The sequence below is a fragment of the Aquibacillus koreensis genome (assembly GCF_025154055.1).
Classification (GTDB): Bacteria; Bacillota; Bacilli; order Bacillales; family Amphibacillaceae; genus Aquibacillus_C; species Aquibacillus_C koreensis.
In genome coordinates, this window is record NZ_JAOALK010000017.1 from 1 (window position 1) to 54,098 (window position 54,098).

Below are 54,098 nucleotides of genomic sequence, written 5' to 3' on the forward strand. Positions count from 1 at the left end.
GGACAGCGAAGACGTTGAGACCCCACAGGGAGCGTTCTTTGTGACCGAGGAGGCTCAGCGCGAGCCCACGGAAAGCGAAGTGTATTTCCGGAACGATAAAGCAATGTTATCATTTCTAGCTACTTCGCTTTTTAGATCAACGAAGAACTAATTCAAACCTTGCTCAACCAAAAATCCATGCATGCAGTCACCGAAAAAGAACAATAATATGAACAATCGACAAAATTCTATTCTAACCCTTGAAAGCAAGCCCAATTTTGAGTACACTTTTAAGGATGTAAAAAAATATGAGGAGTGATCAGATCGTGAGTAATTTAATTGTACTGGATCATCCATTAATTCAACACAAATTAACTTACATAAGAAATAAGAACACAGGAACTAAAGAATTCCGTGAACTTGTTGATGAAGTTGCAGGACTTATGGCATTTGAAATCACTAGAGATTTACCATTAGAAGAAATCTCTGTTGAAACACCGGTTACAACTGCAAAAACGAAAACACTTAGTGGGAAAAAGATTGGGTTAATCCCCATCTTACGTGCAGGTTTAGGCATGGTAGACGGTATCCTACGTATGATCCCAGCTGCGAAAGTTGGACATGTTGGACTATATCGTGACCCACAAACACTAAAACCAGTGGAGTATTATATTAAACTTCCATCTGACATCGAAGAGCGTGAACTAATTGTAATCGATCCGATGCTAGCAACAGGTGGTTCAGCAAATGACGCCATCCATTCATTAAAAAAACGCGGCGCAACAAACATTAAATTAATGTGCCTTGTAGGTGCTCCTGAAGGGGTAAAAGTCATTCAAGATGAACACCCAGATGTTGATATCTATCTTGCTGCACTAGACGAATGCTTAAACGACCATGGCTATATCGTACCTGGCCTTGGTGATGCTGGTGACCGTTTGTTTGGAACGAAATAAATATATTATGTTGGAGTTGGTTTAATGGGTAAGCCGATTAAAGTCATGACCATTTTTGGTACAAGACCCGAAGCAATTAAGATGGCACCTTTAGTCTTAGAACTAAAAAAAAGACCAGAACAATTTGAAACAATTGTGACCGTGACCGCTCAACATAGAGAAATGCTAGACCAAGTACTTGATATCTTTGGCATTACGCCTGACCATGACCTAAACATCATGAAAGCAAGACAAACATTAGCGCAAATAACAACGAGAGCCTTAGAAGGTCTTGATCAAGTCATGCAAGAAACGAAACCAGATATCGTCTTGGTCCATGGTGATACGACGACAACCTTTGCGGCGTCCCTCGCCGCTTACTATAATCAAATTGCAGTAGGGCACGTAGAAGCAGGTCTTCGTACGTGGAATAAGTATTCGCCATATCCAGAAGAAATGAATCGTCAGCTCACCGGTGTGATGGCGGATCTTCACTTTGCGCCAACCGAACAGTCGAAGCAAAATTTATTAAATGAAAATAAAGCCTCTGACAAGATCTTTGTAACTGGAAATACGGCAATTGACGCACTAAAAACAACAGTCGATGATAGCTATCAAAGTGACGTATTAAAAGGCTTAGGTGACAAACGCCTTGTCTTAATGACTGCACACCGCAGAGAAAACCTTGGTAAAAACATGACCCAAATGTTCCGCGCGATCAAACGTTTAGTAGAGGAACATGATGATGTCCAAGTTATTTACCCCGTTCACTTAAACCCTGTTGTCCAAGAGACTGCGAATGAAATTCTTGGAAATGACGATCGAGTGCAGTTAATCGAGCCACTTGGTGTAGTGGATTTCCATAACTTCGCAAGTCGAGCACACCTGATTTTAACAGACTCTGGTGGCGTCCAAGAAGAAGCGCCATCGCTAGGTGTTCCAGTCCTTGTCTTGCGCGATACAACAGAACGTCCTGAAGGTATTGCAGCAGGAACGCTAAAATTAGCAGGAACAGATGAAGATACCATTTTCAACCTGGCAAACGAACTATTATCAGACCCAGAAGCACACAAAAAAATGGCGCAAGCATCCAACCCTTACGGAGATGGACAAGCATCAGCAAGAATCGCAGACGCAATCCGCTATTTCTTTAAGCAAATTGATGAAAAGCCATCTGAATTTTAAAAAAACTGCCGAGAAGCTCGGCAGTTTTTTTCTCTTCTGGATGGAATGACCACTAATTCAGTGACTGCGACACCGAATTCAGTAACTTTTCCGGCTAATTCAGTGAACCCGACACGCAATTCAGTATCTTCCACCGCTAATTCAGTGAACCCGACACCGAATTCAGTATCTACTCATTCCGCTATCCGATACACCCGACTTTTTGTCTCACCTTCTGCACGGAGTCCCATTGATCGCAGCATCAACTGTGCGATATTAGCTGATTTAAGGTGCAAAAAGTCACGACATTGCTTATTAGAGATTGTTGGTTGAATCAATAACAAATAATCACGAATTGCTTTCACATGTGCATCTTTTGAAAAGCTAGAACAGGAAGGGCATAACCATTTTCCGTACACTCGTTTCATCGGGAGGGATTTACAGTTGGGGCAATGCACACCGGTTAATAGATCCTTTACTTTAATCTCATATTTTTCTAGCAGATTTAGATCGACCGGTGTATGGAACCTCTCAATTAATGCAGATATCTCGCCAACATTCAAATAGGTTTGATCATATTTGTCTTGCAATTGTATGATTGCACCAACTATATTTTCAGCATGCATAACCTGACTAAATATCTGACTTTGATTTGCTGCATTCGTTTTGAGAATGGTGGATGGATGACTAATAGAAACTAGTGTCTCAATTGGTGGGTGGCCAAAGCCGTTAATGAAGAGCCATTTTTGCAGCTGTTCCTTGTGAAAGCTCACTTGGGTGATCGGATTACGGTAACCCTCCTCGACATCATTAGCGAGACGAATCATTTGATTGAATTCCGTATCGAAAAACAATGTGCCGAACATATTTTTTGATTCAACAATAATAATTAATTTCGGTGAAAGAATAAGACCATCCATTTGAAACGGAATACCGTCCTGGAACAACCGAGCGCCGGCTAAAACAACAAAGCCGTCTTGAGGTAACCTTTTTAACTGTCTTGCTAACTCTTTTTCTCCTCTCAATCCAGCAACAATCTTCATATAATCATCTTTTAGTTTGATATAACTAGTATGACTAGAGGACAGGCGTTGCAATAAAGCATCCATTTTACTAATTTGTTCAGCAGTTTCTTCTATACTCATTCCACAAACCTCCTTTTTGATATAATAGCTTCTAGTTAATTCAGTGACAAATTGCGATAATGCAGTGAACCCGACACCGAATTCAGTGAAAATCACGTTTTATTCAGTGAAAACGACACATTTATCAGTAACACCACCCCCGAATTCAGTAACTTCACCACCCCACCACAAAAAAACTGCATACACCCACCCAAAACCGCACAACCTAAGACTTAAAAAAGGGGAAATGCTACTTATGAAGCTTGCATCACACATACTAATTATCGCGACAATACTTATTTCTTCTATATATATACCGCTGCAACAAAAACCAACACAAACGCATGCTGAGCAAGAAGAGCATTCAATCATCATCGAAGTAGAAGGTAATCCGCACGAACATGAACAATACATTAAAGATTACCACCCATTTGTAGAAGTGGTCCAAGTGTACGATACGATTTTTCACGGCCTTGCACTAAGAGGTACAGTAGACAAGCTCCAACGCATGGGCTCCTTGCATTTTGTGAAAAAATCATATCCGGTCCGCACTTATCAGACAAACATAAGCAAAAGTGAGCTCCAAATTAACCGCAGTGTGCCATTCTTGCAAGAAGAAAACCCATCTACGTACACGGGTGAAGGGGTAAAGGTTGGTGTGATTGATACAGGTGTCGACTATAGTCATCCAGACCTCCAAAGAAACTTCAAAGGTGGATACGATCTCGTCGACTTGGACGATAATCCAATGGAAACATTACCGGAACAAGGTGTGCCAACTTTGCATGGGACACATGTGGCGGGAATTATTGCTGCCAATGGAAATATGAAGGGAGTAGCCCCTGAAGCGGAGCTATATGGCTACCGAGCACTAGGACCGGGTGGGAGAGGAACCTCAGTCCAAGTAATCGCTGCAATCGAAAAGGCGGTAAAAGACGGAATGGATATTATCAACATGTCGCTTGGGAACACAGTAAATGGTCCGGACTGGCCGACGAGTATTGCGGTGAATCACGCGGTTGACCGAGGTGTATCCGTTGTGATCGCGAATGGGAATGCCGGGCCAAACAATTGGACTGTTGGCTCACCAGCTACATCACCAAAAGCATTATCTGTTGGTGCATCTACACCGCCGCTTAGCATTCCGGTACTACAAGATCGTTTTAACAAAAAGCAAATCCAACTTCAACCACTCATGGGCGCGAAGCAATGGGACCTTCAAAAAGATTACAAACTTGTTGATGGCGGAATAGGTGAAGAAACAATTCAGAATGCAAAAAACAAAATCGTACTGATGCAACGAGGGAAAATTCCGTTTTCAGAGAAAGCAAGACAAGCGGAGTTAGCAGGTGCTCGCGCTGCGATTATTTATAATAATGAAGAAGGTCCTTTTGCAGGTTCTGTTGCAGATGGCCCTGGAGATGTTCAAATCCCGGTTGCAGCCGTTTCGAAGGCAGATGGCGAATGGCTCCTGCAACAAATAAATCAACAGGATTACTGGATTGATACAGCATACAGACAATCCCAAGATGAAATTACAGATTTTAGTTCCCGAGGTCCTGTAACCGCAAATTGGCATATCAAACCTGAGATCGTTGCACCAGGTGCAGCAATTAATAGTACAGTCCCTGGAGGCTATATGGAACTTCAAGGAACGAGCATGGCATCGCCCCATGTCGCGGGTGGACTAGCGCTCGTGAAACAAGCGCATCCGGATTGGAGTCCGGAAAAGTTAAAAGGTGCTTTGCTAACATCCGCCCTCCCATTAAAAAAAGCTGATAACTTATATGACCCTATTGATCAAGGCATGGGGAGAATGCGGCCCCAGCATGCAATCGAAACTGGTACAATTATTTACAATCCGATGCTTGCATTCGGTAAAATAGACAAGCTTAAAGATTCTCGATCGGTGAAGGTGAAAATCGAAAATGTATCAAAAGAAACAAAAACGTATTATTTTGAATTACCAAAAGACCCGCATGGCATAAGTTGGCAACTTCCCTCGTCATTCACACTAAAACCTGGCGAAAAGAAAACAGTCCCGATTCAGTTATCCGTTGTGAGTGCGATGATGGATGAAGGATTACATCAAGGTTGGGTTGCGTTAAAGGAAAAAGAGAAGACCTATCAACTTCCCTATCTATTTGTAAACAAGGAAGCAGACTACCCTAAAGCAATGGGACTTGAATTTGCATTAAAAACATTTTCGGATGACGCGTATGAATATCGTATCTATTTACCAGAAGAAGCAGCATCCGTCACTGTTGATTTGTATGACCCACAGTCACTAACGTTCAAAGAGACACTTCTATTTATAGAAGATACAGAAGCTGGGGTGATAGAAGGGACGATGCAAAAAAGAGAGGTAGCAGAAAGAGGCGAGTTTATAGCCAATATCACCGTAGAGACAAAGGACCGGAAAACATACAGTTATCAAGAAGCCTTATTCATTGAATAAGGCTCCTTCTTTTAAAAAGTATTTTTTTATAAAAATTCAAGAAATGTTCACAAAATTGTAAGTTTCAGTAGCAGACCTATTCCTTTATAATAGATGGTACACGATCGCACTCATGCTTTATATCATAAGGGTAAAACCAATCAAAACGAATAAACATGAGAATATTATCCAATTCACAAAATGTACACTAAATCAATTGACAATAGATTACCCCTATTGTATGCTAATTTAGTGTGGATGATAGGGTTTACATAGGTGTGATTTATGTCACTGCGAGTAACGCTCGGTTATGATAGGAGCTGTTATGGTGAACGGTAAATCGAATAGTCCTTTTAAAGGAATGGCGCTAACGAGTAGTGTTTTAGCGCAACTAGTTGGAGGTCCTCTTGTTGGGATATACATAGGCACTTGGTTAGATGACCGATTATCTACAGATCCACTTTTTCTAATACTTGCCCTGATCTTAGGACTAGCAGCAGGTATTTATGGAACCATTCATTTAGTACGAAAATATACGGGAGACTGAATAAATATGCAGCAGTATAAGAAAATGATAACCCGTCAACGTAAATGGATGTTCTATCTTCTTGCAATTTTTGTGCTAGGGGCTGGCTTTACAGAGTATCTTAGCATTTTCCTCGGACTCCTCCTAGGGACTGTATTGAGCTTTTACAATCTATGGTTGATGCAAAGAAAGATCAATCAGTTTGGACAAGCACTAGCTGAAAATACAAGTTCGCCTAAAGGGATTGGATCATTTTCGCGATTAGCGACAGCCGGGCTTGCCGTAATAATCGCCCTTCGGTTTGAGGAATATTTCCATTTGACGGCTGTGATTATTGGATTAATGACAACTTATGTTGTTATTATGATAGATTTTGCACTTTTTAGATCAAGAGACTAGCTTAAAGAAGAGAGGTGAAGCAAATTGGATCATAAGGCACCGATAATTGAGCTTTTCGGTATTCCTTGGCTTACAGCTAATCTTTCCACTATTTTGATGACGCTCATATCAACCATCGTCGTTTTTGTCTTTTGCGTAATGGCAAGTCGAAAACTACAAATGAAGCCCACAGGGTTGCAGAACTTTATGGAATGGGTGGTTGACTTTGTCAAAGGCATCATAGGAGATACAATGGATTGGAAAACAGGGAAAGTGTTTTTACCATTAGGACTTACACTGCTTGTTTACATTTTTGTAAGTAACATCCTTGGTGTTATGGTGATGGTTACAGTAGGTGAGGAGCATTATTTATGGTGGAAATCACCGACATCAGATCCTTCAGTAACATTAACACTATCAGCAATGATTATTATCTTGACACACTTCTATGGTGTAAAGATAAAAGGTACAAAAGGCTATTTGAAAACTTATATCGAGCCGGTACCATTTCTACTCCCACTTAAAATTATTGAAGAGTTTGCCAACACTTTAACATTAGGTCTACGTCTCTTTGGTAATATTTTTGCTGGTGAGATACTTTTAGGTCTTATCACGAAGATGGCCATTGCGTTTGGAGCATTTTCATTCATTGGTGCAATACTGCCGATGATCGCATGGCAAGGATTTAGTTTATTTATTGGAGGAATCCAAGCATTTATTTTCGTTATGTTAACAATGGTTTATATGTCTCACAAAGTGAGTTCCGACCATTAAAATAATTTTTTAAAAACAATGTTTTATATCTTAAAGGAGGACTTTATATTATGGGAGCTTTAGCAGCTGCAATCGCAATTGGACTAGCCGCACTAGGTGCAGGTTTAGGTAACGGTATGATCGTAAGTAGAACAGTAGAGGGTATCGCACGTCAACCAGAACTACGTGGTGCACTTCAAACAACAATGTTTATCGGGGTAGCACTAGTAGAGGCGATTCCTATTTTCGCCGTAGTTATTGCATTTATGGTAATGGGTCAATAATAATTATATTATTTAAAGTGGCGAAGTTCGTCTAAGACAACCTTCGCCATTCCTTTATACACAGTATCAAGGATCAAAGAAACATCGGCAACATGCAAATAGCTAATGCCGAGGTTTTCTAATGCCTGCTATGCAGGTTTTACTTATGAAACAAAGTGAACTGAAATAGATAGAATCGCCCGAAAGGAGTGAATACTTTGCAATTATACGCTAACTCACTAGTAGTTGGGGCTGTAGGTGGCCTTCACCCTGTTGATATGGCATTTGCGCTTGTTAGTTTCCTCATCCTATTGGCTCTATTGAAAAAATACGCATGGGGTCCATTAATGAACAAAATGGAAGAGCGTGAAAACCACATTGCCAACGAGATTGATATTGCGGAGAAAAACCGTACAGAAGCAGAAAAATCTGCGCGTGATGCAGCAGAGCAGTTGAAAAACACGCGTCAAGAAGCACAAGCAATTATCGAAGACGCGAAAAAAGCTGCTACAGAACAAGAACAACAGATCCTTGAAGCTGCTCGTCAAGCGGCAGAGCGCTTAAAGAAATCTGCACAAGAAGATATCGAGAACGAAAAAGAAAAAGCAATCCAAGCTCTTCAAGAACAAGTTGCTTCTCTATCTGTTCAAATTGCTAGCAAAGTAATTGAAAAAGAAATTAATGCACAGGATCAAGAAAAATTGATTGCCGAGTACATTAAAGAGGTAGGAGAAGACCGATGAGTAAAGCTAATGTCGCCAAACGCTATGCAGAAGCTCTTTTTCAACTCGGTCAAGAGAAGTCAAAGTTAGATGCAATGGAACCAGAACTTCTTATTGTGAAGGAAGTTTTTGAAAATAACAAAGAATTTAATGCATTCTTGCAGCATCCAAGAGTAAGTAACGAGAAAAAGAAACAACTCATTAAAGAAGCATTCCAAGGTTTCTCTGCTGATGTTGTGAATACACTAAATCTTTTGGTGGATCGACATAGTGAATATGCTGTTACATCCATCATTGATCATTTTGTTTCGTTAGTACAGGGTGCTAAAGGAATAGCGGAAGCGTACGTTTATTCTGTTCGAGAGCTTACAGAGGATGAGAAGAAACAACTTTCTACTACATTCGCCAAAAAGCTGAACAAGCATGAACTTATAATTGTAAATATTGTAGACCCAACGATTCTTGGTGGTGTAAAAATCAAGATTGGTAACACAATCTACGATGGATCAATTAAAGGTAAGTTGGATCGCTTAGAACGGAAAATCGTAACTGCAAATTAAGGATGATAGGGGTGAAATGGCATGAGCATAAAAGCTGAAGAAATCAGTACGCTGATTAAACAGCAAATTGAAAATTATGAGTCTGACATTGAAGTCAATGATGTTGGTACAGTTATCGAAATTGGTGACGGTATCGCGCGTGCTCATGGACTTGATAATGTAATGTCAGGTGAGTTAGTTGAATTTTCAAATGGTGTTATGGGATTGGCACAGAACTTAGAAGAAAGCAATGTCGGTATCGTAATCCTTGGAGACTATACAGAAATTCGTGAAGGCGATGAAGTTCGTCGTACGGGTCGTATCATGGAAGTGCCAGTTGGGGAGGAATTACTTGGACGTGTCGTAAACCCTCTTGGACAGCCTATCGATGGAAAAGGCCCAATTGAAACAAGCAAAACGCGTCCAATTGAATCACCAGCTCCTGGTGTTATGGATCGTAAATCCGTTCACGAGCCACTTCAAACAGGTATTAAAGCGATTGATGCGCTTGTACCAATTGGTAGAGGACAACGTGAGCTTATCATTGGTGACCGTCAAACAGGTAAAACAACGGTTGCTGTAGATACAATCTTGAACCAAGCAGATCAAGATATCATCTGTATCTACGTTGCGATCGGTCAAAAAGACTCAACAGTACGTGGAACAGTAGAAACATTCCGTCGTTATGGTGCATTAGATTATACAATCGTTGTATCCGCGGGTGCATCTGAACCAGCGCCACTTCAATACCTAGCACCTTATGCTGGTGTATCAATGGGTGAAGAGTTCATGTACAACGGCAAACACGTATTAGTTGTATATGATGACTTATCAAAACAAGCGAACGCATATCGTGAGCTTTCCTTACTATTAAAACGCCCACCTGGTCGTGAAGCATTCCCAGGGGACGTATTCTACTTGCACTCCCGTTTACTCGAGCGTGCTGCAAAACTTAGTGATGCAAAAGGTGGAGGTTCATTAACAGCACTTCCATTCGTTGAAACACAAGCTGGTGACATCTCAGCTTACATTCCAACAAACGTAATTTCCATCACAGATGGACAAATTTTCTTACAGTCTGACCTATTCTTCTCAGGTGTTCGTCCTGCGATTAACCCAGGTCTTTCCGTATCACGTGTTGGTGGTTCCGCACAAATCAAAGCGATGAAAAAAGTTGCAGGTACATTACGTCTAGATCTAGCATCTTACCGTGAACTAGAGTCATTTGCTCAGTTCGGTTCTGACCTTGATAAAGCAACACAAGCGAAACTAAACCGTGGTGCACGTACGGTTGAAGTATTAAAACAGGGCTTACATAAGCCGCTTGTTGTTGAAAAACAAGTTATGATTATCTATGCACTCGTTAACGGATACTTAGATGACATTCCTGTTGAAGATATTACACGCTTTGAGTCTGAATTCCATGCATGGTTGGATAAAAATAAAGCTGATTTATTGAAATCAATCCGTGAAACTGGAAACCTTGGCGAAGCGGCTGACATGAACGGTGCGGTAGAAACATTCAAGAAGCAATTTGTTGTTTCTGAATAAGAAAATAGTTCTACCACAATCCTCCTGAAGAAAGGACGGTGAAATACGTGGCATCTTTAAGAGATATTAAAACGAGAATTAACTCAACTCAAAAAACGAAACAGATTACAAAAGCGATGCAAATGGTATCTGCTTCAAAAATGAGTAAAGCTGAATTGAACGCAAAAGCGTTTGTTCCATATAGTGAAAAAATTCAAGAAGTCGTAACACATATTGCGAACAGTGGAGAAGACGCAGAACATCCAATGTTAAAAGCAAGAGAAGTAAAGAAGACAGCTTATTTCGTCATCACTTCGGACCGTGGATTAGCGGGTGCTTTTAACTCAAGCATTTTACGTGCTGTGTATCGTACGATTAACGAAAATCATACATCTCCAGATGAATATGTTGTGATTGCAGTCGGAAGAATCGGTCGTGATTTCTGCAAGAAACGTGGAATCCCGGTAATTAATGAAATTATTGGTGTATCCGATCAACCGAATTTTGCAGACATTAAAGACCTTACTTCTGAAACGGTTCAATTATATATTGATGAGGAAATTGATGAACTTGTTATTTTCTACAATCATTATGTAAGTGCAATTTCACAAGAAGTAACGAAGAAAAAGCTATTACCACTTACTGATTTAACGGACAATTCTACAACAAATGCGACAAGCATGTATGAATTTGAACCAAATCAGCAGGAGATTCTAAATGTACTATTGCCACAGTATGCTGAAAGTCTAATCTATGGTGCTTTACTAGATAGTAAAGCTAGTGAACATGCTTCTCGTATGACGGCAATGCAAAGTGCAACAGATAATGCAAATGAATTAATTGACGATTTATCGTTGCAATATAACAGGGCACGTCAAGCTGCGATTACGCAAGAAATCACCGAAATCGTTGGTGGAGCAGCTGCCCAAGAGTAATACAAAAAAGTGAAGGCACTTAGTGCTGAAACGAAACTATATAACTACTCTCTTCAAAATAAACGAACGAAATTTTTTGGAGATTTACAGTAAGTTAGGAGGGAAATCGATGAGCAAAGGACGCGTTACGCAAATCATGGGACCTGTCGTGGACGTTAAGTTCGATGGCGGTCAGCTTCCTGAAGTATATAACGCATTAATAGTCCAGTCTCAAGGTGATGGTGATACGCTAACTTTAGAAGTAGCCCTTCACTTAGGAGACGATAGTGTCCGTACAATCGCGATGTCATCTACTGAAGGTGTACAACGTGGTGCGGAAGTAGTAAACACAGGTGCTCCAATCTCAGTTCCTGTAGGTGAAGCTACACTAGGACGTGTATTTAACGTATTAGGTGAAAAAATCGACCTTGACGAAGAACTGACAAGTGACGTTCGTCGTGATCCAATTCACAGACAATCACCAAAATTTGAAGAACTAGCTACCGAAACGGAAATTCTTGAAACAGGAATTAAAGTTGTAGACTTGTTAGCACCTTACATCAAAGGTGGTAAAATTGGTCTATTTGGTGGAGCGGGTGTTGGTAAAACAGTTCTAATCCAAGAGCTTATTAACAACATTGCACAAGAGCACGGTGGTCTTTCTGTATTCGCCGGTGTAGGTGAACGTACTCGTGAAGGTAATGACCTTTACTACGAAATGAAAGACTCTGGCGTTATCGCGAAAACAGCGATGGTATTCGGTCAAATGAACGAACCACCTGGAGCGCGTATGCGCGTAGCACTAACAGGTCTTACAATGGCGGAATACTTCCGTGATGAACAAGGCCAAGACGTACTATTATTTATCGACAACATCTTCCGTTTCACACAAGCAGGTTCAGAGGTATCAGCCTTACTAGGCCGTATGCCATCTGCCGTTGGTTACCAACCAACACTTGCTACAGAAATGGGTCAATTACAAGAGCGTATTACATCAACGGATAAAGGTTCCGTAACATCGATTCAGGCTGTATATGTACCTGCCGATGACTATACTGACCCGGCTCCAGCGACTACATTCGCTCACTTAGATGCAACAACAAACTTGGATCGTAAACTTTCAGAGCAAGGTATCTACCCAGCCGTGGATCCACTTGCATCTACATCTCGTGCCCTTGACCCTGAAATCGTTGGGGAAGAGCACTACAATGTAGCGCGTGAAGTACAACAAACAATCCAGCGTTATAAAGAATTACAAGATATCATCGCAATCCTAGGTATGGACGAGTTATCTGATGAAGATAAATTAACAGTTTCTCGTGCACGTCGTATCCAGTTCTTCTTATCTCAGAACTTCCACGTAGCTGAACAGTTTACTGGACAACAAGGTTCATATGTTCCAGTTGCAGAAACTGTTAAAGGTTTCCGTGAAATTCTTGATGGTAAGTACGATGATCTTCCAGAAGATGCATTCCGCCTAGTAGGACGCATCGAAGAAGTAGTAGAAAAAGCAAAACAAATGGCATAATAGAAAGCGGAGCGGGCTCGATCAGGTGCGACCGCATAAGCAGAGCGTCGCATGTGGCCTGATCTTTGGTCACTGGAGACGAACTGCTTATGTCGCGAGCACCTAGCCCGTGTAGCTGGACTATGCCAGGAAGCTGAGAAGGTGTAACTATACTTAGTGTAATGTTATCCCACTTAGCTATCCAAAAAAAGCGAAGATTCTACAATCGCTTTATTCCAGCCCAAGGAGGGGTTCCATTGAAAACACTAACGGTGAGTGTTGTCACTCCTGATGGCCCTGTTCTGGAAGAATCATTTAGTATGGTTAGTTGTAAGGCAGAAAATGGTGAGCTCGGTATTTTACCTGGACACATTCCACTAGTGGCACCATTGTCCATTAGTGCAGTCCGTTTAAAAGGTGAAGGCGATACCGTAAATATAGCGATAAGTGGTGGTTTCTTAGAGGTTCGTCCTGATAAAGTAACCATACTAGCACAATCTGCAGAAAAACCTTCAGATATCGATGTAGAAAGAGCTCGCAAAGCGAAAGAACGCGCTGAAAGACGCCTGAAAGCTAAGCAAGATGATGTTGATTTCAGAAGGGCAGAGTTAGCACTTAGACGTGCATTAAACCGTCTAGATGTGGTTGATCAATAAAAAATAAGGCTTTAATCCATAATGGATTAAGGTCTTTTTTTGTTCTAAGGCATTATACCCAATCAAGGCGACTGTATAAGGATTCGACAAAGGATAGGGAGCAGATCTAGTTCAAATAAACCTATCCATAATAAAAACCGACATAAGCATGTACAATATGCTAATATTACCCGGGAAATTCGAATTATTACCAACAAAATATTTTATCGGTTAAGAACGTAGCTTTAATTGACAATTTGATGCGAACATGGCAAGGTTGTATTTGCTAACGAAAAAACGGAAGGAGTGACTTAAATGATGCAAATATTAGGACAAGATGCTTTGATAAGCATGTTGTCACATATTATCTTTATAATTATTACATGGTATGCGATCCAATCAGTTAACTTTGATGAATGGTTTAGAAAAATGAAAGTCTTCGAAGCGAGGATCCTTATTATTTTTATTACAATAGCAATAGGAACAACTGTCAGCAGATTTTTCTTGGAATTCCTATCGTGGTCACAACAACTGATTTATTTGTTTTGATTTTCCTTATTAATAGAACATTTACTAAATCGTTCAACTAAATCTTTTGATGATTGAATAAAGACATATTTTAGACAATATTATATGTTACGATTGTTATATAGTACATGTTATAATAGAAAAAATGATTAGCGGAGTGATGATGATGGAAGAAACATTGAAGCAAATACTCGGCGAACTACAAAAGGTAAATCAAAGAATGGACGGCCTTGATAAGCGAATGGATGGCTTTGATAACCGCTTTGAAACCATAGATAAACGCTTCGATACCATAGACAATCACTTTGAAACCATAGATAAACGCTTCGAAACCATAGACAATCGCTTTGAAACTATAGATAAACGTTTCGATACCGTAGACAAAGATATCAAGGAACTTAAAACTGGACAAGAAGAACTGAAGAACAGCATGATTAATCGAGTTGTTCCATATAAAGAAGAGGTTGCGAAACACATAAATGAAAGATTTGATGAACTGAAGGATTCATTAGAAGGCCAGCAACGGGTGATTGATACTTTATCTGCCAGATCTATTAAACATGAAAGTGAAATTAGACACATTAGAAGCATATTAAACAACCAATAGGAGCTGATCTAGCTCCTATTTATATTGGCAGATTAATAAACGGATCATTGTTAAATAATCGGTTTATTATCACAACCATTTTTATAGGCGAATGTGGTTTGATTTCTATTTCTTGAAAAAAGAAAGTTAGTCTGAAACATAACGAAAGCTACGTATCGTATTTTTGTAGCCCTTAGCACGTTTAAGTTGTTTTTCACGCTTAAGAAGTTCGCCTTAAGTGGCATTGTCTCTCACGTCCGTTTGGATAGGAGAGACATTTTTAAATAGTACGAGCAGTTTATGTCATACTTTGACGAAAAAAAATCTGTATATCCCCAATCCTTTCTGTTCAGACTGATACCTAACAGACATTTGTCCAAGGGAGAGGAATACGATGATAAAACCAAGGTTTATTTTTATTGTATTAGTGGTAATGATTCTAGTAATATCGCAAAAAACATTTACAAGTGCATCGTCCAATATGTTACATGAGGTTGATGAAATCGCAAATCTAGTAAAACAAGAAAATCTAGCAATTGGAGAATGGCAAGTGATTGTTAAAGAAAAACAAGCAATCGAGACATTCGATCAGAACATGGACTATATCCAGAATAAATTTCCTAATGCTACTTTTGTAACCAAACAAACGGAAAATGCGACTACATATGTATGGGACCACCATAAAACCGATCAAGTAACCGAAACATATACTATGGTGGTGGCAAACCATGATAGCCCATCTTTCGACATAAGCTATAAGATCACGGGAAAGCGTTGGAATAATAAGATAAAACAACAAAACGCTAAAGATATGGAAACAATTACAAGGGAAATATTTACTGAAAATTTGACAAAATTCTCTTGTATCACGACACAATCAGGTGTTATTATGAAAGAAGTTTCACTGCTAGAAACATTAACAGAAAAATTACAAGTTCAAACGCTAGATTACTTACAAGAAGAAGATTTTGTAGTCCTATCTGGTTATACTCCACGCTGGCAAACTGTTTTACCTGCCTCGGACGCCTCCATGAACGTACAATTGGCATTTCGAGAAGGATTGGGCGGAAAAACAACCATTACAATAGGAACACCTATCATAACTACTGAATATTAATATTAGTGAAATTGGACGCAGAGGAGAATGAACCTTGGAAAAAATCATCGTCCGTGGTGGGAGGCAGTTAGAAGGCACAGTGAAAGTGGAAGGTGCTAAAAATGCCGTACTGCCTGTCATCGCAGCAAGTTTAATTGCAAGTGAAGGAAAAAGTGTTATTCACGAAGTTCCAGCCCTTGCTGATGTTTATACGATCAAAGAAGTTCTTAGTAATATGAGCGCTAATGTTCGCTACAATAATAATACAGTAACCGTTGATGCATCCAAACCACTTAAAACAGAGGCTCCGTTCGAATATGTAAGAAAGATGAGAGCATCCGTACTAGTTCTAGGTCCATTACTTGCACGCTATGGTCATGCAAAAGTTGCAATGCCAGGCGGATGTGCAATTGGATCCCGTCCTATTGACTTACACCTGAAAGGCTTTGAGGCAATGGGTGCAAAAGTTCATGTTGGAAACGGCTATGTTGAAGTGCATGCAGAAGGTCGACTAAAGGGCGCGAAAGTTTATTTGGATGTGCCTAGTGTCGGTGCGACAGAAAACATTATGATGGCAGCAGCATTAGCAGAAGGAAGAACAATTCTTGAAAACTGTGCAAAAGAACCTGAAATAGTAGATCTAGCAAATTTCTTAAATAAAATGGGTGCAAAAGTTATTGGTGCAGGTACAGAAACGATCAAGATTGATGGCGTTGAAAAACTGTACGGTGCAGAGCACACCATTATTCCAGACAGAATCGAAGCCGGAACATTTATGGTTGCATCCGCCATTACTGGTGGAAACGTATTAGTAAGAGGCGCAGAATTAGAGCACCTACGTTCCTTAGTTTCAAAAATGGAGGAAATGGGTGTAAAGATTACCGAAGAAGCGGATGGCTTACGTGTTATTGGTCCAAAAAAATTAAAAGCCACAGATTTAAAGACGCTTCCACATCCAGGATTCCCAACAGATATGCAATCACAAATGATGGCACTCATGCTTAATGCTGAAGGCACAAGTGTAATTACCGAAACAGTATTCGAAAACAGATTCATGCACGTAGAAGAATTCCGTCGTATGAATGCGAAGCTAAAAATTGAAGGCCGTAGTGTTATTGTCGAAGGACCTGTTACTTTACAAGGAGCAGAGGTTGCAGCAACTGACTTAAGAGCAGGGGCAGCGTTAATTTTGGCTGGATTAACCGCTGAAGGTTATACGCGAGTTACAGAATTAAAACACCTAGATCGTGGCTATGTAGATTTTGCTTCAAAATTAGCTACATTGGGTGCAGATATTGAACGTGTCAATGATGATGGAGAAGTCATACTTGACTCAAAAGATCACCAACAAACATCAGCATCGTAATTTTTATAAAAAAGATCGCCTACGGGCGGTCTTTTTTATTTGGTTTTTTGTAAGCATGGCTACACGACCGGATCTAAACTGCATGAAGAAGTCCGAAGTGGATGAACCTCGGACAAGAACAGGTCTAAACTGCATGAAGAAGTCCGAAGTGGATGCAACCTCGGACATGAGAAGATCTAAATTGAATGATGAAGTCCGAAGTGGAAGCACCCTCGGACAAGAACAGGTCTAAACTACATGATGAAGTCCGAAGTGGAAGCACCCTCGGACAAGAACAGATCTAAACTGAAGTCCGAAGTGGGTACAACCTCGGACAAGAACAGATCTAAACTGCATGATGAAGTCCGAAGTGGGTACAACCTCGGACAAGAACAGGTCTAAACTGCATGATGAAGTCCGAAGTGCCTGCAACCTCGGACAAGAACAGATCTAACCTGCATGATGAAGTCCGAAGTGGGTACAACCTCGGACAAGAACAGATCTAAACTGCATGATGAAGTCCGAAGTGGTCACAACTTCGGACTTCAACTGGTATATTTTAATTAGAGTAGTCCGTACTTGCCCCAATACTGACTATATATGCCAATCATTGCGTCTCACCTTATTAAAACCATGACCCTGACACACCCTATACAACCACAAACCCGCAACCAATAATACATATGCTTAACTAATTAGGATTATGAAAGAAATAGTTCGCACCTAGACACATATCCAATCATAAGCTAGTAATAAGTATCTACAAAGGAGGAGTTCGTATGAGACCTAGACGACTAAACAAAGGAGATACAGTCGGTGTGATTGCACCAGCAGGTCCAACAGACAAAGATGAGCTTCTAGATGGGATATCTTTTCTAAATAGCTTGGGATTACATGTGAAATTAGGTAAACATGTGCTTAATCAATATGGATACCTAGCAGGGAGTGATCAGAACCGTCTAGAAGACTTACATGCCATGTTTGCAGACAAAGACGTCTCAGCTATCTTCTGTGCGCGAGGAGGGTATGGTACGGCCCGAATAGCGCCATATATTAATTATCATCTCATTGCCAACAATCCTAAAATTTTTTGGGGATATAGTGATATCACCTTTTTACACACGGCAATAAGACAAATGACAGGATTAGTAACGTTTCACGGACCGATGGTAAGCTCTGACTTTAGCAAAGATGATTTTGATTATTTATCTAAACAAATGTTTGATCAACTATTCTATCCAGCTACCTTACTCTACACGGATAAAATTTCGCCACTTAAAATAATCAGTCATGGGGAAGCGTGTGGAGAAATTGTCGGTGGGAATTTATCTGTTTTAATTAACACACTGGGAACGCGGTTTGAATTGGATACGAGCGGAAAACTATTATTATTAGAAGACGTTGGAGAAGAACCCTATCGAATCGATGCTTTTTTAAACCAATTAAAACTGGCAGGAAAAATTGATGCAGCAGCAGGTATAATCCTTGGAGATTTTAACAACGTAGCGCCTAAAAAATCTTCCTTTACCTTAGATCAAGTCCTTCACCAATACTTTCAGCACCTACATAAACCAGTCATAAGCGGCTTGAAGATTGGTCACTGCTTCCCGCATTTCTCCATTCCCCTTGGTGTAGAAGCAAAACTTTCCACTACAGATAAAACGCTACTAATAAGTCCCGGAATAACATAAAAAAAAATTGTCATAACAAGGCTTGTCTACTAATAACATAGGGTGAGGTAGAAACCAAATAGTAGATCGAATATAGCTTGTCTATGAAATGAAAAAATTCTTCATGAAGCTAGTTCTACTGCGTACCTATCTCGAATAGATTTAATAGAGAAGAACTAGAAAAGGAGGCGAACAATGAAAAAACGAAAAAGACGCCTAAGTAAAAAAATAATAACGAAACAATCATCATCCAACCAATGGAAAGTTCCAGGTTTCATTTTTATCGGTAGTTTAATTACAATTATACTGATTTTACCAACTCTGATTGTCGTCCCATTCATACAATCAGACGGTACAGATACAAGATCAGTCGACACAGAGAATGAAGAAGTGGAAGCAGAAGTAGTTCTGAACCCAAGTGATTCTCCTTTTTCTGTAACAGTTTTTCGTTCAAATGAAAACACGACAGAAAATGTACCACTAGAAGATTATGTAACAAGAGTAGTCGCGTCAGAAATGCCAGCTGATTTTGAATTAGAAGCCTTAAAAGCACAATCATTAGCGGCTAGAACCTATATAGTTCGATATTTAATGCACGGGGATGAAGGCAAAGTTCCGAGCGGTGCAGATGTTACGGATACGATCCAGCACCAAGTGTATAAAAGTGATACACAACTGCGAGAACTATGGGGTGTAGATTACAACTGGAAAATGAACAAAATAAAACAAGCGGTATTCGATACAAAGGGACAAATCATCACGTATGATGATCAACCAATCGATCCATCGTTCTTTTCTACAAGTAATGGATATACCGAAAACTCAGAGGACTATTGGGCAAACGAATTACCATACTTACGAAGTGTAGCTAGTCCATGGGATGAACAATCGCCTAAATTCACAGACCAAAAAGTAATACCAATTACCGAAGTAGAAGCTGCATTAAGTGTTTCTATTGGGAATTCTTCAGAGAATTACGCAGTAAAGCGGACAGAAAGTAATCGAGTTGCTGAGATTACCATAGGCGGAAAAACATTCTCAGGACGTGATGTAAGAGAAGCACTTGGTTTACGCTCCAATGATTTTGAAGTAGAAAAGAAAGATAACCATCTTGTCTTTAAAACAAAAGGATATGGCCACGGGGTTGGCATGAGTCAGTATGGTGCGAACGGGATGGCGCAAGAGGGAAAAAACTATGAAGAGATCGTAACCTACTATTATCAAGATGTAGAAATTAACAACGTTAACGCGGCTGCACCTAAACTAGCAGCGAAAAATTAATACATGTCTGGAACTCAAGCTGTCAGAGGATTCCCTCCCTCTTGGCAGCTTTTTTGTGCCCCATTCTACCATGGATTTCTACACTCCCAAACACCACTAAAAAAATAAATCTTATAAAAAATGTATAATAATTTCACTTTGTCGAAAAATAAGTGAAAAAATTTTTTTGGTTTTATGTATATATCTTCCTGAAAGTGATCAGAATGATTCCTGAGGTGATGATCAATGGAGGAAAATCAGAACGTTTCAAAAAATGGTTGGAAACGGATCGTACGTAAAAAGTGGTTTTTTCCCGCAGTATATTTAACATTTGCTGCAGTGTTGTTAACAGGAGTATTATGGTATCAAAACTTAGATAATCAACTACCAGAGGCTTCAGATGAGCCAAATTCAGGTGTAGACGATGATCAAATTTTTGGTGACCCAAATGAATTCGAGCAAGATGCAGATCCTGTTGTTAGTCAACAAGAAGTAGTCAAGATGCCAGTAGCAGAAGAAAATCAAGCAGAAATTGTAACAAAGTTCTACGATCACAGTGCGGATAGTGCAGATCAAGAAAAAGCACTTGTTCTATTTGACAATAAATACTATCAGAGTACTGGTGTAGATATTGCATCTTCAGACGGTGAAAGCTTTGAAATAACTGCATCATTAAGCGGTACTGTAACAGAAGTGAAAGAAGATCCATTACTAGGTCATGTTATTAAAATAGACCATGAAAATGATCTTCAAACCTATTATGCATCTGTTCAAGATGTATTAGTAGAAGCGGGTGCTGAAGTAAAACAAGGTGACGCAATTGCATCTGCAGGTCGTAATTTATTTGGACAAGCTAGTGGTGTACATGTACATTTCGAACTTAGAAAAGATGGTGTTGCGATCAACCCAGAAGATTACTTTAATCAATCAGTTGCTGAGGTAAGTGTACCAACAACAGAAGAAAACACAAGTGAAACAACAGAAGAAGAAAATACAAGTGAAACACCAGATGAAAATGCTAACCCAGATGCATCAACAGAAGAGGAAGACGCATCAAGCGAAAATGAAGTTGATGATGAAGAAGGCACTGACGAAGAGGAAGAAGACTCGGATGAAGGTGCTGAAGAGGATAGTGTTGAACCGAACACAGAATCCTCCGCAGCAATGGCAAACGCATAAGTATATAATATGACAAAAGCCTTAGGATTATACCTAAGGCTTTTTCTATTAACTAATTAAAAGTACTTAATTTGTAATAAGATAGCTATAATTCGTTAAAATCCTACCAAATCTCTAGTAAAAATACAGTATATATACTATAGTAATTTACATATATTTAAACGTATAATTGTCGAAATTTTTAAAATTATTGTCGAGTAATTAAGTGTTTTGACCTGTTTGAATTTAATAGTATTTATGGAATAATTGAATGATGAACAAGTTTAATAACTTCCACATATTGGGGAGGAGGGTGAAAATGGTACCAAAGCCTTTTTATGAAGACTCTAACCTTGTTGACTCCTATAACAAGATGCAAACGACATTAAATTTGCACCAGTTTATAACGATGGTTAGCCTGGATAATGATGAAAAAACTGTTATTCAATTAGCGAAGCAATTCCTATTAGAATCCAATTCTGAATCAGATTGGAGAGTTGGGATGGAATTCTTGTATATGAACGGATTATACAAAGAATTAGAGCTGCTGATTGATCGAAATAAACAAGCCATTAATCCTATTAATATAAAGTTTGGGATAATTTATGACTTAATGCTAGCGAGAATAAGAGGGGAAATACCAGTACATCAATTGTTTGAGCAAATAGAAAGTATCGAAAGTGACATGCCTGATGTACAATGTCTGAAGCACTTTATGACAATAGCCATTAATTTTAGTTCGCATAGATATGACTCATTAGGGTATTATCTGGACAATATAAAATGCTTACTACTTCAAATTGAAAACCCTTTATTGGTTTCATTATTTAAAACGAGATTAAATATCTTGTTGTTTATATACTACTGGAAACGAAACGAATTAATCTTAGCAAGAAAACATGCGTATAGAGCACTGAACCAAACACTTAATATTGAACGGAAAGCACAATTACATATTAATCTTGGCTTAAGTTATATCTATGATGACTATGCATCATCCATTCATCATTTGCAGGAAGCACTTAAAATTGGAGAAGCCTATGACAATAAGCGAATCCTACGATCTATAAAGGATCGCAATTATCCATTTGTATGTGCGCATTTTGGCGTAACGGAAGAAGTACAAACAAATGATCCAAGTGAAAAAGCCCACCTAGAGATTGTAAAGGGGAATCTAGCCGGTGCAAGAGTTATATTAGAAAACCTCGAACCTACACCATTCCGAAAATATTATATGGGACTGGCCACCGGGGAAAGAAAATACTTCATTAACGCATACAATGATTTCATTGAAAAAAGAAGCGACCATTTCTTTGCGCGTTTACCACTACACCATATAAAGAAATAAAAACCAACGTTTACATGACTGTTTCATGTTCACGTTGGTTTTTGTATGGACAACTTACAGTTAATAACGGAGTATGTATAGACTGCGACGTAACACAAGATAATGAGAGCATACAACGCAAGCGGTCATGAGTTCCCTTATTTTCTTGTTTTTAACCAATTTTGAATCTGAGCGGTCATACAGTAAGCTATTTTAACAAAATGCCATCGAAAACAATGCAATTAGGGCATATAACGGATCTGGTGACCGCGAAAATTTGGTAATCATGAAATTTAGGCAAATAACGGATCTCATGACCTCCAAGATTATCTTAGAATCTGAGCGGCTATGAGAGACCTTATTTTCCTATTTTAGGCCAATTTAAAATCTAAGCGGCTATACAGTACGTTATTTTAGCAAAATGCCCACTTAATCATTGAAATCAGGGCAAATAAGGGATCTGGTAGCCGCTAAAATAATATAAACGAAGATTTCGGACAAATAACGGATCTCATAGCCGCCAACATCGACCATAGATTAGCGGCTGCTATAGTTACGACGGATTTTACATCTACTCTCCAATAAAAAAATCCATCCAAAAAGCCCATTCTGCATCCAGAGATCCCCCTCCTCAAAAACTTTTAATCATAATCCTGTACTTCCTCTAATAAAATGTTACAAACCATAGAAAGAAGGTCTGAGGTGAGAGTGTGTGGGGCTACTTAAATCAGGAGACACTGCAACAGGAACACGCTTCAGCTTACATAATGCATCCAATACAAAAGAAGTTGACTCTCATCATCTTGTCTCATTTCACACCTTGGACATACAACTCAGGGAGGCGAGTGATGTGCACGACTACATCAAAGAAAGAACAATCAAGATTGGCAATTATCTCGTAGAAACAAAAAAAACCGTACGAGTCATTGCGAAAGAGTTTGGCGTTTCCAAAAGTACGGTTCATAAAGATCTTACAGAAAGGTTGCCAAATATTAACCCCGAACTAGCCAATGATGTAAAAACAATCCTCGACCATCATAAAGCAATTAGACATCTCCGTGGCGGTGAAGCAACAAAAATGAAGTACAAATTGAATGCAGAAAAACCGCCTATTAAACCAGTAGGTTAATGATCAGATCCTCCCAATTGCCGGTTTCCAAAACTAACCATCCGTACAATTAACTTTTTTTTCTATTACTGTAACTAAATATATTAATTTGTGATAATATATATACTTAGAAGCATTGTGTTCAAGTACGGATGCGACGCAACTAAAATAGGCAGGGAGGATCAACTCATGTTTTCTAGGGATATTGGAATTGATCTCGGTACAGCAAACGTTTTAATACACGTAAAAGGAAAAGGTATTGTTTTAAACGAGCCATCGGTTGTTGCCATGGATCGAACGACAGGTAGAGTACTTGAAGTCGGAGATGAAGCACGTCGCATGGTTGGCCGAACACCTGGAAATATCGAAGCAATACGACCACTTAAAGATGGAGTAATTGCTGACTTTGATGTAACGGAAGCGATGTTAAAATATTTTATTAATAAAATAAATGTACGTGGTTTCTTATCAAAGCCTAGAATGCTTATTTGCTGCCCGACAAACATCACGAAAGTAGAACAAAAAGCGATTAAAGAAGCAGCAGAGAAATCTGGTGGTAAGAAAGTTTATCTAGAAGAAGAACCGAAAATCGCGGCAATTGGTGCTGGGATGGATATATTCCAACCGAGTGGTAACATGGTAGTCGATATCGGTGGTGGAACGACAGACGTAGCGGTTTTATCGATGGGTGATATCGTAACAGCGCAATCGATTAAGATGGCTGGAGATAAATTCGATGCTGAAATACTTAGTTACGTAAAAAGAAAGTACAAGCTTTTAATTGGAGAGCGTACAGCTGAAGATATAAAAATACAAGTTGCAACCGTATTCCCGGGTGCAAGAAATGAAGAAATTGATATCCGTGGTCGCGATATGGTAAGTGGTTTGCCACGCACAATTACGATCCGTTCAGGCGAAGTAGAAGAAGCATTACGTGAATCTGTAGCGCTTATCGTTCAAGCTGCAAAAACAGTTTTAGAACAAACACCTCCTGAATTATCGGCAGATATCATCGATCGTGGTGTTATTTTAACAGGTGGCGGTGCGTTATTACACGGCTTAGATCAACTACTAGCAGAAGAATTACACGTACCGGTATTATTAGCAGATGAGCCAATGAACTGTGTGGCAAAAGGTACAGGCATTATGTTGGAAAACATTGATAAAATTGAAAAAAGAAAAATCGTATAAGCCTTTTTATTTTGCCTAATATGCGAAATTTGTAAAAATAAAACATATTTTGAGAGTTACACTACATAGAGAATGGTTACGATGAAGCTTGGAGAGGGGGAATAAACCGTGTTAAGAGGATACTATACAGCGACAGCCGGTATGATTGCACAACAACGTAGACAAGAAACACTGTCGAATAATTTGACGAATGCACTAACACCTGGTTATAAACGGGACCAAGCAACGCTAAAATCTTTTCCTGAATTGTTAATACAACGGATGGAATCTAACACGATGCCAACTTCTCAGGGTCGTCGAATACCACAAAGTACTACAATCGGTTCCATTAATACTGGTGTTTACGTACAGGAAACGATTCCTGATTTTACGCAAGGTGCATTGCGTGCAACAGGTACGACAACAGACATGGCGATCGTAAATGGAACAATGCCAGATGAAACGGGTAACGTACTTTTTACCGTTCAAAATGGGGATGGCGACGTTCGCTATACCAGAAATGGTAATTTCACGGTTGACGGGCAAGGCTACCTTACTTCAAACGAAGGGTATTACGTGTTAAACCAAGATGGTAATCCAATTTTAACGGACGGGCAAGAATTCAATGTAACGCCGGAAGGAAATGTTGAACTAGCAGGCCAAGCAATTCCATTAGGACTAGCCTATAGCCCAGACGCTAATCAACTGATCAAAGAAGGTGAAGGGCTTTATCAGTTAGCCGAAGACCAAGAGGCTTTAACAGATGTTCGAGATAATGCGGATGTTACGTATTCCATTCAACAAGGCAGTCTAGAAGATTCCAATGTGGACATGAACCAAACGGTAACAGAAATGATGCAAGCCTATCGTAATTTCGAAACAAATCAAAAAGTTTTACAAGCTTACGACCGTAGTATGGAAAAAGCAGTGAATGAGATCGGAAGAGTAACGTAAGGGGAGGCAAACTTAGATGAGTAGAATGTCTATACAAGCTGCCGTGACGATGGGCCAATTACAAAAAAGGCTAGATGTGATCGGGCATAATGTAGCGAATACGAACACAGCTGGATACAAAAGCAGGCAAGCTGATTTTTCCTCGCTATTAATTCAACAAATAGATAATCTAAGAGACCCTGCCAATGAAGAAGGTCGAGTTACACCAGATGGAATCCGGATTGGTTCAGGTGCAAAGCTTGCGCACACGAATATCGATCTTTCTATCGGCGCACTGCAACAGACGGACAGGCCTTTAGATGTAGCATTAACAGAAAAAAATCATCTATTTCAGGTTAGTGTGACAGAGAATGGGGTAACCGAAACACAATATACACGTTCTGGTAACTTTTATTTAAACCCAATGGATGATGGGACTGTCATGTTAACAACCGCCGATGGCCACCCACTTATCGGGGAAGACGGACCGATCAGAATTGTGGAAGGATTTGAGTCCATATCCTTAGCAGAAGATGGACGCTTGCTGGTGAGAAGAAATGGTGTGGATGAAGCCGAAGGACAACTAGCCTTTGTTGAAGCAATTCGTCCACGTATGCTAGAAGCAGTCGGAGATAATAATTTCCGTTTATCTCAGGAGGCACTTGATCAATTTGATGAAAATGAGATCCTTCAAGATCTTGGACCAGGAATTGGAAACGTTAAAGTTGGATCGTTAGAAAACGCAAATGTTGATCTAACGAAGCAAATGTCTGACCTTGTATTGACGCAACGTGCATACCAATTAAATGCGCGAACCATTTCTATGAATGATCAAATGAGTGGTTTGATTAACCAACTCCGTTAAAATCTTTCTCTAGACAAATGGCGTATATATTTTTATATTAGAAGTAGATGTATATATTCCATGGACTAAAGGAAAATAAATTTTAAGTATTAAGAAAAACGACCGTTTTTCTAAAAGTAAGGAGTCACCAAACTATGGCTAGTTCAGAAGCAAAAGAAGTGACACAACCGGTAAAAAGAAGTGATCAACGTCAACTTCAAAAAGATGAAATGAAAATAGACCGTAAGATAAAAAAACAAGACCATAATGACAGGAAGAGTCAGAAAAGAAAACAGCGTGCGGAAAAGAAACTAAACCGTATGCCTGTTCGTCGTGTTTTTCCAATTTGGTTACGTGTTATCGTTGTGCTCGTTCTTGCTTTAGTCGGTTTATTTGGTGGAATGATGGTAGGATATGGTGTGATAGGTGATGGAAACCCAATCGAAGCACTTGATTTAGATACATGGCGCCACATCATAGATATTGTGATCGCCGAATAATAAATGACTACAAAGTTAATCGTTAATAGCTACGATTAACTTTTTACATATGGAGGGAGAAAGTGTATGTTTGATATTCAACAAATTAAAGAAACAATCCCGCACCGTTATCCATTTTTATTGGTAGATGAAATTACGGAAATGGAAGAAAAGCGTGTTGTTGGTAAGAAAAATGTGACGATTAACGAGCCATTTTTCCAAGGGCATTTTCCTGATTATCCAGTAATGCCTGGAGTTCTAATTGTGGAAGCTCTTGCACAAGTTGGAGCCGTATCGATCCTTAATAAGGAAGAAAATAAAGGCAAAATCGGCTTTTTAGCAGGCATTGACAAATGTCGCTTCAAACGTCAGGTAAAACCAGGTGATCAGCTTCGCTTAGAAGTGGAAATCATTCGTTTAAAAGGGCCAATTGGAAAAGGAAAAGCCACCGCAACTGTTGATGGTGAGCTTGCATGCGAAGCAGAAATAATGTTTGCGATTAAATAAACGCTAGGGGATATTTTCCCTAGCGTTTTTTAGTGGACCGGATGCTCTTACTTACTGAAATGTGTGTCGGGTACACTGAATTAAGTGTCGTACTCACTGAAATGCGTGTCGAGTTCACTGAATAACGTGTCGTTTTCACTGAAATACATGTCGGGTTCACTGAAATACGTATCATCGGTAAAATGCGAGTGCACTAATCTCTCCAAAAGCATTGCGGTGCTATATGTATAAAAAAGCGCTTCTTGATGAACGCTATTCTCGACTGTTATTACAAAACAGTTGTATATGGGATGGGCAAAACCGGTGAAGGATCCTACTTTATTGGAGTTGTTATAAAAAAAATTTCAGAAACAACAACTTATGCTCGAATTTTTTTCGAGAAATGGGAAAGCTAATATAGAAATTTTACTTCATGAAGGAGGAAATAACGATGGACAAGAAATGGTTATATAAACTTAGTGCACCAGTTTTTGCAGTAACTTTGCTAACAGCGTGTGCTGGGAACGATGATGAACAAAACCCACCACCAGAAGATGACGATGTAGAAGCACCTGCGGAAGAAATGGGAGACGAAATGGAAGACATGGGTGATGACATCCAAGATACTGGTGAAGATGTTGGCGACGAAATCCAAGAAGAAACGGATGATCTGATGGGTGACGATCAGAATGGCGACAACATGGGAGATGAAGGCGATACCACTGGTAATGAAGAAAACGGTGGAGATGACGTTACAGACGAACAAACAGATGCAACAAACGAAGATACAATGAACGAGGATGAAGACAAGTAATACATCTCATCTAAACGTGGGAGCTCTTGGATAACCAAGAGCTCCTTCCTTTACATTAAAAAATATTACATAATACTTTTCAAATAGATTCCATTTATGATATAGTATGATCGTACTGACTGACCGGTCAGAAAAAACGCGGTTCACCTTTGGCTGACTGACTGGTCATCCAAGAATAATAAAAGTGAAACAAATGAACATCCTTATCGTAAATAAAAACAAAGCAAGGTGAGAAAATGCATGAAAAAAAGAAGCGAATAATTGAAGAGAGTATGAAGCTTTTTGCTGAAAAGGGGTTTCATGCCACGTCCATCCAAGAAATAGCGAAAAAAAGTGAAGTATCAAAGGGGGCATTTTATTTATATTTCGATTCCAAAGAGAATTTGACCGTATCCATTTTTGAATACTATACAAATCTGGTCTTTGAAAAGATGGAACATATACGAAAACAAGATATCGAACCAAAACAAAAGTTAATGGAACAAATTCAATTGTTCTTGGAAATGCTAAGAGATCATAAAGAATACATTATCATGCATTTCAGGGACAATCTACAATTAGGAAAGCAAATGGACGAATTAGTTTTACGATTAAATAAAGCGGCTTTTAAATGGATAAGTGGAGCGTTAACAGAAATATATGGTGCAGACTTAGAGCCGTATATCGTAGACGCGTCAATCCAATTTGACGGCATGTTGCAAGGTTACTTTAAGTGGCTCTTCTTACACGATATTCAGTTTAATGCAAAAGAGCTCGCAACGTTTATTGTAAACAGATATGATGATATGGCTAAAGCCATGATTGTTAGTGGCGAACCAACGCAAATTAAACTGGAACAGCTCAACTATCAAGCTTTACAAAATGCGAGTCCTGATGAAGTGAAAAGTATATTGGATCACTTAAGAGAATCGATTGAACAGTTAGACATAAGTCTGGAAGAAAAACAACAGCTGCGTGAAGCCGCTGACGTCATAGATAGTGAACGAGTGAAAAAGCAACCGAAAAAGATCATCATGCAAGGCATGCTTGCACATCTGCAGCACGAACCAGCATTACAAGAGCCATGTAAAAAGATAGCAGCTTTACTTGATATTACGTTGCTATCACAAGAATAGAGGGGGACAACATCCAAATGAAAAAGATAGGATTTATGCTAATGATAGCACTAGTATTATTGTTAGCTGCATGTACAGAAGAAAATACAGAAACAGACACAGAAAAGGAAACGGTGACACCGGTCGAAGTAGACCAGGTCACAAAAGATAATTTAGTCATTGAAAAAAGCTTTTATGGCAGAACGGCACCGAATGCAACAACACCAATTATCCCGAGTTCACCAGGGGAAATTGAGTCGGTAGAAGTAAGTAAAGGTGATCAAATAGAAGAAGAAGATGTGATCGCGACAATGACAAGTGCACAATATGGCACTGTCGATATCGAAGCACCTGCTGATGGCGAGATTGTTTCACTAGACATCGAGGAAGGATCCATGGTTTCTAACCAAAATCCGATTGCTACGATTGTAGACCTTGATACCGTAAACATACAAGTGAACGTTCCGGTAAATTACTTAACGCTATTTCAAGACAATGAAGAAGCAACAGCAATTTTTTCTAGTATTGACCTTGAAGCAACAGCGGACATTGACTACCTATCATCTGTAGCAAATGACACGGGTTTATATACGATTGAACTTTCATTATCAAATGAAGATAAAAAAATCAAGCCTGGCATGGTTGCAAAGATTACTGTCCCTGAAAAAGTTATAAGTGACGCGTTAATTATCCCAACTACGGCATTAGTCGAAGAAGCGGATGAGTCATTTGTCTATGTAGTCAGCGATGATGTAGTAGAAAAACGACTAGTAACAGTCCTTGAAGCGCAAACAGATTTTACTGCGATTGAAGGAGAATTAGCTGAAGGAGATACTGTCGTAACAAGTGGACAGCTAACGCTTTCTGATGGTAATCAAGTGACAATCATGAAGGAGGAAGAGTAATCCATGAAGTTAGTAAATACTTCCGTCAAGCGCCCAGTTGGCGTGATCATGGTTGTCTTAGCGATTATCGCACTCGGTATTATATCGGTAAGAAACTTAGCAATAGACCTTTTTCCAGAAATAGATTTACCAATTGCAGTAGTGGCTACAAGTTATCCAGATGCTGCACCGCAAGAAGTAGAAAAACAAGTTAGTGTACCAATTGAGTCAGCGCTTAGCTCGATTGAGGGTGTTAATACGATTCAATCCCAGTCTCAATCGGGAGCATCACTCGTGATTTTAATGTTCGATACGGGAGTAAATCTCGATAACGCATTACTCGAAGTTCGGGAAAGCGTTGACCAAGTAAAAGGAATGCTTCCGGAAACGGCAAATGACCCAAGCGTACTTCGTTTTAACCCTAACCAAATGCCAATCATGTGGGTGGGCCTAACAGGTGATGACGTCGTTAAGTTACAAGACGTTGCCGAAGAACAAGTGGTCCCTTACTTTGAACGTCAAGGTGGAGTGGCATCAGTAACCGTTGAGGGTGGAAAAGAGCGAGTAATCGAGTTAGAACTTGATCGCTCAAAACTTGCACAATACGGTTTAGATTCAAATACCGTCATGCAATCCTTAAATGGTGCAAACCGCTCTGCATCCGCAGGTACGGTATCCAAAGGGGATAAAGACTTACAAATCAGAATCAATGGGGATTATCAATCGGTTGACGATATTCGTAACACGATTATCCAGACCCCGCAAGGAGCTACTGTCCATGTCGAGGATATAGCCGCTGTGAATGATGTATTCCGAGAATCTGGTACATCCTTAGTAAACAATAAAGAATCGGTTGTACTTTCTGTTATGAAGCAATCAGATGGAAATACAGTAGAAGTATCGGAAAATATCTTAGCAGCAATCGAGGACCTAAATGGCGATCTTCCGTCCGATGTTGAGCTAGATGTTGTGGTAGATACCTCTACATTTATTAAATCGTCGATATCATCGGTGATTCAAAACATGGTCTTAGGTGGTGTGTTTGCCCTCCTTATCTTGTTACTTTTCTTGAAAAGTATCCGGGCTACAATTGTCGTTGGATTATCGATTCCGATCGCAATTGTCGCAACCTTTACACTCATGTATTTTACAGGTGAAACGGTCAACGTATTAACGATGGGTGGACTAGCGCTTGGTCTCGGTATGATGGTCGATAGTTCAATCGTTATTTTGGAAAATATCGTATCGTATCGACAACGAGGGTATAGTATGATCGAATCAGCGAAAAAAGGTGCATCAGAACTTGCGCCAGCAGTAATCGCATCGACAACAACTACCTTAGTTGTATTTTTACCAATCGTATTCGTAGAGGGAATAGCGTCAGAGATCTTTACACCACTTGCTTTAACGGTATCTTTTGCCTTAATTGCATCGTTAGTGGCTTCAATTACGCTCATTCCGATGTTGTCATCGAAGTTGCTTTCAAAAGCAATGTCAGATCACGGACGAAGATATTGGTTTGATCAAGTATTAAATAAGTTTAACGGCGGCTATGAACGCGTTCTGCGCAAGTCGTTGAAATTCAGAAAAACAACGATCCTAGTAACGATCCTTGCGATTGGAGGAAGCTTAGCTTTAGCTCCTTTCATTGGAACAGAATACATTCCACAAGGCGATCAAGGTCAAATAAATATTTCCGTTGAAACGGCAACAGGAACAACAAAAGAGAAAACGGAAGAAGTTGCTACAGAAGTAAATGAAAGACTAGAGGCATTTAATGACGTCATTGATGTGAACTATATGTCGATCAGTGGTGGCGATGCTGCAGCGGGCATAATGGGCGGAGGTAGTTCGAACACCGCATCTTACACGCTACAGCTGGTGCCACAAGAAGAACGTGATCAAACGACCGATCAAGTGATGCAGGAAATTAATACAGCGCTAGAAGGTGTTGTAGGTGCTGAAATATCGGTAAGCTCTATGGGTGGTGGATTAGGTGGCGGAAATCCAATCCAAATCCAAATCAATGGTCCGGAGCACGATGTCTTGCGTGAACTAGCTGATCAAGTGATCTATACCATTTCAGAAGTGGACGGTGTTTATAATCCAACCACATCCATTTCTGACACAACGCCACAACTGAACGTGTTAGTAGATCGTGAAATGGCGGCACAATACGGCTTGAGCTACCAGCAAGTCATGAGTCAAATCCAAATGGGCTTCACAGGCCAAACGATCATGCAATATCGTGAAGATGGCGATGATATGAATGTAGCGCTCATGTATCCAGAAGAAGAGCGTAGTACGATTAGTGATTTAGAAAATATGTCGATCCAAACACCAACAGGATCCGCGGTTCCACTTGCAACGATTGCTGACTTTGAACAAATGCAAAGTCCTGCAAGTCTATCGCGTAATAACCAACAACGCCAAGTCAACGTTAACTCCGATATCGTGGACAGAGATCTTGGTAGTGTAAGTGCGGATGTGGAAGCGGCATTAGATAATATGGCATTCCCAGATGAATACACCTATAGTGTGGGTGGCGAAGCACAAGACATGGCAGAAGCGTTTACTGATTTAGCGCTTGCGCTAATGTTATCGATTTTCCTCGTGTACGCGGTAATGGCAGTCCAGTTTGAGAACTTCTTGTTCCCACTGGTTATCATGTTCTCAATGCCAGCTACGGTTGTCGGTGTACTAGGTGGACTATTTATTACAGGAACGCCGTTAAGTATCACTGCCTTCATTGGGGTCATCATGCTCGCCGGTATCGTCGTAAACAACGCGATCGTGTTAGTGGATTACATTAACATCGTCAGAAACAGAGGCTTCGATCGATTTGAAGCGATCTTAGAAGCGGGTGTAAGCAGAATGCGTCCAATCCTTATGACCACCCTAACAACCATTCTAGGGATGCTACCATTAGCACTAGGTTGGGGTGAAGGAGCAGAAACACAACAACCACTTGCGATTACCGTTATCTTTGGTTTAGCAGTGTCTAGTGTGTTTACGCTATTGTTAATCCCGGTTGTTTACACGTTATTTGATGATCTGTCTGAGAAAGTGAAAGGTTTAGCGACTAGGAAAAAAGGTAAGACAGAAGAAGTATAACGGACAAAAAGAGGAAGCACTTCTCCGAATATATTGGGGAAGTGCTTTTTTACAATAGGTTCTATTTTAACATGCCAAGCTACATTGCGAACTGCAGGCATGTGTGGTCGGGCGCATAAAGACAGAGCTCAGGCGCATAAAGTGCATAAATCCAAAGTCGGGCGCGAATATCCGGAGAATGGGCGCATATATGGCAAAACGGACGACATAAATCCCATGCGCACGCACAAAACACCCACAAATCCTACCCAAAAAGCCATACAATAGCGAAAAGTTTCAAACTTTAATGTCTACCAAATCTATATTGGGCTAATAATGGTAAAGGAAAACCAATGAACCCAAAGACAATCCTTATAGTTGGTATTATTTTATAATAATAATTCGAATGGAATTGTTAATAGTAAAGATAAGAAGAAAAAAGTAGGGATAATAGTATGTTTTATATACATTTAATAATTGCATTTCTTATAGCCTTAATAGCTACGTATCTTCTAACGTATCCAGTCAAAAAATTAGCGATAAAAATTGGGGCTGTCGACTATCCGAATGCACGTAAAATTCATAAGTTCAGTACACCGAGGCTTGGTGGACTTGCGATGTTCATGGGTGTCGTACTTGGATTACTTTATTTGCAACCGTACCACCCGCAATTTTTTATGATTTCTATTGGCGTTTGTATTATCATTTTGACTGGTATTCTCGATGATAAATATCAACTGAGACCGGTAGTGAAGCTAGGCGGTCAATTGCTTGCAACGGCTATCGTGATGTCATCAGGTCTTATTATCGAACGAATCACGATACCTTTTTTTGGACTAGTTGAACTAAATAATTTCAGTATTATCGTTACCGTGCTTTGGATCGTAGGAGTGACGAATGCGATTAACCTGATTGATGGTCTAGATGGACTTGCCTCTGGTGTATCGACGATTGCGTTGATTAGTATTTTGATTATGGCACTAATGGATGTTAGTTTCATCGTCATCTATTTATGTGTTGTTTTAATTGGAAGTAATCTCGGCTTTTTAATGCATAATTTTCATCCGGCATCCATATACATGGGTGATACAGGATCAATGTTCTTAGGTTTTACGATCGCCATTATATCGTTATTGGGATTATTTAAAAACGTGACGTTGTTTAGCTTTATTATTCCAATCATTGTTTTAGCAGTACCGATATTCGATACCATTTTTGCAATTGTACGAAGATCGATCAATGGTGAAAATATCATGATGCCAGATAAAAAACACTTACATTATCAACTATTACATGCAGGATTTAGCCACAGGAAAACAGTGTTCATTATCTATTTGTTTAGTGCCATTTTCGGTGCTTTAGGTGTTATTTTCTCTCATGCGTCCTTAGGTCTGTCCTTAATTATATCTGTCGTATTTCTGGCATTGCTCCAGTTAATCGCCGAGATTGTTGGACTTATTAGCAGAAAGCCACTTATAAATACCTTTCTTAAGCTAATGAAAAAGGAACGACAAGCAAGTTAAATGAAAAATAACATAAATGTAAAACAAGATTTACAAAACCATATTTATTTACAAAAAAATTAAAGAAGGGGGGATTTTTACATCGGAATATGTAGAAAATCCTCCTTTTTTAGTTCGTTAATATTATTGTAATGTAAAGTTTGTAAAGGGCGTCAATGGACTGAAACGACGGGATATAGATCAATTAATTGCTACATGTTAAGCTACATTTGAATGAACGGGATAATCAATGAATACAATGAACTAAATGGCGATCTTGCATTTCTTACAAAGTTGGAGAGGAGTAATGTAATGAAAGTAAGAAAGGCGATTATTCCTGCTGCAGGACTTGGTACAAGGTTTTTGCCGGCAACGAAAGCTCAACCAAAAGAAATGTTGCCGATTGTTGATAAACCAACGATTCAATACATTGTAGAAGAGGCTGTTGCATCTGGAATTGAAGATATCATCATTGTATCAGGCCGTGGCAAACGAGCAATCGAAGATCATTTTGACATCTCCTATGAATTAGAAGAAAAGCTTGCTGAAAAAGGAAAAACAGAAATGTTAAAAATGGTTCAATCGATACCTAATTTAGCTAATATACATTACATAAGACAGAAAGAACCAAAAGGCTTAGGTCATGCCATCCATTGTGCTAGTTCCTTTGTTGGTAATGAACCATTTGCAGTGTTGCTTGGAGATGATATTGTTCAATCGGAAGTACCATGCTTAAAGCAACTACTCGATGTTTATAATGAGCACCAGAGGTCAGTAGTTGGTGTCCAAGAGGTACCGTTGGAATTAATATCAAAATATGGGGTCATTGAACCTGTCGCTAGGATCAATGAAACACATAAACACTTTGAAATTAAATCACTTGTTGAAAAGCCAAGTTCGGAAAGAGCGCCATCCAACCGAGCAATTATGGGGCGGTATATATTAACACCAATGATCTTCCCGATATTAGCATCACTACCACCAGGGGCTGGAAATGAAATTCAACTGACCGATGCGATTAACGAGCTAAATAAAATTGAGAAAGTGTTTGCCTATGAATTTACAGGTAAACGATATGACATTGGTAACAAATTAGGGTTTATAAAAGCAACGATTGACTTTGCGTTAGAACGTGAGGATTTACGTGTGGATATACAAAAATTTTTGGATGAAAAAATAGTAAAACAAAAATAAGGCGGGAAGTTCAATGAATATATCGGTAATTGGAACGGGTTATGTTGGACTCGTAACAGGTGTTTGTTTAGCTGAGATTGGACATCAAGTCACTTGCATCGATATCAATGAAGAGAAAGTCGCTTTACTAAGGCAGGGAATCCCTCCGATTTATGAAGATGGACTCGAGGAGTTACTTCATCGGAACAATACGAATGGTCGACTCCACTTTACTATTAGCTACGAAGAGGCCCTTCAAAACAGCCAAATCGTTTATATTACCGTAGGTTCACCACCTAAACAAGATGGTTCTGCAGACCTTCGTTTTGTAGATGCTGTTTGTAGGAGTTTAGCTCAACATCTAAGACAAGATACGATTATTGTAACAAAAAGTACAGTTCCAGTAGGGACAAATGAACATATCAAACAAACCATTGTAAACAATTTAATAGAGAATGTAACGATTGATGTTGTCTCTAATCCTGAATTTTTACGCCAAGGAAATGCAATCTATGATACGTTCAACGGGGAAAGAATCGTGATTGGCGCAGACAACCCAGGAGCATTGGACATCATCGAACGCATTAACCAACCGTTTGATATACCAATTGTAAGAACGGACCTCAGAAGTGCGGAAATGATTAAATATGCATCCAATGCATTTTTGGCCACTAAGATCAGTTTTATCAATGAGATGGCAAACCTCTCTGAGAAGGTCGGCGCAAATATTGATGACGTTTCCTATGCGATGGGGCTAGATAAGCGGATTGGCAAAGATTTTTTACAAGCTGGTATTGGCTATGGCGGTTCATGTTTTCCAAAAGATACGCATGCGTTACTTTCGATCGGTAGAAAATCGAATTACTATATGCCAATTATCGAAAGTGTTATCCACGTCAATCAAAACCAAAGTAAGTATTTTGTAGAGAAAATGATACAAAGATTAGGCGATGTAACTGGTAAAACCATTGCTTTACTTGGTTTAGCGTTTAAACCAAATACAGACGATATGAGAGGCGCACCTTCCATTACCGTTGTGAAAGAGTTATTGAAGAAAGGGGCAAATATAAAGGCATTTGACCCGATTGCTTCTGAAAATGCGAAAAAAGTATTACCAGCCCAAATTGATTTAACAGCCTCTATTCAAGAGGCGATTTCAGGTGCGGATTGTGCGGTCATTCTTACGGACTGGAAGGAAATAAAAGAATATAAGGTACGAGATTATAAGAAACATTTAAGTAATCCCATTATTTTTGATGGTAGAAATTGTTTTACACGTGAAGAAATGCAAGAACACAACATCGAATACCATTCAGTAGGCCGTCAAGTTGTAAATGGAAAAGACGTGACACACCATCTCCTCTAAACAGGAGATGGTTTTCTACTGTCTATAAACCTGCAATTATGTGTAAAATGGAAACATGGGGACGGTTCTTCTGTTTCCAAAATGGAAACACGAGAACCGTCCCCATGTTTCCAAGAACTGTCCCTATGTTCTCAATCTGACAAAGTTAGGTGATACATATGTCCTTTTTTAAAAATTCATTATGGTCTTTTGCTAGTACGGCGGGCATCCAGTTTATTGGCGTGATTACTAACATTGTGCTCGCTAGACTGTTATATCCTGAGATCTTTGGTGTCCTGGGTATGGCGATGGTGTTTGCTGGAGCAGTAGTTATTGCGCAAGAAGCAGGTATCAGCTCTTATATTATCTATAAATCTCCGTTAACGAAAATATTGATTAGTACAAGCTTTTGGTTGAATGTGAGTTTTGCAGTGGTCCTATTTGCAATCTTGTTCGCATCAGCCGGTGTAATTGGCAGCTTCTATCAAGAAACGCAAGTAATTACAGTCATCCGATATATTGCTATCGGGTCACTTCTTGGTGGATTTTTTATCACAGCTCGCGCATTGTATATGCGTGAGAAGAACTTTAAGAAAATTGCAGTGATTGACCTGTCGTGTGAGATTGTAGCAAGTGTGTCGGCAGTTATTTTAGCGTTAACTGGTTATCACTTACTAGCAATATCCGCAAGATATGTGATCCGTCCAACGTTACAATCGGTTGTTTACTTAGTACTAAGAGGCAAGGATGTCATTGGGAAATTTGATTGGAACGCGATGAAAGAAATCGTTCCTTATAGTGGAAATGTGTTGGGCAGTCAATCGATTGCCTACATCAATAATAATATTGATTATCTTTTTGTAGGTAGAGTATTTGGTAGCTATACATTAGGGCTTTATACATTAGCCTGGCAATGGGGTTCACTTGTTAGGTTTTACATAGCGGGGGCAATTGGAAAGGTTGCTTTTGCAGAATTATCGAGTCTTAATAACGATTTAACCGTCCTAAAAGAAAAATATTTAGATATTACACAGCGATTGGCATTTATCGCACTCCCGATATGCTTCGGGATCTCAGCGGTAGCGGATCCGTTTATCCTACTATTTTACGGTTCGGAATGGGTCAAGTCGGGATTACTATTAAAAATATTAGTCCTGTCTGGAGGGATATCTGCGATTGGATCAGTTGGTGGCCAAATTTTTCGTGCGATCGGCCGGCCGAAAATAGAGCTACTGGTCAGTACGATCACCTTGGTATTTGCGGTCGTATTATTTTATATAGCGACACGTTTTTCGATCATCTATGTTGCTTTTGCAGAAGTGATAAAAATTGTCATTCTTGAGATAACAAAATTCATATGTATAAGGAAAAACATCCAAGTGAAATGGATCGAGTTAGCGCTTGTCTTATATAAAAGCCTACTCGCTTCCTTAGTCATGTATGGTGTTGTGAAGATGGCACAGTTACTCGTTGATCACGTCTACATTACATTTGGTGTGTCTATTTTGATTGGACTGATCACCTATGGTCTCGTATCGTACGCCATTAATAAACAAATGTTCTTATGGGCATTTTCCAAAGTAAGGAAACGAAAGTAAGATGTTTTTTTAGTAAGCAATCAATCATGCCACCAAACTAGAAAACTATAAAAATTACCTAAATTTACTTGCAGATTAATAGACGCCTCCATGATACGATTACATCGTTGTCTCTTTGACAAGAAAGATGTAATTTGAGGGAGGCGTCTGAAAATAAATAAGAACAAACAATTGATAACTTCGATAAGTGTTGCAACGATTATTTTTGCTAATGCGAATATAGTTGGCGCAACCTCCGCAAATATAGGTACAGACCCCGTTCATTTTAACTGGGGTTATGGTTCACCACAAGGTCAACCAGTTGATGGATTTCAGCAGTCTTATATACAAAAGCTAAACCTTATTCAAGGTGATTATTTTATCCAAACCTATGCCGATGATGGCGTACGGGTAGATTTTAATGGTAAGAGAGTCATAGATCGTTGGAGTAATAGTGGTGGAACAATTAACCAGGCATTGCTAACAAATATAGCAAAAGGCACACATACGGTTAAAACAGACTATTACGAAAACAAAGGACGAGCATTTGTATTTTCAGATACAGTAAAATTCGGAGATTGGCTAGCCTACTACTATCCAAACAAGACACTTAGTGGAAATCCCATTGAAGCTAAAGTCCTCTCCGGAACAGGTAATCATCACAATTTAGAAGACACCTTTACTTCCTTAACAGAAACACCATCGGATAACTTTTCAGCAAAATATACAACTTTCGCACGAATCCCTGCAGGTGAATATGTAATCCGAGGACGAGCAGATGATGGCATGCGCGTATATTTAGATGGAAAAAGAGTCATTGATGACTGGAATAATGGTGGCTTTAGAGAAACTGCTGTAAAAGTCAATGTAGCAGATAAAAACGGTTCTAATGTCCATGAATTACGAGTCGAGTACTATGAAAATAAAGGTCAAAACAAGGTACAACTCAACATGCAAAAGTATGAGGATGTAAAAAATACAGACGGATGGATCGGTGAGGTTTATACTAATAAAACGCTAACAGGAAATCCAATTATTCTTGGAGGAAATGGTGCTTTAAAGGAAATAGACAAGCTTGATTTTGATTGGGGCAATGGTTCTCCACACAAGACAATTCCGAACGATAAATATTCTGCGCGCTTTTTCAAAAAAGTAACACTCGATACCGCAACGGATTATCGAATGGATGTGCGCGCGAATGACGGTGTTCGTGCATTCGTGAATGGCAAGAGAGTCATAGATTCATGGAAATGGCAATCAAACCCTCTACGCACGGCCAATGTTGGACTTCGCGCTGGCGAAAACACCATTGAGTTGCAGTATTATGAGGACACGAAAACAAGTGCATTAAAAGCAGAACTAACACCGACAACCTATCGAGTGAAGAACCAACCTGTCGCGTATAACTGGAGTTATGGTTCTCCTGAAGGCTTCCCAGAGGATCAATTCAAAGGGCAGTTTGTCAATGAGAAGCAACTCGAAAAAGGCGATTATTTTGTTCAAACGTATGCAGATGATGGTGTTCGCGTAGCTTTTGATGGAAAAAGAGTGATTGATCGCTGGACAAATAGTGGCGGTACGATCAACCAAGCGCTATTACCAAACGTAAGGGCCGGAAAGCATACGATTCAAACCGATTATTATGAAAATAAAGGACGAGCATTTGTATTTTCCGATACCGTCAAATTTGGAGACTGGCTATCTTACTATTATCCAAACAAAAACTTGAGTGGTAACCCGGTTGCTTCCAAAGTCGTTACGGCGAAGGATGCATTCAACCTCGAAGATGTGATCAGTTCTATTCCAGGCTTGCCAGATGATCAGTTCTCGGCAACGTACACGACCTTTGCAAAAATCGAAGCGGGGGAATATGTATTCCGCGCAAAATCCGATGATGGTATTCGTGTCTACTTGGACGGAAAGAAAATCGTCGATGATTGGAACAATGGGGCTTATCGTGAAACAGCAGTAAAAGTTAATGTAGCTGATAAAAATGGCTCGAATGTGCATGAGCTCAAAGTCGAATATTATGAGAACGTAGGAATTAGTAAAGTAGGCTTAAGCGTTCAAAAATATGAAGATGTACTAGACACAAATGGCTGGGTTGGTGAAATCTATCCAAACCAAACCTTAACAGGTAACCCAATTATTCTAGGTGGTAAAGGCTCGTTACAGGAAATCAATAGCTTGAACTTTGATTGGGGCAAAGGATCACCGCATCCAAGTATCCCTGCAGATCATTATTCAGCTAGATTCACACAAATGATGCAGGTACCAGAGGCCGGGAATTATAACTTTAATATCAGTGCCAATGACGGTTACAAATTGTTTGTAAACGGATTGAAGGTAAGTGAAGATTGGGAGTACTCTCCAGCCCTATGGCATCAACAAAATGTCCATTTAGATGCTGGTCAAAACAAGATTGTAGTAGAGTACCAAGAAGACACGCTTTCCAGCCATTTAAAAATGAAAGTGGCTGACCCGAAAACGTTTATGCCTGTAGATTCCACAGTTCGCTATAACTGGGGACATGGTAGCCCTTCCGATCGTTTACCTGTGGATCACTTTAGAAGTATATTTGATCAATCACAACACTTAGAAAGTGGCGATTATTTCGTTCAAACTTTTGCAGATGACACGGTAGAAATGCTTGTAGATGGAGAAAAGGTTATTTCTGCTCAAGAACAAGCTGGTATCGAGCGTAATCTCCTTACAGGTGTTGAAGCGGGAATGCATGAAATAATCACTACACACCAAGAAACTATAGGTGAAGCAGCAGTATTCGCTGATATCGTACCTGTTGGTGATTGGCTTGCTTACTATTATAACAATACGACGACTAGGGGTTATCCAGTTGATGCAAAAGTGTTAAAAGGGAAGAACCTACTAGAAGATAATAAAACGGATGCACCAACCAATAAAGTCCAACAGGATGACTTTAGTGCGGTGTACACATCGGCACAAAGGATGCCTGCTGGTGATTACGTCATTCGCGCTCTTGCAGATGATGGGATCAAGGTTTATATTGATGGTGAATTAGTCATCGATCGCTGGGACAATAGCCAGTACCAAGAAAATGCAATGAAGGTAACTGTCCAAGATCGCAAAAATGTTCCGGCAAGTGAAAGTGATCTCCATTGGGTAGAAGTGCATTACTATGATGCTACAGGAAGTAGTAAAGTATCTTTGGATATTCAATCTTTCCAGGAATCTATCAATCAAGCAGAGTGGTTTGCGGAAGTTTACCCGAATGTAAATCTTGAAGGAAATCCTGTGATAATCGGTGGTGTTAACTCGATTAATGCGATAGAAGATGTTAACTTCGATTGGAAGGATCAGTCACCAAGTCCATTCATACCATCTGATCATTTTTCGATGCGATTATCGAAGACGATGGTTGCAAATGTTGCGGGTGCTCATACGTTTAAGTTATGGGCAGATGATGGTGTACGATTATTTGTAGATGGACAAAAGGTGCTTGATTCATGGGAACCATCGGATCCAGATTATCGTGAAGTGACCGTTAACCTCACAAAAGGTAAACACACACTGCAATTGGAGTACAGTGAGGTAACCGGGAACGCGCATGTCAAAATGGAAATAGTGGAACCTGTAGTGAAGGCACCGATCACCTATAACTACACAAATTATAATGTGACGAACGATCAAGCGTTGAACATGCAGTTACAAACGACGCCTCCTCCACAGACAGATACGCGATATGCGACCTATGTCTATAAAAGCTTGGTTCAAGTAGATAATCAGGATCCAAGTAAAGGTACAGTGACATTAGGCGGCGGAAACTTAAATGTTCGAGGAGGTCCAGGGCAAAATTATTGGGTTGTTGGTCAAGTAAGTGACGGTACACAACTTAAAATACTAGGCAGTGAAGGTGACTGGTATAAAATCCAGTTTAACCAATACTGGGTGAACGCAAGCCCGAGTGATGTGGCTTACCATTTGAATCCTCAAAGCGTTGCAAAAGATGCACCCGAGTTTTTCCAGTTCCTAAAACTATCGGAGCCTGCATATGCAGATGCGTCAGAATTAAACAATAAAATTTTATACAACAAAGGAATTTTCAAAGGAACGGGACAAGCTTTTGTAGATGCTGGTAAAATTCACAACATCAACGAGCTATATCTTATTTCTCACGGATTGCTTGAAACAGGTTACGGCAGATCAGTGTTAGCATCTGGTGTATTGGTAACCTCTGTAGATGGGAAACCAGTTGAGCCAAGAACCGTGTATAACATGTTTGGGATCCATGCTTTTGATAGCTGTCCAACAACTTGTGGGTCTGAAAAGGCATATAAAGAAGGATGGTTCACACCAGAAGCAGCGATCATCGGTGGTGCAAAGTTTATTGCGGATGGATACATCAATCATCCAACCCACCAACAAGACACGTTATATGAAATGAGATGGAATCCTAAAGGAATGGAACGCTATGGTTATGCGACACACCAATATGCAACAGATGTTGGTTGGGCAGCCAAGCAAGTGAAAAATCTAAAAGGCTTTTACGACTTATTAGACAATTACACATTAACCTTTGATATTCCAAAATTTAAATAAGAAAACAGGCAGGCTGCATCGTTACAGCTTGCCTGTTTTTTCTATTTTTAGTTTAGGATTATTCAATAACCCAAGTAAGAAAAAGAAGACAATCATCGATTCAATATTAAAAAACGATTCTGCTACATAGGCCATCACCGCATAAGCAACAATAATGGCATTAATCGCAGAGGCAATAATTCGCTTCTCGATCACCGTTTCTTTTCGTAAGGCAATCCTAAATGTTTTGATATAAACATAAAAAAGGAAAACCCCATAAATCAGTAAGCCAATCACACCATATCGAGCGAGAAGATAGAGATAGTTATTGTCAGCAAAAGATAAACTTTGTTTCATGGGCCCTACACCTAAAATCGGTGATTGCATAAACTTCTCTTTATTTATTTCCCAATAATCATATCTACTCTTAAAGCTCCCGACAGATTCAAGAGATTCCCTTACTCGATTTGTTTCCTCTTGTCCCTCTTCTGACTCATTTGCCGTGTCGTTTGCGTTTTTATCTAGCGTATTGGTGATGTTTTTGACTGCTGACTCAAGATAGGGAATGTGTGGGACTAAAGCCATTCCGATACCTAAAAAAACCAGGACAGAGAGCATGCCATACAGGATTATTTTTTTAATTTGAACTTCTCTTATAATCAATTGTAATAGTCCGAAATAAAATAAAATCCCAAAAGCGGCAATAACCGTCGTCCTAGAAGTGGTCAAAAAGATACTAATAAAAGTCAGTAACAATAAACCAACAGCCATAAAAGTAAACCGCTTTGATTGTGACGGATACATATAGACGATTGCCAGACAGCTTACTAGTACAATTAACAAAAATGATCCATAAACATTCGGATTGCCGAGTGTGCTTGTGATCCGATGTTGAGCTGTAATCATCATGTGTAGGCTATCGCTTTTTGTATATAACAAGCCTATATGTTCATTAATATTGAACCAATTAAAGAATTGGAAAATCCCAAAAAGTTGCATGCCAAGTACCGTCCAGAACAATGCTGTTGTGAAGCGTTCAAGGTGTATAACGAAATAAGCGGACAATAAATAAAAAGTGATGTAGTACACATATCGATAGAGTTCATACACATCAGAAATTGCGGTATCCTCAGGAAATTGTACACTCCCATAAATAGTGGAGATAACAACACTAACAGAAGCTAAAATGATGAATACCGTTGCAGCATCGGTTAGGATTCGTTTCCCCCATGCTTGCATCGTAAGTTGTTGTTCATACATGTAAAAAAGCAAAAAAAGAAAGCTAATGCCAAGGATAAAAAGGTCTATTAGCTTAATGGATATCTCGCCAAACAATATCCCCGGCATAGGGGCTACTAATACAAGTAGTAAAAGATAAGTGCTCAGAGCGCTGTCACTAGCATGTTTTTTCAACATATTCTGTTTCCCCCTTACAAAGATCCTCTCGACTATCTAACGATTGTATAGGTGAAAAATTCACGTACACAAGCAAAAACAGACCGTTTTTCTTTAATAATTCGGCTGTTTTTAAGTAGAAAAGCAATTAATAAAACAAGTCCTTTTGGTAGACCAAATAACCTTTTGAATAAAGGACCTTTCCCAACTAGCGTATCACGGTCAAATACATGTAGTGTCTCTTTGATGGGATGATAGGAGATTAATACGGGTACATAGTCTATGCGGTACCCTTTGTTCTTTAAATCCATCAAGTAAATATTTTCCTCACCAGACTTGTATGTTGTACCAAGACCAAATGTCTCGTCAAATCCATCTTTATAAGCAGGAACTCTTTCCATATGAACAAAAATATCAATCGATGCTTGTTGCAAAAGCCTTCGCTTAGAAAGATTGATTTGCTCTTGGGTTGGGTAAGGTTTTGGAAATAAGTCCTTATCATAATCTTTATGCTGAAAACAAGCGATTTGCCGACTAGGATCCTCAAAAAAACGATGTATATAAGAAAAGGCGTCCTCTTTATACCAGCAATCATCATCCGTGAAAGTAAGGATCTTGCCTTCCACTTGTTGAAGTCCAACATTTCTCGCGTGGGATAAACCGCGTTGGTTAATTTTTATATGCTTGGACTTGAATTGAAAGTTAGCTAACAACGCATCAACATCATCATGATTTGCTTGACTAACAATAATTAACTCAAAAGCTTGGTTTGTTTGATTTTCTAAACTAGCAAAAAGCCGATCAAGATCTTGTTTGGAATTTGCTAGAGTAGGCAATAATAGTGAAATCATCTTTTAACTCCTAACCATTAGAAAATATGTACCGTTCTTTCATTAAAAGGAAGTGTTGGCCCCAAAAATGGGTATATATGTTAACTATAGCAGATATATATCGTTCACATTATTAAATTTTGATTAAAGAATCTTTACATACATTTTATAAGTTTTCCCAAAAATCTACGTTAATATGAATGTGAATTAGAAAAAGAATCATAAACTGACAAGAAAGAGGATTTAAGGCCAGAAGAAGTCAGAGAAAAGCCTGATCACTGACAAGAAAGAGGATCCAGGGCCAAAAGAAGTCAGAGAAGAGTTGGATCACTAACAAGAAGTTCATCAAAGGAGCCACTGCAATATAATAACTGAGTAAAACATCTTAATAACAAATAGCATGCAAAAAACAATGTTACCAAAAAGCCAACCACAAAAACAATTAGTACGAAAAAGGATGATAACGATTTGAAGATATTATATATGTCATGGTTTTCATCAGGGGAAGGATCAAAAATTCATGCCCAAGAGTTTACCCATGCGATGGAACAACTCGATCATGAGGTGATTACCAAAGATCTATCCATTAAAAAACATAACCCATCACCAGGGAGCACTCACACCAGAAAAGAACAGGCGCCATCTTCCAACCTAAAAAATTACCTAAAAGAACTCAAATCTCTAGTAATGGTTTTCATAAGGTTCATCCGGTTAATTGGTTATATAAATAAGTACAAGCCAGAAAGATTAATATACCGATACTCCATCTATGATATTAGTGGAATGCTTGCAGCTAAATTATTCCGGATTCCAATAATTTATGAAATAAATGGATCAATCGAATATGAACGAGATATTGCAAATAAGTTTTATATAAAAAGGTTCGTCAAAACTTCAGAAAAATACATATTCAAACATGCTAGTTTACTATTGCTAGTGTCAGAGGAATTAAAAAGATATTTTGGCAGTAAAAGCTACAACATGGATCACGTGCTCGTCGTTCCAAACGGTGTTGATATACGCAAATTTAATCAACCGCAGCCTTTACCGGAAAGGCTAGCACAATTAAAGCAAGCTTGGTCATCAAAGAAAGTAATTGGCTTTATGGGAAGCTTGAAATCATGGCATGGTGCCGAGCGCATCATCGATCTGTTGCCTGAGCTAATACAGAAAGATCAGGATGTTAGATATTTGATCATAGGGGACGGAGATCAGAGAGGGGTAATCAACGACAAAATCACGCAATCCAAATTACAGGATTACGTTTATATCACAGGCTTTCAGGATTATACTATAATACCTTCCTTGTTAGACATCATGGATATTGCTGTTGCACCATATCAACATATCGATTTTTTTCATTTCTCACCACTGAAAGTAATGGAATATATGGCAAAAGGAAAACCAGTCATTGCGCCGGCATTGGGGCAATGTAAGGACTTAATTGCCAAGGACCATGGAATTTTGCTTCAAGAAAATAATCAAGAGGCGCTAAAACATGCATTACTAAAACTAATCATGGACCCAGATCAAGCAATGGAAATGGGAAAACGAGGACAACGGTATATCCGTGAACATTATACATGGGAACAGAATGCGAGAAGGATTGAGCAAGCACTTCAAGAAAACAAGAGGAGGGTGAGTAATGGTTAATCCGAGTCCATTAGTATCGGTTATTACTCCAACGTACAATTCATCCAAGTTCATCACATCAACGATTGAATCTGTGAAAAATCAAACCTATCATAATTGGGAAATGATTATTATTGATGACTGTTCCCGTGATCATACTGTAGAGCTAGTGCGACAGGAGCAAGCAAATGATAACCGAATAAAATTAATTCCGCTTAAGGAAAACGGTGGAGCTGCGATGGCAAGAAATACAGGTATGAAACAGGCGAAAGGGAAGTATATCGCTTTTTTGGATAGCGATGATTTGTGGACGGAGAAAAAACTCGAAGAACAAATCGCTTTTATGGAAGATAACAATTTTGCCTTTTCGTTTGCTAACTATTCAATTATGGATGTTGACGGGAATGCAGCCGCTAAAATTATTTATGCGCCAAGGGTAGTTACATACCGGTCGTTACTTAGAAACCCAGGTGCTATCGGCTGTTTAACAGTTGTGATCAATCGAGAACAAATTATCGATCATATGATGCCTAATATTAAATCACGACAAGACTTTGCTCTATGGTTAAAAATTTTACGAAGTGGCTACAAAGGGTATGGGATCAATAAAACGTTAGCGCAATATCGAAAAGTACCAGGGTCCATTTCGAGTAACAAAATAAAAGCGGCAAAGAAAAATTGGTATGTGTATCGACAATTAGAACAATTAAACACGTTAAGATCATCCTGGTATTTTGCAAATTATGCAGTTCGTTCAATTAAAAAGACATTCTTCTAAATCGGTAGGATGAAACATAGGTTGGGGATGTGAGTATAGTGTTATCTAAAATAGTATTTTTAGCTGGTACGCGCATAAGGAATAAAGAAATAACGAATAGTCTTCGGTTTTTAAAGCAATCAGATCGATGGAGTATTGCGCAATTGGAACAATATCAGCTAGAAAAGTGTAAAGAATTATTGGAATGGGCATATAATAAGTCGACTTTTTATAGAAATAAATGCGAAGAAAAGAACGTGCATCCAGATGATCTCAAAACCTTAGCTGATTTAGTGTGTTTTCCAACAGTGTCAAAACAAGAGGTCTTAACCTATACGAAAGATATTCAGATTAAAGAAGGCTTTGACAAGTTGTTCTTTTCAGAAACATCGGGGAGCACCGGTCAGCCCCTAGTCTTCTACCGAAACAAACAGTGGGATGCAAGGCACCGTGCAGCCATGTTTCGCGGATATTCCTGGTATGGAGTCAAGCCTTGGGAGAAAAACGGCTATTTTTGGGGCTATAATATTGCAAAAGATAAACAAAGAAAAGTAAAATTATTAGATTTTCTTGTTAATCGATTCCGTTTGTTTTCCTATAAACAAGAAGACATCGAAGCGTTTGTAAAAAAATTAAAGCATGCTTCCTATCTCGAAGGGTATTCATCAATGATTTATGAAGTAGCCAAAATGATTAACGATAAGGGTTTACATCAAAAAATTGATTTAAAAATGATAAAAGGAACATCAGAAAAAATTCTAGATAAATACCAAGAGGAAGTTGAAAAAGCGTTTGGGAAAAAGATGATCAGTGAGTATGGTGCGGCGGAAGCAGGAATCATTGGTTTTGAATGTCCTGAAGGAAAGATGCATATCACGATGGAAAATGTCATCGTAGAGGAAGAGGACGGCGAAATAATAGTAACGAATCTGATGTCAAAGTCTTTTCCGATCATCCGTTACCGCTTAGGTGATTACATAAAACTAAATAAGGAAACAACATGCGCTTGCGGTAGAGAGCATTATGTCATCGAAGACATCATTGGCAGAGTTGGCTCGACAATTAAAGGCCATACCACGAATTATCCAAGCATGGTGTTTTATTACGTATTTAAAAATTTAGCGATGACAGATCAATTAGTGTTAAATTATCAAGCACACCAGCATCAAGTGGGAAAGGTGCTTGTGTATGTGGAGCAAAAGTTATCTCCAGACAAAATGCACGTGCTACAACAGGAATTTAAGAAATATTTTAAAGACGATGTCGATGTTGACATTCAAGATCAACACCCGATTGAACGATTGAATGGAAAAATGAAAGATTTTATCTCTAATTTAGAGTAGGGAGTGGAGACAATGGCTATTCTGGTGACAGGTGGAGCTGGTTACATTGGAAGTCACACATGTGTGGAGTTACTTGAGACAGGTTATGACATTGTAGTGCTAGACAACTTTATAAATAGTCATCCAGAATCACTATACAGAGTAAAAGAGATAACAGATAAAGACTTTCCGATTATTAAAGGTGATTTGCTAGATAGAGAGAGGATCGAACAGGTCTTTCAAAACTATAAAATAACGGCGGTTATCCATTTTGCAGGGTTAAAAGCAGTTGATAAGTCGGTGCAAGATCCATTAACGTATTATCACAATAATGTAACAGGTACCATCCAATTATGTAGCGTCATGCAGCAATACCGTGTGAAAAACCTCGTTTTCAGTTCTTCTGCGACGGTATATGGAAAAGCGGATCAGGTACCGATACCAGAAGATGCACCACTGCAAACAACGAATCCATATGGATCGAGCAAATTAATGAATGAAATGATTTTGAAAGACCTTTATCAATCAGACAAGGAATGGTCCATTACTTTATTACGGTATTTTAATCCAATTGGTGCACATCCAAGTGGGGAAATTGGGGAAGATCCGAATGGGATTCCGAATAATCTTATGCCATACATCACACAAGTTGCAGCAGGTAAGTTAAACGAACTGAACGTATATGGGAACGATTATGACACACATGATGGCACAGGAGTAAGAGATTATATTCACGTCGTAGACTTAGCGAATGGTCATGTGAAAGCTGTAGATAAAGTTTTAAATCACACAGGTGTGGAAACATATAACCTAGGTACCGGAAAAGGCTATAGCGTTTTGGAGATGATTCAAACGTTTGAACAAGTAAACAATGTATCTATACCTTACAAAGTAGTCGACAGACGCGCTGGTGATGTGGGAGCTTGTTTCGCAAATCCAACGAAAGCAGAAAAAGAGCTAAATTGGAAAGCTTCGCGCACCATTCAAAACATGTGTGAAGATGCATGGCGATGGCAATCACAGAACGTTTCGGGGTTCTCATTGTGAATGAAAGGGCTATCATTAAAGTTTAGTTCAAAATTGTAAAAATAACACATGATTTTTCTCTGCTTATATGCTATAGTTACTACAGTTTAAATAGAAAAGGCCTTTTATAGTACAGTTTATTTTTCCCATAGGATACATAGCATTTCTGCTAAAATATTCTTGTTAAGCGTAGTAATCTATGAAAACAAACCTTTTTATTTAAAAAATATATACTTATGAAACTTTTAATCCTTTCACACCGTCTAATTAAGAGATAAAAACATGAAGGGGTTTTAGGGGGAAAATAGCATGGAATATATAGCATTAGTTATATGCTTATTGATATCAGTTTTTATTACACCTTATATAAAAAAGTTAGCAATTCGAATTGGTGCAGTTGACCAGCCAAGCCAACGTAAAGTACATCTAAAAGTAATGCCAAGACTTGGTGGCCTTGCCATTTACATTAGCTTTGTCGTTGGGTTTATCGTCTTTAATCCAGATAGCCCATATTTCTGGCACATATTAGTTGGGGCTACACTAATCACCGCGATTGGTTTCCTCGATGATTTATATGAGTTAACGGCAAAAGTGAAATTTATTGTGCAGATCGTTGCTGCTTCGATTGTCGTGCTAGGTGGAGCGCAAATTAATTTTGTAAACTTACCATTTGGTGAAACAGTACATTTTGGATACTTGAGTATTCCAATTACAATCTTATGGATTGTTGGTGTAACAAATGCGATTAACCTCATCGACGGTCTTGATGGATTAGCGGCAGGTGTTTCATCGATTGCATTGATTACAATCTCGGGTCTTGCAATATCTTTAGGTGATACATTTGTTTCGATGATTGGCTTTATCCTATTAGGGAGCACGTTAGGCTTTTTGGTTTACAACTTCTACCCAGCCAAGATTTTCATGGGGGATACGGGTGCATTACTGTTAGGATACATGATTGGTGTCTTATCGATCTTAGGATTTAAGAACGCGACATTATTCTCGTTAATTGTTCCAATTACAATCTTAGGTGTACCAATCTTAGATACATTCTTTGCAATTGTAAGGAGAGTAATACAACGCAAGCCACTATCTGCGCCGGACAAATTACATTTGCACCATTGTCTGATAAAACTAGGGTTTGGACATCGCCAAACCGTTATCCTGATCTATGTAATGAGTGCACTATTCAGCATTGCAGCGATTATCTTTACAAAATCAACGATGTGGGGATCTACAATCACGTTGTTTGCCATGCTATTATTGATCGAAATTACAGTGGAGATTACAGGGCTTATCAGTGATAAATATCGACCAATCCTTCGTTTGCTACAAGGCAGTCGAATGAGAAAATAATAGATAAAACCCGCTTTCTTATTATAGGAAGGCGGGTTTTCTTATTTATTAATCAATATACTAACCGGGTGGTTGCTCACACAACTGAACGGAGCAATGTACCACCCCAAAAATAAAAAAAAAAGCGATACCTCCTACCACAAAAGTAGAAAGTATCACTATCATTATTGCATCGCTTCGTAGCGTTCTTCCTCTGCATAAACTGCCTTAACAATGTTCTGGCTTGAATTCCCACGTGAATATCGATTCCACTCATTAGCATAGGCCTTAACTTTATCCATATCAAATTGATTTGACTGGATCTGTTGAATAACTTCTTCCGTTGTACGAGCAATCGGCCCAGGTAGATTTGATTCAAAGTCTTCCCAGAAGCCACGTTCATTCGTGTAACTTTCTAGGTCATACGTGAAGAAAATCATCGGTTTGCCTAGTAATGAATATTCAAATGGAATAGATGAATAATCAGTAATTAATAGATCCGTAACTAGTAATAAATGATTAATATCTTCATAGTCAGAGAGATCATATACAAATTCTGGATATTTGTTGTCAAATTTACCTTTTATAGCTGGATGAAGACGTAAGAATAGCACATAATCATCGCCTAGCTCTTGGTACATTGTTTCAATTTCTAGTGCGATGTTTGCAGAATTTAATTGGCTATCTCTATATGTTGGTGCGTACATAATTACTTTTTTGTCATTAATAATAGGATAGGACTCGTGTAATGAGTGCTTAATATCATTGACTAACTTTTTATTAAAAAAGAAATCAGTTCTTGGTATGCCTGTCCTTAGTATATTTTCATTCTGAACGCCGAAACTACTGCGGAAAATGGAACTCATTTTCTCTGAACCAACGACAACATAGGTGAAACGACTGTAAACATCTATAAAGCGTTGTCTAGCGCGTTCGCTACGATTTACGATGGATGGGTCCAATAAGCCAAATTGTTTGATTGCACCCGCTGCATGCCATAATTGAACACATACAACATTTGGCTTAAAGTCCGTAACAGATAAAAATCCAAAGTAATTGTCAATGAAAACTACTTTGGACGTGGCTATGTGATAGATCGACTGAACAAAATGAATTAGATTCGTTGTTTCAAAGTCTAATACTTTTTGACTTTCGTCAGTAGAGAAATCAACTCTACAACTAGTCTTCTTTAATATGACGATCTCATCATCATTCAATTGTTTTAGTTCATGTATTACATAGTCTATATTATCCCCGAAAGAAGCAACAAAAGTTGTTTTTTCCTTTTGAGGAAATAACTTAAAGAGATTAAAAAAGATCCTGAAAATAAAAAGGTAACTAGAAATTACTAGTTCCCTAACCATTGTTTACCTTTTGCATATCTGTCTTTATTTTTGTAGTTGAAATACCAACTGTTCTAGGAAGATAAATTACTTCACAGTAATCTTCTAGAAAATCAAATTTCCCTTCCCAGTCATCACCCATAACAAACACATCAATATTATGTTTTTTTACGTCATCTATTTTTTGTTCCCATTCATTTTCAGGAATCACTTCATCTACATAGCGAATTGCTTCTAAAATAAGTTTGCGATTTTCATAGCTATGGTATGCTTTTTTTCCTTTAATTGCATTAAATTCATCTGTAGAGATAGCCACAGTTAGATGATCGCCCAATTCTTTTGCGCGTCGAAGTATATTTATATGTCCATTATGAATTAAGTCAAATGTTCCGTAAGTTAATACTTTTTTCAAAAAAATCACACCCCTTAAAGGTTGTTTGCAAATAATAATACCGTAATTTACATTATATTTACAATGGTACTATAAATCAAGTGGTAAAAAAAACATCTTTATCCATAAAGCTATAAATCTTAGTTTGAAATAGATCAAATATAAAAATATAGAACAAAATGGTAAATAAGATCTTAACATTTTGACAAAAACATTGCATAATAGACATTGTACTACAATTTTTGGAGGGAGGGATTTCTCGTTAATAGAAATAACTTTAATTACAGATGGCTTTACTCTAGTATTCTAGTAATCTTAGGAATAAGCTTTTTATTTATTGGTTCTGTATCTGCTGCCGAAAAACAATGGACAGGTTCTTTCTTTGATCAAAGAAATTTATCTGGTAATAGTGAGCAGGTGTCCATGGATAAAATAAACTTCGATTGGGGTTATAATGCACCCAGCGACACCATGCCACATTATAATTTTTCTGCTACCTTGAAAAAGACAATTGAGGGAGAGAAAGATTATTTTGTACAAACCTATGCAGATGATGGTATTCGAGTAAAGGCGGGTAATCAAGTACTCATTGATCGCTGGTCTGGTTCAGCGGGGACATACAATCAAGCATT

General features: G+C 38.9%; 46 protein-coding genes and 1 pseudogene. 42 read left to right on the plus strand and 5 right to left on the minus strand.

What is annotated here, in order from left to right:
- Positions 1-287 precede the first annotated feature (287 nt).
- Together upp and wecB are read left to right on the plus strand one after the other, a co-directional pair.
- Positions 288-935, plus strand: coding sequence for a uracil phosphoribosyltransferase (upp, locus tag NYQ66_RS04760; RefSeq protein WP_259867419.1), 648 nt, complete (start codon positions 288-290; stop codon positions 933-935).
- A gap of 24 nt (positions 936-959) precedes the next feature.
- Positions 960-2,099, plus strand: coding sequence for a non-hydrolyzing UDP-N-acetylglucosamine 2-epimerase (wecB, locus tag NYQ66_RS04765; protein ID WP_259867421.1), 1,140 nt, complete (start codon positions 960-962; stop codon positions 2,097-2,099).
- 173 nt (positions 2,100-2,272) lie between these two features.
- Here the strand turns inward: wecB and NYQ66_RS04770 are convergent, their stop codons facing one another.
- Positions 2,273-3,223 (minus strand): nuclease-related domain-containing protein, encoded by a 951-nt coding sequence (locus NYQ66_RS04770; RefSeq protein WP_259867423.1) that lies wholly within the window; start codon positions 3,221-3,223, stop codon positions 2,273-2,275.
- Positions 3,224-3,458: 235 nt separating this feature from the next.
- Here NYQ66_RS04770 and NYQ66_RS04775 point away from each other — a divergent pair, with 235 nt between their 5' ends.
- From NYQ66_RS04775 to NYQ66_RS04940, 34 genes are all read left to right on the plus strand, one after another.
- Entirely contained in the window at positions 3,459-5,660 is a 2,202-nt protein-coding gene (locus NYQ66_RS04775) for a S8 family serine peptidase (protein WP_272479928.1), read from the plus strand.
- Positions 5,661-5,967: 307 nt separating this feature from the next.
- Positions 5,968-6,186 carry an AtpZ/AtpI family protein gene (locus NYQ66_RS04780; RefSeq protein WP_407652046.1) on the plus strand — a complete coding sequence of 73 codons (219 nt, stop codon included), beginning with the start codon at positions 5,968-5,970 and terminating at the stop codon, positions 6,184-6,186.
- Between the two features lie 6 nt (positions 6,187-6,192).
- Complete coding sequence (locus NYQ66_RS04785) at positions 6,193-6,564, plus strand: ATP synthase subunit I (protein WP_259867427.1); 372 nt, start codon at positions 6,193-6,195, stop codon at positions 6,562-6,564.
- Positions 6,565-6,588: 24 nt separating this feature from the next.
- Positions 6,589-7,317 (plus strand): F0F1 ATP synthase subunit A, encoded by a 729-nt coding sequence (gene atpB, locus NYQ66_RS04790; RefSeq protein WP_259867429.1) that lies wholly within the window; start codon positions 6,589-6,591, stop codon positions 7,315-7,317.
- Between the two features lie 50 nt (positions 7,318-7,367).
- Positions 7,368-7,580: a F0F1 ATP synthase subunit C gene (gene atpE / locus NYQ66_RS04795; RefSeq protein WP_153406533.1), complete on the plus strand. Its 213-nt coding sequence runs from the start codon at positions 7,368-7,370 to the stop codon at positions 7,578-7,580.
- Positions 7,581-7,777: 197 nt separating this feature from the next.
- Positions 7,778-8,302, plus strand: a complete 525-nt coding sequence (gene atpF, locus NYQ66_RS04800; RefSeq protein WP_259867434.1) for a F0F1 ATP synthase subunit B — start codon at positions 7,778-7,780, stop codon at positions 8,300-8,302.
- On the plus strand, positions 8,299-8,841 hold the full coding sequence (locus NYQ66_RS04805; protein WP_259867436.1) for a F0F1 ATP synthase subunit delta: 543 nt from the start codon (positions 8,299-8,301) through the stop codon (positions 8,839-8,841). The genes atpF and NYQ66_RS04805 overlap by 4 nt, the downstream gene beginning before the upstream one ends.
- Before the next feature lie 21 nt (positions 8,842-8,862).
- The gene (gene atpA / locus NYQ66_RS04810) at positions 8,863-10,371 is read left to right on the plus strand and encodes a F0F1 ATP synthase subunit alpha (RefSeq protein ID WP_259867438.1); all 1,509 of its coding nucleotides are present in this window, start codon (positions 8,863-8,865) and stop codon (positions 10,369-10,371) included.
- Positions 10,372-10,418: 47 nt separating this feature from the next.
- Positions 10,419-11,285: an ATP synthase F1 subunit gamma gene (gene atpG, locus NYQ66_RS04815; RefSeq protein WP_259867440.1), complete on the plus strand. Its 867-nt coding sequence runs from the start codon at positions 10,419-10,421 to the stop codon at positions 11,283-11,285.
- Between the two features lie 109 nt (positions 11,286-11,394).
- A complete protein-coding gene (gene atpD, locus NYQ66_RS04820) occupies positions 11,395-12,792 on the plus strand; it encodes a F0F1 ATP synthase subunit beta (RefSeq protein ID WP_259867442.1) in 1,398 nt (465 codons plus the stop codon).
- Between the two features lie 236 nt (positions 12,793-13,028).
- On the plus strand, positions 13,029-13,427 hold the full coding sequence (locus NYQ66_RS04825) for a F0F1 ATP synthase subunit epsilon (protein ID WP_259867444.1): 399 nt from the start codon (positions 13,029-13,031) through the stop codon (positions 13,425-13,427).
- Positions 13,428-13,721: 294 nt separating this feature from the next.
- Positions 13,722-13,955 carry a DUF1146 family protein gene (locus NYQ66_RS04830; protein WP_407652047.1) on the plus strand — a complete coding sequence of 78 codons (234 nt, stop codon included), beginning with the start codon at positions 13,722-13,724 and terminating at the stop codon, positions 13,953-13,955.
- A 145-nt stretch (positions 13,956-14,100) separates the two neighbouring features.
- Positions 14,101-14,541, plus strand: a complete 441-nt coding sequence (locus NYQ66_RS04835; protein WP_259867446.1) for a hypothetical protein — start codon at positions 14,101-14,103, stop codon at positions 14,539-14,541.
- A gap of 373 nt (positions 14,542-14,914) precedes the next feature.
- On the plus strand, positions 14,915-15,637 hold the full coding sequence (locus tag NYQ66_RS04840; protein ID WP_259867448.1) for a YwmB family TATA-box binding protein: 723 nt from the start codon (positions 14,915-14,917) through the stop codon (positions 15,635-15,637).
- A gap of 34 nt (positions 15,638-15,671) precedes the next feature.
- Complete coding sequence (gene murA / locus NYQ66_RS04845; protein WP_259867450.1) at positions 15,672-16,982, plus strand: UDP-N-acetylglucosamine 1-carboxyvinyltransferase; 1,311 nt, start codon at positions 15,672-15,674, stop codon at positions 16,980-16,982.
- Positions 16,983-17,740: 758 nt separating this feature from the next.
- Positions 17,741-18,652, plus strand: a complete 912-nt coding sequence (locus NYQ66_RS04850) for a S66 peptidase family protein (RefSeq protein ID WP_259867453.1) — start codon at positions 17,741-17,743, stop codon at positions 18,650-18,652.
- 174 nt (positions 18,653-18,826) lie between these two features.
- Positions 18,827-19,912 (plus strand): stage II sporulation protein D, encoded by a 1,086-nt coding sequence (gene spoIID, locus NYQ66_RS04855; RefSeq protein ID WP_259867455.1) that lies wholly within the window; start codon positions 18,827-18,829, stop codon positions 19,910-19,912.
- Positions 19,913-20,137: 225 nt separating this feature from the next.
- The gene (locus tag NYQ66_RS04860; RefSeq protein ID WP_259867457.1) at positions 20,138-21,070 is read left to right on the plus strand and encodes a M23 family metallopeptidase; all 933 of its coding nucleotides are present in this window, start codon (positions 20,138-20,140) and stop codon (positions 21,068-21,070) included.
- A 298-nt stretch (positions 21,071-21,368) separates the two neighbouring features.
- A complete protein-coding gene (locus tag NYQ66_RS04865) occupies positions 21,369-22,397 on the plus strand; it encodes an AimR family lysis-lysogeny pheromone receptor (protein WP_259867459.1) in 1,029 nt (342 codons plus the stop codon).
- Between the two features lie 829 nt (positions 22,398-23,226).
- On the plus strand, positions 23,227-23,505 hold the full coding sequence (spoIIID, locus tag NYQ66_RS04870; RefSeq protein ID WP_259867513.1) for a sporulation transcriptional regulator SpoIIID: 279 nt from the start codon (positions 23,227-23,229) through the stop codon (positions 23,503-23,505).
- A gap of 168 nt (positions 23,506-23,673) precedes the next feature.
- On the plus strand, positions 23,674-24,675 hold the full coding sequence (gene mreB, locus NYQ66_RS04875) for a rod shape-determining protein (protein ID WP_259867460.1): 1,002 nt from the start codon (positions 23,674-23,676) through the stop codon (positions 24,673-24,675).
- A gap of 108 nt (positions 24,676-24,783) precedes the next feature.
- A complete protein-coding gene (locus NYQ66_RS04880; RefSeq protein ID WP_259867462.1) occupies positions 24,784-25,608 on the plus strand; it encodes a flagellar hook-basal body protein in 825 nt (274 codons plus the stop codon).
- 16 nt (positions 25,609-25,624) lie between these two features.
- Positions 25,625-26,452 carry a flagellar hook-basal body protein gene (locus NYQ66_RS04885; protein WP_259867463.1) on the plus strand — a complete coding sequence of 276 codons (828 nt, stop codon included), beginning with the start codon at positions 25,625-25,627 and terminating at the stop codon, positions 26,450-26,452.
- Between the two features lie 134 nt (positions 26,453-26,586).
- On the plus strand, positions 26,587-26,931 hold the full coding sequence (locus NYQ66_RS04890; RefSeq protein WP_259867465.1) for a DNA-directed RNA polymerase subunit beta: 345 nt from the start codon (positions 26,587-26,589) through the stop codon (positions 26,929-26,931).
- Positions 26,932-26,997: 66 nt separating this feature from the next.
- The gene (fabZ, locus tag NYQ66_RS04895) at positions 26,998-27,417 is read left to right on the plus strand and encodes a 3-hydroxyacyl-ACP dehydratase FabZ (protein WP_259867467.1); all 420 of its coding nucleotides are present in this window, start codon (positions 26,998-27,000) and stop codon (positions 27,415-27,417) included.
- A 430-nt stretch (positions 27,418-27,847) separates the two neighbouring features.
- Positions 27,848-28,210, plus strand: a complete 363-nt coding sequence (locus NYQ66_RS04900) for a hypothetical protein (RefSeq protein WP_259867469.1) — start codon at positions 27,848-27,850, stop codon at positions 28,208-28,210.
- 236 nt (positions 28,211-28,446) lie between these two features.
- On the plus strand, positions 28,447-29,325 hold the full coding sequence (locus tag NYQ66_RS04905) for a TetR/AcrR family transcriptional regulator (protein WP_259867473.1): 879 nt from the start codon (positions 28,447-28,449) through the stop codon (positions 29,323-29,325).
- A 17-nt stretch (positions 29,326-29,342) separates the two neighbouring features.
- Entirely contained in the window at positions 29,343-30,209 is an 867-nt protein-coding gene (locus NYQ66_RS04910; RefSeq protein ID WP_259867474.1) for an efflux RND transporter periplasmic adaptor subunit, read from the plus strand.
- A gap of 3 nt (positions 30,210-30,212) precedes the next feature.
- Entirely contained in the window at positions 30,213-33,302 is a 3,090-nt protein-coding gene (locus NYQ66_RS04915) for an efflux RND transporter permease subunit (protein WP_259867476.1), read from the plus strand.
- Positions 33,303-33,736: 434 nt separating this feature from the next.
- Entirely contained in the window at positions 33,737-34,804 is a 1,068-nt protein-coding gene (locus NYQ66_RS04920) for a glycosyltransferase family 4 protein (protein WP_259867478.1), read from the plus strand.
- A 291-nt stretch (positions 34,805-35,095) separates the two neighbouring features.
- A complete protein-coding gene (gene galU / locus NYQ66_RS04925) occupies positions 35,096-35,977 on the plus strand; it encodes a UTP--glucose-1-phosphate uridylyltransferase GalU (protein ID WP_259867480.1) in 882 nt (293 codons plus the stop codon).
- 13 nt (positions 35,978-35,990) lie between these two features.
- The gene (locus tag NYQ66_RS04930) at positions 35,991-37,322 is read left to right on the plus strand and encodes a UDP-glucose dehydrogenase family protein (protein WP_259867482.1); all 1,332 of its coding nucleotides are present in this window, start codon (positions 35,991-35,993) and stop codon (positions 37,320-37,322) included.
- Positions 37,323-37,480: 158 nt separating this feature from the next.
- Positions 37,481-38,899 (plus strand): lipopolysaccharide biosynthesis protein, encoded by a 1,419-nt coding sequence (locus NYQ66_RS04935; RefSeq protein ID WP_259867484.1) that lies wholly within the window; start codon positions 37,481-37,483, stop codon positions 38,897-38,899.
- A 171-nt stretch (positions 38,900-39,070) separates the two neighbouring features.
- A complete protein-coding gene (locus NYQ66_RS04940; RefSeq protein ID WP_259867486.1) occupies positions 39,071-43,456 on the plus strand; it encodes a PA14 domain-containing protein in 4,386 nt (1,461 codons plus the stop codon).
- A gap of 21 nt (positions 43,457-43,477) precedes the next feature.
- On the opposite strand, the gene NYQ66_RS04945 is transcribed toward NYQ66_RS04940, so the two are convergent.
- Together NYQ66_RS04945 and NYQ66_RS04950 are read right to left on the minus strand one after the other, a co-directional pair.
- Positions 43,478-44,851, minus strand: a complete 1,374-nt coding sequence (locus tag NYQ66_RS04945) for an O-antigen ligase family protein (protein WP_259867488.1) — start codon at positions 44,849-44,851, stop codon at positions 43,478-43,480.
- A 32-nt stretch (positions 44,852-44,883) separates the two neighbouring features.
- The gene (locus tag NYQ66_RS04950; protein ID WP_259867490.1) at positions 44,884-45,681 is read right to left on the minus strand and encodes a glycosyltransferase family 2 protein; all 798 of its coding nucleotides are present in this window, start codon (positions 45,679-45,681) and stop codon (positions 44,884-44,886) included.
- 447 nt (positions 45,682-46,128) lie between these two features.
- Here NYQ66_RS04950 and NYQ66_RS04955 point away from each other — a divergent pair, with 447 nt between their 5' ends.
- The 5 genes from NYQ66_RS04955 to NYQ66_RS04975 all read left to right on the plus strand — a co-directional run bounded on the left by NYQ66_RS04955 (position 46,129) and on the right by NYQ66_RS04975 (position 51,753).
- Positions 46,129-47,313, plus strand: a complete 1,185-nt coding sequence (locus NYQ66_RS04955) for a glycosyltransferase family 4 protein (protein WP_259867492.1) — start codon at positions 46,129-46,131, stop codon at positions 47,311-47,313.
- Positions 47,306-48,070, plus strand: a complete 765-nt coding sequence (locus NYQ66_RS04960) for a glycosyltransferase family 2 protein (RefSeq protein WP_259867494.1) — start codon at positions 47,306-47,308, stop codon at positions 48,068-48,070. Before NYQ66_RS04955 ends, NYQ66_RS04960 begins: the two co-directional genes overlap by 8 nt.
- Before the next feature lie 38 nt (positions 48,071-48,108).
- Complete coding sequence (locus NYQ66_RS04965; protein ID WP_259867496.1) at positions 48,109-49,392, plus strand: phenylacetate--CoA ligase family protein; 1,284 nt, start codon at positions 48,109-48,111, stop codon at positions 49,390-49,392.
- A gap of 12 nt (positions 49,393-49,404) precedes the next feature.
- Positions 49,405-50,418, plus strand: coding sequence for a UDP-glucose 4-epimerase GalE (gene galE / locus NYQ66_RS04970; protein WP_259867498.1), 1,014 nt, complete (start codon positions 49,405-49,407; stop codon positions 50,416-50,418).
- 288 nt (positions 50,419-50,706) lie between these two features.
- Positions 50,707-51,753 (plus strand): glycosyltransferase family 4 protein, encoded by a 1,047-nt coding sequence (locus NYQ66_RS04975; protein ID WP_259867500.1) that lies wholly within the window; start codon positions 50,707-50,709, stop codon positions 51,751-51,753.
- Between the two features lie 164 nt (positions 51,754-51,917).
- Here the strand turns inward: NYQ66_RS04975 and NYQ66_RS04980 are convergent, their stop codons facing one another.
- Together NYQ66_RS04980 and tagD are read right to left on the minus strand one after the other, a co-directional pair.
- Positions 51,918-53,096 carry a CDP-glycerol glycerophosphotransferase family protein gene (locus tag NYQ66_RS04980; RefSeq protein WP_259867502.1) on the minus strand — a complete coding sequence of 393 codons (1,179 nt, stop codon included), beginning with the start codon at positions 53,094-53,096 and terminating at the stop codon, positions 51,918-51,920.
- Complete coding sequence (gene tagD / locus NYQ66_RS04985; protein ID WP_259867504.1) at positions 53,089-53,487, minus strand: glycerol-3-phosphate cytidylyltransferase; 399 nt, start codon at positions 53,485-53,487, stop codon at positions 53,089-53,091. The genes NYQ66_RS04980 and tagD overlap by 8 nt, the downstream gene beginning before the upstream one ends.
- A gap of 207 nt (positions 53,488-53,694) precedes the next feature.
- On the opposite strand from tagD, the pseudogene NYQ66_RS04990 reads away from it, so the two are divergent.
- A pseudogene (locus tag NYQ66_RS04990) lies at positions 53,695-54,098 on the plus strand (hypothetical protein); the annotation flags it as partial.

Bases quoted from the DNA above. Each gene is read 5' to 3' on its own strand.
- upp (WP_259867419.1), top strand. From the start codon at position 288: ATGAGGAGTGATCAGATCGTGAGTAATTTAATTGTACTGGATCATCCA.
- wecB (WP_259867421.1), top strand. From the start codon at position 960: ATGGGTAAGCCGATTAAAGTCATGACCATTTTTGGTACAAGACCCGAA.
- NYQ66_RS04770 (WP_259867423.1), bottom strand. From the start codon at position 3,223: ATGAGTATAGAAGAAACTGCTGAACAAATTAGTAAAATGGATGCTTTA.
- NYQ66_RS04775 (WP_272479928.1), top strand. From the start codon at position 3,459: ATGAAGCTTGCATCACACATACTAATTATCGCGACAATACTTATTTCT.
- NYQ66_RS04785 (WP_259867427.1), top strand. From the start codon at position 6,193: ATGCAGCAGTATAAGAAAATGATAACCCGTCAACGTAAATGGATGTTC.
- atpE (WP_153406533.1), top strand. From the start codon at position 7,368: ATGGGAGCTTTAGCAGCTGCAATCGCAATTGGACTAGCCGCACTAGGT.
- NYQ66_RS04805 (WP_259867436.1), top strand. From the start codon at position 8,299: ATGAGTAAAGCTAATGTCGCCAAACGCTATGCAGAAGCTCTTTTTCAA.
- atpA (WP_259867438.1), top strand. From the start codon at position 8,863: ATGAGCATAAAAGCTGAAGAAATCAGTACGCTGATTAAACAGCAAATT.
- atpD (WP_259867442.1), top strand. From the start codon at position 11,395: ATGAGCAAAGGACGCGTTACGCAAATCATGGGACCTGTCGTGGACGTT.
- NYQ66_RS04830 (WP_407652047.1), top strand. From the start codon at position 13,722: ATGATGCAAATATTAGGACAAGATGCTTTGATAAGCATGTTGTCACAT.
- NYQ66_RS04835 (WP_259867446.1), top strand. From the start codon at position 14,101: ATGGAAGAAACATTGAAGCAAATACTCGGCGAACTACAAAAGGTAAAT.
- NYQ66_RS04840 (WP_259867448.1), top strand. From the start codon at position 14,915: ATGATAAAACCAAGGTTTATTTTTATTGTATTAGTGGTAATGATTCTA.
- NYQ66_RS04850 (WP_259867453.1), top strand. From the start codon at position 17,741: ATGAGACCTAGACGACTAAACAAAGGAGATACAGTCGGTGTGATTGCA.
- spoIID (WP_259867455.1), top strand. From the start codon at position 18,827: ATGAAAAAACGAAAAAGACGCCTAAGTAAAAAAATAATAACGAAACAA.
- NYQ66_RS04860 (WP_259867457.1), top strand. From the start codon at position 20,138: ATGGAGGAAAATCAGAACGTTTCAAAAAATGGTTGGAAACGGATCGTA.
- NYQ66_RS04865 (WP_259867459.1), top strand. From the start codon at position 21,369: ATGGTACCAAAGCCTTTTTATGAAGACTCTAACCTTGTTGACTCCTAT.
- mreB (WP_259867460.1), top strand. From the start codon at position 23,674: ATGTTTTCTAGGGATATTGGAATTGATCTCGGTACAGCAAACGTTTTA.
- NYQ66_RS04885 (WP_259867463.1), top strand. From the start codon at position 25,625: ATGAGTAGAATGTCTATACAAGCTGCCGTGACGATGGGCCAATTACAA.
- NYQ66_RS04890 (WP_259867465.1), top strand. From the start codon at position 26,587: ATGGCTAGTTCAGAAGCAAAAGAAGTGACACAACCGGTAAAAAGAAGT.
- fabZ (WP_259867467.1), top strand. From the start codon at position 26,998: ATGTTTGATATTCAACAAATTAAAGAAACAATCCCGCACCGTTATCCA.
- NYQ66_RS04900 (WP_259867469.1), top strand. From the start codon at position 27,848: ATGGACAAGAAATGGTTATATAAACTTAGTGCACCAGTTTTTGCAGTA.
- NYQ66_RS04905 (WP_259867473.1), top strand. From the start codon at position 28,447: ATGCATGAAAAAAAGAAGCGAATAATTGAAGAGAGTATGAAGCTTTTT.
- NYQ66_RS04910 (WP_259867474.1), top strand. From the start codon at position 29,343: ATGAAAAAGATAGGATTTATGCTAATGATAGCACTAGTATTATTGTTA.
- NYQ66_RS04915 (WP_259867476.1), top strand. From the start codon at position 30,213: ATGAAGTTAGTAAATACTTCCGTCAAGCGCCCAGTTGGCGTGATCATG.
- NYQ66_RS04920 (WP_259867478.1), top strand. From the start codon at position 33,737: ATGTTTTATATACATTTAATAATTGCATTTCTTATAGCCTTAATAGCT.
- galU (WP_259867480.1), top strand. From the start codon at position 35,096: ATGAAAGTAAGAAAGGCGATTATTCCTGCTGCAGGACTTGGTACAAGG.
- NYQ66_RS04930 (WP_259867482.1), top strand. From the start codon at position 35,991: ATGAATATATCGGTAATTGGAACGGGTTATGTTGGACTCGTAACAGGT.
- NYQ66_RS04935 (WP_259867484.1), top strand. From the start codon at position 37,481: ATGTCCTTTTTTAAAAATTCATTATGGTCTTTTGCTAGTACGGCGGGC.
- NYQ66_RS04945 (WP_259867488.1), bottom strand. From the start codon at position 44,851: ATGTTGAAAAAACATGCTAGTGACAGCGCTCTGAGCACTTATCTTTTA.
- NYQ66_RS04950 (WP_259867490.1), bottom strand. From the start codon at position 45,681: ATGATTTCACTATTATTGCCTACTCTAGCAAATTCCAAACAAGATCTT.
- NYQ66_RS04960 (WP_259867494.1), top strand. From the start codon at position 47,306: ATGGTTAATCCGAGTCCATTAGTATCGGTTATTACTCCAACGTACAAT.
- galE (WP_259867498.1), top strand. From the start codon at position 49,405: ATGGCTATTCTGGTGACAGGTGGAGCTGGTTACATTGGAAGTCACACA.
- NYQ66_RS04975 (WP_259867500.1), top strand. From the start codon at position 50,707: ATGGAATATATAGCATTAGTTATATGCTTATTGATATCAGTTTTTATT.
- NYQ66_RS04980 (WP_259867502.1), bottom strand. From the start codon at position 53,096: ATGGTTAGGGAACTAGTAATTTCTAGTTACCTTTTTATTTTCAGGATC.